The sequence below is a fragment of the Xanthomonas sp. D-36-1 genome, from assembly GCF_017746155.1.
Taxonomy (GTDB): Bacteria; Pseudomonadota; Gammaproteobacteria; order Xanthomonadales; family Xanthomonadaceae; genus Xanthomonas; species Xanthomonas cissicola.
Genome location: NZ_JAGHWR010000030.1, coordinates 173,521 through 221,774 on the forward strand (window position 1 = coordinate 173,521; position 48,254 = coordinate 221,774).

At 64.9% G+C, this 48,254-nt stretch carries 46 protein-coding genes, 1 tRNA gene and 2 pseudogenes (1 of these 49 running past the window's edge); 25 read left to right on the forward strand and 24 right to left on the reverse strand.

All coding sequences use genetic code 11. From position 1 onward, the window contains the following. The 5 genes in view from sctL to J7367_RS10125 are tightly spaced (at most 33 nt apart) and all read right to left on the reverse strand, a layout consistent with a single transcriptional unit that may run on beyond the window. A protein-coding gene (sctL, locus tag J7367_RS10105) for a type III secretion system stator protein SctL (protein WP_057658828.1) crosses the window boundary here: on the reverse strand, positions 1 to 368 show its 5' portion. 334 nt of this gene lie to the left of the window's left edge; 368 of the gene's 702 nt are visible here — the first part of the coding sequence; its start codon is at positions 366 to 368; its stop codon lies off the left edge, out of view. Continuing rightward, positions 353 to 982 (reverse strand): type III secretion protein HrpB4, encoded by a 630-nt coding sequence (locus tag J7367_RS10110; RefSeq protein ID WP_057658832.1) that lies wholly within the window; start codon positions 980 to 982, stop codon positions 353 to 355. The genes sctL and J7367_RS10110 overlap by 16 nt, the downstream gene beginning before the upstream one ends. Before the next feature lie 7 nt (positions 983 to 989). Beyond that, entirely contained in the window at positions 990 to 1,751 is a 762-nt protein-coding gene (gene sctJ / locus J7367_RS10115; RefSeq protein WP_057658833.1) for a type III secretion inner membrane ring lipoprotein SctJ, read from the reverse strand. 1 nt (position 1,752) lies between these two features. Then, on the reverse strand, positions 1,753 to 2,145 hold the full coding sequence (locus J7367_RS10120) for a type III secretion protein HrpB2 (protein ID WP_057658835.1): 393 nt from the start codon (positions 2,143 to 2,145) through the stop codon (positions 1,753 to 1,755). 33 nt (positions 2,146 to 2,178) lie between these two features. Beyond that, positions 2,179 to 2,634, reverse strand: a complete 456-nt coding sequence (locus J7367_RS10125) for an HrpB1 family type III secretion system apparatus protein (protein WP_057658837.1) — start codon at positions 2,632 to 2,634, stop codon at positions 2,179 to 2,181. 213 nt (positions 2,635 to 2,847) lie between these two features. Between J7367_RS10125 and sctU the strand changes: the two genes are divergently transcribed. The 11 genes from sctU to J7367_RS10175 all read left to right on the forward strand — a co-directional run bounded on the left by sctU (position 2,848) and on the right by J7367_RS10175 (position 11,332). Continuing rightward, positions 2,848 to 3,921 (forward strand): type III secretion system export apparatus subunit SctU, encoded by a 1,074-nt coding sequence (sctU, locus tag J7367_RS10130; protein ID WP_057658839.1) that lies wholly within the window; start codon positions 2,848 to 2,850, stop codon positions 3,919 to 3,921. Next, complete coding sequence (locus tag J7367_RS10135) at positions 3,915 to 5,852, forward strand: FHIPEP family type III secretion protein (protein ID WP_057658841.1); 1,938 nt, start codon at positions 3,915 to 3,917, stop codon at positions 5,850 to 5,852. Before sctU ends, J7367_RS10135 begins: the two co-directional genes overlap by 7 nt. Beyond that, entirely contained in the window at positions 5,852 to 6,490 is a 639-nt protein-coding gene (gene sctP, locus J7367_RS10140; protein WP_057658843.1) for a type III secretion system protein SctP, read from the forward strand. The genes J7367_RS10135 and sctP overlap by 1 nt, the downstream gene beginning before the upstream one ends. Positions 6,491 to 6,582: 92 nt before the next feature. Continuing rightward, complete coding sequence (gene sctQ, locus J7367_RS10145) at positions 6,583 to 7,536, forward strand: type III secretion system cytoplasmic ring protein SctQ (protein WP_057658846.1); 954 nt, start codon at positions 6,583 to 6,585, stop codon at positions 7,534 to 7,536. After that, positions 7,523 to 8,167 (forward strand): type III secretion system export apparatus subunit SctR, encoded by a 645-nt coding sequence (sctR, locus tag J7367_RS10150; RefSeq protein ID WP_003485742.1) that lies wholly within the window; start codon positions 7,523 to 7,525, stop codon positions 8,165 to 8,167. The genes sctQ and sctR overlap by 14 nt, the downstream gene beginning before the upstream one ends. Positions 8,168 to 8,171: 4 nt before the next feature. Next, positions 8,172 to 8,432 carry a type III secretion system export apparatus subunit SctS gene (sctS, locus tag J7367_RS10155; protein WP_008575435.1) on the forward strand — a complete coding sequence of 87 codons (261 nt, stop codon included), beginning with the start codon at positions 8,172 to 8,174 and terminating at the stop codon, positions 8,430 to 8,432. Then, positions 8,429 to 9,256: a hypothetical protein gene (locus tag J7367_RS10160; protein WP_057658849.1), complete on the forward strand. Its 828-nt coding sequence runs from the start codon at positions 8,429 to 8,431 to the stop codon at positions 9,254 to 9,256. The genes sctS and J7367_RS10160 overlap by 4 nt, the downstream gene beginning before the upstream one ends. Then, the gene (gene hrpD5 / locus J7367_RS10165) at positions 9,253 to 10,191 is read left to right on the forward strand and encodes an HrpD5 family protein (protein ID WP_057658851.1); all 939 of its coding nucleotides are present in this window, start codon (positions 9,253 to 9,255) and stop codon (positions 10,189 to 10,191) included. The genes J7367_RS10160 and hrpD5 overlap by 4 nt, the downstream gene beginning before the upstream one ends. Positions 10,192 to 10,200: 9 nt before the next feature. Next, positions 10,201 to 10,443: an HrpD6 family protein gene (gene hrpD6, locus J7367_RS10170; RefSeq protein WP_057658854.1), complete on the forward strand. Its 243-nt coding sequence runs from the start codon at positions 10,201 to 10,203 to the stop codon at positions 10,441 to 10,443. Between the two features lie 82 nt (positions 10,444 to 10,525). After that, positions 10,526 to 10,807, forward strand: coding sequence for an HrpE family protein (gene hrpE / locus J7367_RS22485; protein ID WP_139792750.1), 282 nt, complete (start codon positions 10,526 to 10,528; stop codon positions 10,805 to 10,807). Between the two features lie 54 nt (positions 10,808 to 10,861). Beyond that, positions 10,862 to 11,332, forward strand: coding sequence for a CesT family type III secretion system chaperone (locus J7367_RS10175; protein WP_017156500.1), 471 nt, complete (start codon positions 10,862 to 10,864; stop codon positions 11,330 to 11,332). A 622-nt stretch (positions 11,333 to 11,954) separates the two neighbouring features. Here J7367_RS10175 and xopF1 read toward each other — a convergent pair. Together xopF1 and hap3 are read right to left on the reverse strand one after the other, a co-directional pair. Next, positions 11,955 to 13,964: pseudogene (gene xopF1 / locus J7367_RS10180) on the reverse strand (type III secretion system effector XopF1). Further along, a complete protein-coding gene (gene hap3 / locus J7367_RS10185) occupies positions 13,961 to 14,407 on the reverse strand; it encodes an Hpa3 family type III secretion system protein (RefSeq protein ID WP_017167862.1) in 447 nt (148 codons plus the stop codon). Before hap3 ends, xopF1 begins: the two are co-directional and overlap by 4 nt. Positions 14,408 to 15,380: 973 nt before the next feature. Between hap3 and J7367_RS10190 the strand changes: the two genes are divergently transcribed. After that, positions 15,381 to 17,753 carry an HrpF/NolX family T3SS translocon protein gene (locus J7367_RS10190; protein ID WP_057658856.1) on the forward strand — a complete coding sequence of 791 codons (2,373 nt, stop codon included), beginning with the start codon at positions 15,381 to 15,383 and terminating at the stop codon, positions 17,751 to 17,753. A 1,057-nt stretch (positions 17,754 to 18,810) separates the two neighbouring features. Continuing rightward, positions 18,811 to 20,250, forward strand: a complete 1,440-nt coding sequence (gene xopAE / locus J7367_RS10195; protein ID WP_057658919.1) for a type III secretion system effector XopAE — start codon at positions 18,811 to 18,813, stop codon at positions 20,248 to 20,250. Between the two features lie 140 nt (positions 20,251 to 20,390). On the opposite strand, the pseudogene J7367_RS22255 reads toward xopAE, so the two are convergent. Both J7367_RS22255 and J7367_RS10200 read right to left on the reverse strand, forming a co-directional pair. Next, a pseudogene (locus tag J7367_RS22255) lies at positions 20,391 to 20,507 on the reverse strand (IS3 family transposase); the annotation flags it as partial. A gap of 152 nt (positions 20,508 to 20,659) precedes the next feature. Then, positions 20,660 to 20,736 (reverse strand) — tRNA-Arg (locus tag J7367_RS10200). A 478-nt stretch (positions 20,737 to 21,214) separates the two neighbouring features. On the opposite strand from J7367_RS10200, the gene ubiA reads away from it, so the two are divergent. Beyond that, complete coding sequence (ubiA, locus tag J7367_RS10205; RefSeq protein ID WP_057658858.1) at positions 21,215 to 22,120, forward strand: 4-hydroxybenzoate octaprenyltransferase; 906 nt, start codon at positions 21,215 to 21,217, stop codon at positions 22,118 to 22,120. Between the two features lie 248 nt (positions 22,121 to 22,368). Here the strand turns inward: ubiA and J7367_RS10210 are convergent, their stop codons facing one another. Next, on the reverse strand, positions 22,369 to 23,094 hold the full coding sequence (locus J7367_RS10210; protein ID WP_174232304.1) for a ComF family protein: 726 nt from the start codon (positions 23,092 to 23,094) through the stop codon (positions 22,369 to 22,371). 49 nt (positions 23,095 to 23,143) lie between these two features. On the opposite strand from J7367_RS10210, the gene bioB reads away from it, so the two are divergent. From bioB to lpxO, 7 genes are all read left to right on the forward strand, one after another. Continuing rightward, entirely contained in the window at positions 23,144 to 24,178 is a 1,035-nt protein-coding gene (gene bioB, locus J7367_RS10215) for a biotin synthase BioB (protein ID WP_057658861.1), read from the forward strand. Continuing rightward, positions 24,102 to 25,475 carry an 8-amino-7-oxononanoate synthase gene (bioF, locus tag J7367_RS10220; RefSeq protein ID WP_176215019.1) on the forward strand — a complete coding sequence of 458 codons (1,374 nt, stop codon included), beginning with the start codon at positions 24,102 to 24,104 and terminating at the stop codon, positions 25,473 to 25,475. Before bioB ends, bioF begins: the two co-directional genes overlap by 77 nt. A 191-nt stretch (positions 25,476 to 25,666) precedes the next feature. Beyond that, complete coding sequence (locus tag J7367_RS10225; protein WP_057658867.1) at positions 25,667 to 26,041, forward strand: hypothetical protein; 375 nt, start codon at positions 25,667 to 25,669, stop codon at positions 26,039 to 26,041. A 101-nt stretch (positions 26,042 to 26,142) separates the two neighbouring features. Next, positions 26,143 to 26,904: a pimeloyl-ACP methyl ester esterase BioH gene (gene bioH / locus J7367_RS10230; protein WP_057658869.1), complete on the forward strand. Its 762-nt coding sequence runs from the start codon at positions 26,143 to 26,145 to the stop codon at positions 26,902 to 26,904. A gap of 44 nt (positions 26,905 to 26,948) precedes the next feature. Continuing rightward, positions 26,949 to 27,731 (forward strand): SDR family oxidoreductase, encoded by a 783-nt coding sequence (locus J7367_RS10235; protein ID WP_007968480.1) that lies wholly within the window; start codon positions 26,949 to 26,951, stop codon positions 27,729 to 27,731. Positions 27,732 to 27,798: 67 nt separating this feature from the next. Next, a complete protein-coding gene (bioC, locus tag J7367_RS10240) occupies positions 27,799 to 28,683 on the forward strand; it encodes a malonyl-ACP O-methyltransferase BioC (protein ID WP_007968479.1) in 885 nt (294 codons plus the stop codon). 248 nt (positions 28,684 to 28,931) lie between these two features. Next, positions 28,932 to 29,837: a lipid A hydroxylase LpxO gene (lpxO, locus tag J7367_RS10245; protein ID WP_007968478.1), complete on the forward strand. Its 906-nt coding sequence runs from the start codon at positions 28,932 to 28,934 to the stop codon at positions 29,835 to 29,837. Positions 29,838 to 29,947: 110 nt separating this feature from the next. Here the strand turns inward: lpxO and J7367_RS10250 are convergent, their stop codons facing one another. From J7367_RS10250 to J7367_RS10260, 3 genes are read right to left on the reverse strand one after another with little or no spacing between them, the layout of a single operon-like run. Next, positions 29,948 to 30,367 (reverse strand): ketosteroid isomerase-related protein, encoded by a 420-nt coding sequence (locus J7367_RS10250; protein WP_007974235.1) that lies wholly within the window; start codon positions 30,365 to 30,367, stop codon positions 29,948 to 29,950. Between the two features lie 42 nt (positions 30,368 to 30,409). Then, positions 30,410 to 31,027: a YdcF family protein gene (locus J7367_RS10255; RefSeq protein WP_033481400.1), complete on the reverse strand. Its 618-nt coding sequence runs from the start codon at positions 31,025 to 31,027 to the stop codon at positions 30,410 to 30,412. Then, positions 31,012 to 31,971: a pyridoxal-phosphate dependent enzyme gene (locus J7367_RS10260; protein ID WP_007968475.1), complete on the reverse strand. Its 960-nt coding sequence runs from the start codon at positions 31,969 to 31,971 to the stop codon at positions 31,012 to 31,014. Before J7367_RS10260 ends, J7367_RS10255 begins: the two co-directional genes overlap by 16 nt. A 157-nt stretch (positions 31,972 to 32,128) precedes the next feature. Between J7367_RS10260 and J7367_RS10265 the strand changes: the two genes are divergently transcribed. From J7367_RS10265 to J7367_RS10275, 3 genes are all read left to right on the forward strand, one after another. Next, positions 32,129 to 32,602, forward strand: coding sequence for a hypothetical protein (locus J7367_RS10265; protein ID WP_057658870.1), 474 nt, complete (start codon positions 32,129 to 32,131; stop codon positions 32,600 to 32,602). Between the two features lie 572 nt (positions 32,603 to 33,174). Next, positions 33,175 to 35,079, forward strand: a complete 1,905-nt coding sequence (gene mnmG / locus J7367_RS10270) for a tRNA uridine-5-carboxymethylaminomethyl(34) synthesis enzyme MnmG (RefSeq protein WP_057658872.1) — start codon at positions 33,175 to 33,177, stop codon at positions 35,077 to 35,079. 236 nt (positions 35,080 to 35,315) lie between these two features. Further along, on the forward strand, positions 35,316 to 35,996 hold the full coding sequence (locus J7367_RS10275) for a DUF2490 domain-containing protein (RefSeq protein ID WP_057658921.1): 681 nt from the start codon (positions 35,316 to 35,318) through the stop codon (positions 35,994 to 35,996). A 294-nt stretch (positions 35,997 to 36,290) separates the two neighbouring features. On the opposite strand, the gene J7367_RS10280 is transcribed toward J7367_RS10275, so the two are convergent. After that, positions 36,291 to 37,259, reverse strand: a complete 969-nt coding sequence (locus J7367_RS10280) for an alpha/beta hydrolase (protein ID WP_007968470.1) — start codon at positions 37,257 to 37,259, stop codon at positions 36,291 to 36,293. 272 nt (positions 37,260 to 37,531) lie between these two features. Further along, positions 37,532 to 38,392, reverse strand: a complete 861-nt coding sequence (locus J7367_RS10285; protein WP_057658876.1) for a PA4780 family RIO1-like protein kinase — start codon at positions 38,390 to 38,392, stop codon at positions 37,532 to 37,534. A gap of 148 nt (positions 38,393 to 38,540) precedes the next feature. On the opposite strand from J7367_RS10285, the gene J7367_RS10290 reads away from it, so the two are divergent. Next, positions 38,541 to 39,401, forward strand: coding sequence for an IclR family transcriptional regulator C-terminal domain-containing protein (locus J7367_RS10290; RefSeq protein ID WP_008578106.1), 861 nt, complete (start codon positions 38,541 to 38,543; stop codon positions 39,399 to 39,401). A gap of 457 nt (positions 39,402 to 39,858) precedes the next feature. Here J7367_RS10290 and J7367_RS10295 read toward each other — a convergent pair whose 3' ends face one another. The 9 genes from J7367_RS10295 to J7367_RS10335 all read right to left on the reverse strand — a co-directional run bounded on the left by J7367_RS10295 (position 39,859) and on the right by J7367_RS10335 (position 48,052). Next, positions 39,859 to 40,785 (reverse strand): alpha/beta fold hydrolase, encoded by a 927-nt coding sequence (locus J7367_RS10295; protein WP_057658877.1) that lies wholly within the window; start codon positions 40,783 to 40,785, stop codon positions 39,859 to 39,861. 114 nt (positions 40,786 to 40,899) lie between these two features. Next, positions 40,900 to 41,313: a 4-carboxymuconolactone decarboxylase gene (gene pcaC, locus J7367_RS10300; RefSeq protein WP_007968463.1), complete on the reverse strand. Its 414-nt coding sequence runs from the start codon at positions 41,311 to 41,313 to the stop codon at positions 40,900 to 40,902. 26 nt (positions 41,314 to 41,339) lie between these two features. Continuing rightward, a complete protein-coding gene (gene pcaD, locus J7367_RS10305) occupies positions 41,340 to 42,122 on the reverse strand; it encodes a 3-oxoadipate enol-lactonase (RefSeq protein ID WP_057658879.1) in 783 nt (260 codons plus the stop codon). A 10-nt stretch (positions 42,123 to 42,132) separates the two neighbouring features. Then, positions 42,133 to 43,455, reverse strand: a complete 1,323-nt coding sequence (locus J7367_RS10310; protein ID WP_057658882.1) for a 3-carboxy-cis,cis-muconate cycloisomerase — start codon at positions 43,453 to 43,455, stop codon at positions 42,133 to 42,135. Between the two features lie 359 nt (positions 43,456 to 43,814). Continuing rightward, entirely contained in the window at positions 43,815 to 44,378 is a 564-nt protein-coding gene (gene pcaG / locus J7367_RS10315) for a protocatechuate 3,4-dioxygenase subunit alpha (RefSeq protein ID WP_057658890.1), read from the reverse strand. 4 nt (positions 44,379 to 44,382) lie between these two features. Next, entirely contained in the window at positions 44,383 to 45,120 is a 738-nt protein-coding gene (pcaH, locus tag J7367_RS10320; RefSeq protein WP_022558020.1) for a protocatechuate 3,4-dioxygenase subunit beta, read from the reverse strand. Between the two features lie 78 nt (positions 45,121 to 45,198). Beyond that, a complete protein-coding gene (gene pcaF, locus J7367_RS10325; protein ID WP_057658892.1) occupies positions 45,199 to 46,407 on the reverse strand; it encodes a 3-oxoadipyl-CoA thiolase in 1,209 nt (402 codons plus the stop codon). Further along, positions 46,404 to 47,192 carry a CoA-transferase subunit beta gene (locus J7367_RS10330; protein WP_057658893.1) on the reverse strand — a complete coding sequence of 263 codons (789 nt, stop codon included), beginning with the start codon at positions 47,190 to 47,192 and terminating at the stop codon, positions 46,404 to 46,406. The genes pcaF and J7367_RS10330 overlap by 4 nt, the downstream gene beginning before the upstream one ends. Beyond that, positions 47,189 to 48,052 (reverse strand): CoA-transferase, encoded by an 864-nt coding sequence (locus J7367_RS10335; protein ID WP_057658895.1) that lies wholly within the window; start codon positions 48,050 to 48,052, stop codon positions 47,189 to 47,191. Before J7367_RS10335 ends, J7367_RS10330 begins: the two co-directional genes overlap by 4 nt. Between the last annotated feature and the right edge of the window lie 202 nt (positions 48,053 to 48,254).

Here is a 48,254-nt window from a genome sequence, read left to right on the forward strand (position 1 = left end):
CAGGTGCGCGCCACAATCTCTGCCAGGCGCTCACGTGCCCGCTGCGCGGCCGTTTCGGCGGCAAAGGCATGGCGCAGGCCAGATTCGTTCCACTCATCAAGCTGGCGTCGCAGACCGGCTGCATACCCCAGGCGTGCGCTGCGCTCGGCCTTCTGGCGCGCATCTTCAAGGATCGTTTCGGCCTGCTGCTTGGCCTCGTCGATCAGCGTCTGTGCCCGTGTCTGCGCCTGGCTCAGGGCCTGCTCGCAGCGTGCGTGCACCTCGGCAGTGGCAGCATCCAGCGTCAACACCGAGGCCAGCGCCTCGCGCAGAATGACATCGCACTCCAAGCCGATCGCATCGGGCGTTGACCTCAACCACAGACGCATGACGCCTCCGGCATCAGGGTGGGAAGCGCGCTCAGGAAGGCATCGCTCGCCCCGTCTGCTGCGACGGTGGTCACCTGCGCGGCGTCCAGCGGCAAGGACAACGCCAGCAGCTTGGCAACAACCGGATTGGACCAGACGCCATCGGCCTGCATCCGACGCCAACCGTCGCCGACCCACGCTGCCTGGTCGGCATCGCGTGGCAACAAGGGCACGGGTAGGCCGGCGGACGCGTTCTGGCGCACATGCTCAAGCACGGCCGGCCCCACACACTGTTCGAGCCAGTCCAGACGTTCGCGCTCGATACAACGACGCACGGCCAATCCGCGCGAAAACAGCGCCCGCGCGATCAGGACCTGCGCCAATTGCGCGGGTGTCAGTAGGGCCAGTTGATTCGCCTGCAGGCCGAGTGCAGACGGCGATACTCCCGACCACCCCGACCACGCCTGGATTACCCGCTTACGGCAGTACACGGGCGCCACCGCCCAGCCCGACGCTGCCACCGGGCCAAGCCAATGCGCCACCCGTGCGGGGTCCAGCGATTCGGCCAGATGCGCCAACGCGTCCGTCCAACGCTGAACACATCGTGCTGCAGTGTCGATCCGCGTGTTGTCCATCCCGTGCTCACCCGGCTTTGCCTTTCGTCAACTCGCGTAGGCGTTGCCAGCCGCCCCAGCGGCCCGCCTGCGGGTTTGGCCACCAATACAGCGCCGCCGCAACCGCCAGACCCAACGCCAACGCACATCCGGCCAACCACGGCCACGGTGAAGATTTCGGCGGTGCCGAGACGGTGAACTGCGCATCGCTGTCCGCTCCACCCGGCACCAGCGTCACACTGACGTTTTCGTAGGTGAGTCCTTCCACGCTGTGCATGACCATTGTCTTGATGTTGGGCACCAGGCTGGTCAAGTCGCTACCGACGCGGAACTTGATGAACACCGCAGCGCTGGACGGTTTGACCGAAGTGGAGAGCGGGTCGTTGTTGGGCAGCACGATCTCCACATCGGCCGAGATCACCCCATCGATATTCGACAAGGTCTGCGATAGCTGCTGCGACACGCCATAGATGAAGCGCACGCGTTCTTCGGTGGGTGTGGAGATCAGCCCGTCCTTCTTGAACATCTCCCCGAGATTGGCATGCCGCTCATGCGGCAAGCCGTGCGCGCGCAGCACCTCCAGCGAATAGGACACCTGATCGTGCGGTGCGTTCACCGCCCAGGTCTTGCCATCGTCCGGAGTGACCTTGGACGCGTCTACGCCGGCATGCAGCAGCACCTCCAGCATGTCGTTCGCATCATTTTCGGTGAGCCCGGAATACAGCTGCTGACTGCACGCAGACAGCAGCAGCGCCACCAGCAGCACCACCAGGTATCTCAGCGCGCGCATGCTATTGGTTCTTGACCAGTGTCTGCACGGCGTTCTTTCCCGACTGCGCCACGCCGACGCTGACATTGAGGTTGAAGCCGACCATGGTCAGCTCGTGCATCAACTTGATCTGCTGCGCTGCCATTTCCTGCAGCCCCATGGTCGGTGCCTGCATGCTGAAGGCATCGATATGCTCGGCGATGGTGCGCACGCCATCGTTCTGCACATCGACCACCCGGCTCATCATGCTCGGGTTGCCCACCCTCTGCATGGCGGGCGGCAACGGGCTGGAGGACTGCATCAGCGCTTGAAAGCGATTCACCAGCGCCTGGTTGGGCGCTGCCACCGGCGACAGCGCCTGGGTCGCGGCAGCACCGGTGCCGGCAATTGCTTGGACAGGAGGAATGAGCGTCATCGCATACTCCTATGGGGTCGGGACTGGCGTCACTCAGGCACGCAGGTATTGCGAATTTGGAACTTCCATCGGTGCTGAAGATTCAACCGGCGCTTCCGCCGGCGCGGCCGTTGGGGTTTTTCGTCCGGACAGCGCCTTGACCAGGGCAACGGCGTCGGCATCGGCGTCTTCTTCGATCAGCCCGTCTGCAATGCCATGCCACGACTGGTCGCCCATCGCGAACAGGCAGCAGGCGTACAAGGCCCTGCACATCGGCTTGGAGCCGGCGTCGCCCTCCAGCTCGCGCAGCAGGCGCGCGCCTTCCACGTAATTGCCGCGCTTGATCGAAATCCATGCATCGAACGTGTCGAGCGCTTTCAGGTCTGGCCGCAGTACCCGGACTGCGGCCAGGACCGCGGCAGCGTCCTGAATCTTGTCATGGGTGAGTCCGACCGTGATCAGTTCGATGAGCCCACTCACGACCGACCCGGGACATTGAATCTTCTCCACACTGCACCTCGTTTTAATGGAATGCGGACCGTACACGTGGGGAAAGCTACGCGCGCCACGGCGGCCAGATGCCTTCGGAAGCGAATATCGGAATTCGCTGGCGAACAAATCATTCCGGCTTCGCCAGGCTATCCACACATTCGCCTGGCACGCGGATCGCTCGACCACAGCTGCCCACAATCGGGGTCGCAGCGATCGCGGAAGGAGCGGGCAATGTCGGAAGAAAAAACCGAGAAGCCGACCGAGAAGAAACTGCGGGATGCGCGCAAGGACGGGGAAGTGCCGGTCAGCCCGGACGTCACTGCAGCCGCAGTGCTCTTCGGCGCGTTATTGGTGATGAAATCGGCCGGCGATTACTTCGCTGATCACGTGCGCGCATTGATGACGATCGGCTTCGATTTCCCGGAGAATACACGCGATGCAGCCGCAATAAACCGCGCACTCGGCCATCTCGGCATCCAGGGATTGCTGTTGATGCTGCCATTCTTGGCTGCATGCCTGATAGCTGGCGTGGCAGGCGGTGCGTTCCAGACCGGCCTGAATGCCTCGCTCAAGCCGGTGGCGCCCAAGTTCGATTCCCTCAATCCCGCTGCCGGGGTCAAGAAACTCTTTTCGTTGCGAAGTCTCATCAACTTACTGAAGTTGATTATCAAGGCCATCTTGATTGGCGTGGTGCTGTGGGTCGGTATCCGCGCCCTCATGCCGATGATCATCGGGCTTGCCTACGAAACACCGCTCGACATTGCCCAGATTGCCTGGCACACCCTGGGCATGCTCTTCGCACTGGGCGTGCTGCTGTTCGTACTGGTGGGCGCAGCAGACTGGAGCGTGCAGCACTGGCTGTTCATCCGCGACAAGCGAATGAGCAAGGACGAGCAGAAGCGCGAATTCAAGGAAAGCGAAGGCGACCCCGAAATCAAGGGCAAGCGTAAGGAATTTGCCAAGGAACTGGTCTTCGGCGACCCACGCGAACGCGTGGCCAAGGCCAAGGTGATGGTGGTCAACCCGACCCATTACGCAGTGGCATTGGCCTACGAGCCCGATGACTTCGGCCTACCGCAGGTCGTTGCCAAGGGCGTGGACGATGGTGCGCTGGAACTGCGTGCCCTTGCGCATAACCAGGGCATCCCGATCGTCGCCAATCCGCCACTTGCCCGTGCGCTGTACCAGGTCGAATTGGGCGATGCAATCCCCGAGCCCTTGTTCGAAACGGTTGCGGTGGTGTTGCGCTGGGTCGATGAGCTCGGTCGCGACCACGACGACGGCGATGGAGCCCTGCCATGCTAGGAGACCGCGTTCGCGCGACGAGATATTTCGCTTATAGCGGCGAAGTGGCCATCGCCGCCCTGGTGGTGGCGGTCATCGGGCTGATGATCCTGCCGCTGCCAACGCCCATGATCGATACGCTGCTGGGCATCAACATCACCCTGAGCGTGGTGCTGCTGATGGTCACGATGTATGTGCCCGACTCGATCTCGCTCTCGTCGTTTCCTTCCCTGCTGCTGTTCACCACGCTCCTGCGGTTGTCGCTGAATATCGCCTCGACGAAGTCGATCCTGCTGCATGCCGAGGCGGGCCATATCATCGAGAGCTTCGGCGAGTTGGTGGTCGGCGGCAATCTGGTGGTGGGCCTGGTGGTTTTCTTGATCATCACCACGGTGCAGTTCATCGTGATCGCAAAGGGCTCCGAACGCGTTGCCGAAGTCGGTGCGCGCTTCACCTTGGACGCAATGCCCGGCAAGCAGATGAGTATCGATGCCGACCTGCGTGGCGGCAACTTGACCGCAGATGAGGCACGCCGCAAACGCGCGCGGCTGGCCATGGAAAGCCAACTGCACGGCGGCATGGACGGCGCCATGAAATTCGTCAAGGGTGATGCGATCGCCGGCCTGGTCATTACCATGGTCAACATCCTGGCCGGCATCGTGGTCGGCGTGACGTACCACGGCATGACGGCCGGCGACGCCGCTAACCGCTTTGCGATTCTGTCGGTGGGCGATGCCATGGTGTCGCAGATCGCCTCACTGCTGATATCGGTGGCTGCCGGCGTCATGATCACCCGCGTGGCCAACGAGAACGAGACCAGGCTCAGCTCGCTCGGGCTCGATATCGGCCGCCAGCTCACCAGCAACGCGCGTGCCCTGATGGCAGCGAGCGTGCTGCTGGCCTGCTTCGCGTTCGTCCCTGGCTTTCCGGCCGCGCTGTTCCTGTTGCTGGCAGCGGCCGTCGGCGCCGGCGGTTATACGATCTGGCGCAAGCAACGCGACATCAGCGGTACCGATCAGCGCAAGTTGCCGTCGACGAGCCGGAAAGGTGCCAAAGGCGAGGCGCCGCATATTCGCAAGAACGCCCCCGATTTCGCCTCGCCTTTGTCGATGCGGCTGTCGCCGCAGCTGGCCGCTCAGCTCGACCCTGCGCGGCTGGACCAGGCGATCGAAAGCGAGCGCCGCCAATTGGTCGAGTTGCTGGGTTTGCCGTTTCCCGGGATCGCGATCTGGCAGAGCGAGTCCCTGCACGACATGCAATACGAGGTGTTGATTCACGATGTCCCCGAGACACGCGCCGAATTGGAGAACACCGATGACATGCAGGCAGCATTGGCGCGGCAGGCCATCGCACCCCTGCATGCACGCGCGCACTTGTTCGTCGGTATCCAGGAAACCCAGTGGATGCTGGAACAGGTGGCCGTGGACTACCCCGGGCTGGTTGCGGAGGTGAACAAAGCAATGCCCGCCCAGCGCATAGCCGATGTGTTGCGACGCCTACTGGAAGAACGGATTCCGGTGCGGAATATCAAGAGCATCCTGGAAAGTCTGGTGGTATGGGGTCCGAAGGAAAAGGATCTTCTGATGTTGACCGAGTATGTGCGCTGCGATCTGGGCCGTTATCTTGCGCACACCGCAACCGCAGGCACTGGGCAGCTACCTGCAGTGATGCTCGACCATGCGGTGGAACAACTGATCAGGCAATCGATTCGCGCGACCGCGGCCGGAAATTTCCTGGCACTTCCGCCCGAGCAGGCGAACCAGCTTGTCGAACAGGTCGAACGCATCGTCGGCGATCAGGCGCAGCATCCGCTGGCGGTGGTAGCGTCGATGGACGTACGCCGCTATGTGCGCCGCATGATCGAAGCACGGTTGACGTGGCTGCAGGTCTACTCGTTCCAGGAGTTGGGCTCGGAGGTGCAACTGCAACCGATCGGCAGAGTGGTGGTGTGATGCGCAAGCCGCCGCTCCGCCCTGTGCGCATCCTGCCGGTCAGCGGCGCACTGCAGCGGCCGGCGGCTGCAGCCACGCCGGCTCGGTCGGCGCAGCGCTCCAGCTTCCTGCAACTGCGTCAGCGCCTGCGCAGCGCCCAGCTCGCTCTTCCCTGCATGGTGTTGCCACCGCAGTGCGACGAAGATCGACCGGAACCTGACGCCGAGGAGAGCTTCACCGAGGCGCATGACGGCGCGCCCATGCAAACGGACACGCCATCAAGTATCGAAGGGCCGAAACACCTGGCGCCGTCCCAAGGCAACGACGATGGCACGGTAGGGCGACAGATCGCGACCGAGTGGATACGCACCCAACGCGCCCAGATGGCAATCGACCACATCGCGCTGCGCGTGGCCGAGTTCTGCAACGCCACGCCAGTGCGCAGCGCAGGCAGCTGGGAAGCCTGGCTGGATATCGATCAAGAGGTCGTCGCACAGACCACGTTGTTTTTGCGGCTTTCGCCGGACCAGCTATCGCTTCGCTTCAATACCCGTTCGCCTGACGCGCGCGAGGTACTTTGGTGCGGAAGGCAGCGTCTGGAGGCTGCGCTGACGTCCACGCTGAGCAGCACGCTCCAGATCAGCATCGAGGTTGTCTAACGCGGCACTGGCGACAGAAAGCCATTTGGAGGAACTCCATCTTGCTAACCGAGCAGAGCCAGGCTCCACCGGCACGTGCACTCTCCCAGGCGTTGACGCGCGTTGCGGCCGAGCGCACACAGCTGGGCAGGGTGTTCGGCGACCCACGCGCGGCACGCCACTGCGGCTTCGTCACGCATTGCCGTCGCATCTCACCCAATGATGCGGCCCGCCTGCGACTGCAGTTGGACACCGGCCAGATGGATATGCGGATTGCCGCGCGCGACGGCCTGGCGCCGCTATTGAACGAGGACGACGACGCCCTCCGCGTTTCGCTCGCAGGAATGTTGCTGGCCGATCGCCTGGGCGCGCTTGCGCCGCTCGGCCTGGGCGCTGCCGAGGTGATCGGCTTCGAGCGCGATGCAGCGCCGGACCACTGCCACGGCATCGGCATCACACTGGGCGATCTGGACGCGATTGCGCTGACGGCAAGCGCGTCGCTGCTGGCCACGCTGCAGGCTGCAGTCGACGGACTTGCCGGGCCTACGCAGCTGCCAGCCTGGCTGGCTGCACTGCGCGTCAACACGCGCCTGCGCATCGGCGGGCGCACCGCATCGGCGGCATTGCTGCAGTCGCTGCGGCCTGGCGATGTCTTGCTGCATTGCACCGCCTCGGCGGCGGTCACCAGCGGCGAGCTGCTCTGGGGTATCGCCGGAGGCGCGGTATTGCGCGCTCCGGTGCGCTTGAACCTGCAAAAGATGATTCTGGAGGCCCCCCCCACCATGCAGCACGATACGTTTGAGCCCGACGTCGCACCGTCCACCAGCAATGTGGCGGAACTGGAACTGCCGGTGCAACTGGAAGTGGATCAACTTGCGCTATCTCTATCGACCTTGTCGGGTTTGCAGCCAGGGCAGATCCTGGAGTTGTCGGTGCCCGTCGATCAAGCCGACATCCGCCTGGTGGTTTACGGCCAGACCATCGGCACCGGCAGGCTACTGGCAGTGGGCGAACATCTGGGTGTGCAGATCCTCAGCATGTCGGAGAGCACGCATGCAGATGCCTGACGTTGGCTCGCTGCTGCTGGTGGTCATCATGCTGGGCTTACTGCCTTTCGCAGCGATGGTGGTCACCTCCTACACCAAGATCGTGGTCGTGCTCGGCCTGCTGCGCAATGCGATCGGTGTACAGCAGGTGCCGCCGAACATGGTCCTCAATGGCGTTGCATTGCTGGTGTCGTGCTTTGTGATGGCGCCGGTGGGCATGGAAGCGTTCAAGGCCGCACAGAACTACGGCGCCGGATCGGACAACAGCCGCGTGGTGGTGCTGCTCGACGCCTGCCGGGAGCCGTTCCGGCAATTCCTGCTCAAGCACACACGCGAGCGCGAAAAGGCCTTTTTCATGCGCTCCGCACAGCAGATCTGGCCCAAGGACAAGGCTGCCACGCTCAAGTCGGACGACCTGCTCGTCCTGGCACCGGCTTTCACGCTCAGCGAATTGACCGAAGCCTTCCGCATCGGGTTTCTGTTGTATCTGGTGTTCATCGTCATCGACCTGGTGGTGGCCAACGCGCTGATGGCGATGGGCCTTTCGCAGGTCACCCCGACCAACGTGGCGATCCCGTTCAAGCTGCTGCTGTTCGTCGCCATGGACGGCTGGTCGATGCTGATTCATGGCCTGGTTCTGAGCTATCGGTGACGCCATGGACCACGACGATCTAGTGCGATTTACCTCCGAAGCCTTGCTGCTCTGCCTCAAGGTGTCCTTGCCGGTGGTCGGTGTCGCTGCGCTGGCCGGGCTGCTGATCGCCTTCGTCCAGGCGGTGATGTCGCTGCAGGACGCATCGATCTCGTTCGCGCTCAAGCTGGTGGTGGTGGTGGCTGCCATTGCCGTCACAGCACCGTGGGGTGCCTCGGCCATCATGCAGTTCGGCCAGGCCTTGATGCAGGCGGCATTCCCATGATCCGTCGCATTTCGCCCGGCACCTTGGGGCCCTCGGTTTCCATCGAGCATGGCGGCTCGCATCACCATGGCGATCATCATGCCGATGCGGCAGGCACCAGCGCGGGGTCGCCTACCGACATTGCGGCACGAGCACCGCGCCTGCGCCCAGCTCCACCGCGCAGGCGACGACGCGGGATCCGGTCGCTGGACGGCCAGGAGGATGAATTCGAAGCCACCGAGCAGGAAGAGATCGAAGCCAAACGCGAGTGCGTACTGCGCGGACGGGTGAGCGTGGCCGTCGTTGCGGCCCAGGGGCGTGAGCAGGGCCAGGGCGATCAGCATGGCGGTGGCCGCAACGCGCATGCCGACGATCCGCAGACAGGACCGTGGCAGGCTGCCGCACCGGCAGATTTGAGCGACGGCGTGCGTGCACGCATCGACGGAATTCTCGATCGCTATGTGATGACGCGCGACGCCGATCCGATGGTCAGGCGACACGCGCTTGCCGCTGCGCTTGTCGAGTTACGCGCCATCGGCGTTTCATACCCTGCCCTCGCCTCGTTGACCACGACGGTCTGGAGGTTGATGCGGGAGCATTTTCGCTCGACCGGCAGGGCCACCACGGCCGAAAATCTACAGGCGTTGCGGAAGCGCTTGATGGAGCTGATGCCGTCGGAGCTGGAACCGGTGCCAGCACTCCGCAATTTTCACCTTTTGCTCCCGTTGATACTGCTGAATGCGGAAAAGCCGCGCAGGCAGGCCGATCGTACACATGCCATCACACGTCTGAACACACTGCTGATTGAGCAACCACACCAGGTGGCTCAGGAGGTTCGCCCATGACCATGCAGCTTCGCGTACTGACAGGAACCCACGCAGGCGCACGATTAGATTTGGCACAAGGTCGTTACAGCCTGGGGAGCGATCCCCAAACCGATATCCGAATAGACGATTGGCCTGGTTGCTCACTTATTCTCGAGGTAGACCATGACGGTCAAATCCGTTACAGCAGCGACACGCTGCCAGAAACGTCTTTTGTTGCGTTTCAGCCGGTTCGCTTCGGCCCCCTGGTGCTGTGTGTTGGCGAGGCTGCTGCCGATTGGCCCGACGATGTGGCGCTGCTGGAGCGGCTGCTTTCCCCAGCCCCCACGCCGGCGCCGCCCGCGTCCAGGCGCAAAGTCCTGCGCGCAGCGATGGGTGCCATGCTAGCGCTTTCCGCAGCAGCGTTGATCCCCTCGTTGCAACCGGCATTTCTTTCCGATGCCGCCACCCCGCAGCGCCCAGAAAATGCCGTCAACCAGGCCAACGCCTTGTTGAAACAACTCGGTTTTCGCGAGGCGCACGCCCAACGCGTCGGCACGCGCGTGCTGATCGAAGGCCTGGTCCCCAGCAGCGCCGATGCTGCGCGCTTGCGTGCGCAGGTGCATCGCTATCATTCAGGCGTTGCCGTCAACGTGGCCGTGGTGGACGAGGTCGTGGCGACGCTGCGCGATGCCCTGGCTGACCCCGCTCTCAGCGTACGTTACCAGGGCAATGGCGTTTTCTCGGTTTCCGGCAGCAGCGACTACGCAGAACGCGCAAGCCGCAGGATTGCCGATGTCCGCAGCGACCTGGGCCCTGAGGTCCGCGCACTGCACGTGGAGATCAGCCAGCAAGACCCGTCCATCAAACCGCCGGACAATTACGACGCGGCATTGCTCGCCGATGGTCTGCATTATGTCGAAACGCCGGACGGTACCAAGCACATGACATCCCTGCCGCAGCAGGCGGCGCAATGAGAGCCCACTATGTTCGATGCCATGACCGAGACGGTCACCCAGGATATGAGCAAGATTTTGCAGACCAAGGCAGCGGATCCGTCTGGCGAGCGGCTGCGTAACCTCGAGGCAGCGCTCGATGCCACCGCGCAACAGATTCGCGTGCACTGGTCCGCGGCGAGCGATCAGACCTCACGCAACGACTTCAATGTCTTGCATGACGGTATGACCGCGGCGCGCAACATCGTCGCGCACATCGCCGGCCTGTCGTAAGTAAATCGATTTCTTGGTCACTTCGACCAAGCACAACGCGCCAGCAGGCGCATCACTACATGCAATATGAAGGAGGCTTGGTATGGAACTATTTCCGCAAACGAGTTCAATCACATCGCGTTTTGACCAGGGCATGGATGGCTACACCGGGGGTGTGTCCGGTGGAATCTCTGGTGCTAGTGCACTGTTCGGCTCGAACGGTCAGATGAGATCGTTGATCAGCGACTTGACCGCTTCTGACGAGGCCCAGAAATCCATGAACAACAAGATCACCATGCTCAAGAACGATCTGGACTTCAACGTGGCGTTGAACAAGTTCATCGGCAAGGCCGGCGACAACGCCAAGCAGCTCGTTGGCCAGTAATCGACATTGGCATGCGCAGGACTTGTAGGGGGTCCTGCGCATGTACCACCGCCGATGAGCAGCGCACGATTCGAAACCATCGTTCGACAGATGTGCGAGGCACTGGATCTACCGGATGTGCAGTCTGTGCTCAGCAGACGTGTACTCTGGGTGGAAGGGTTTGAAGTCTACCTCCACGAGCCGACGCCACAGCCCGACGATGAGGTGCAAGAGCAGGCACTGTATCTGCGCATCTCCTACGGGCTGCCACCCGCCGGACGGACATTGACGGTTTACCGGCTGTTATTGGAAGCCAATCTGTCCGTGTACGCGCAAGACCAGGCACAGCTTGGACTGAATGATGCCGGCGTCATCGTCCTGATCGTGCGCGTGCCGCTGGACGATGATGTGGATGGATCATGGATATGCGACCTGCTTGCCCACTACGCCGAGCATGGTCGTTACTGGAACAATAATATCTTCGTTGCGCACGACGAAATGTTCGAAGGAATCGCGACGGGGAACTATCTGTGGTTACGTGCCTGACCAAGGCTGGCAAGCATCTCGCCGCCTTGGCCAATCATGGCGACAGCGACGCTTGTCAGCCATGGCACCACGACCCCGCTTTCCAGCCAATTCCACCAGCCCTGGCGCGTTGTCTGGACGATGTCACCAATGGCTCGCACTGAATGCAGGTCGATTGAGCATGTCGGGTGTGACGCGCCTGGATCTTTCCCTGCAGATACCCTGCAGGCAGCCGTCGCACACCTGCCACGCAAGATGGTCGCGAGGACTGGCACTGCACAGAACCAGGGCAGCTGCGTGACAGATCTGCCCTGCCGCGCATTTCTGCTACGGCGGCGGGTGCACCCACGCGTTGGCGCAGCAGAGACATACGGCGACTTTCTGACGAGTTCCCTTTCCAGTGCGAGTTGCACGATGGCATCGATACGCACCGCGTCGCCCAGTCCGCCAACCAGCGTCACAGCAAGATCATTGCACGGCGGCAGGCACTGCCACTACGACCAGGTTGCGCAGTGGCATCGCTCTATCTCTGCTGGTGGGTGCTCATCTTCCGGCCGCCACCACCACGCCACAGACGCGACGGCAACTACGTCTGTGGCGGCGGTGTGCAAGACGCACCAGGATCAACGCGATGGCTGAGCGCTCATGCTCGCCCGGTGTCCCACCGACGCAGTTGCTCGCGTTCATGCAACGCACGCTTGAGCGTTTTCAGTTGATCATCCAGCGCCTGCGTCACGTTGTAGCGTGGCGTTGCGCTAAACGTGTCCCTCCAAACATCACGCAGCGCGGTGCGTACGGCATCGATGGTCGCAATCGAGGGAGACTGCGCGCCGATCTCCGTGCGCAATGTCTCCAGGGCCGTCCGCAATGCCTGGCCAAGCGTCCCAGGCCCAGGTGCAGCGCCCACCCCCTCCTCCATGGCACGCGTTTGGGCAGATGTGGGCCCGGAAAGCGCGGCGATCGTCTGGTCGATGGGCTCTGCCAGGGCCTCAAGCGTCTGTGCGATGGTGCGTTCACGCTCGGCTGCCCGGGTGGCACGCGCGTTATCCAGTCGCGCTGCCGGGGAGCTGTTGGTACCGTTCCTGGCCTTGAGCGCATTCCAGAACGTATCGTTGAACAGGGTTTGGACGGTCTGCTGCAAGACAACAGGCACGGAATTGACTGGTTCGCCAGCAACACGGATATGGCTCCCTCCACGCAACGGTGCGACGATCATGCGCGAGGCCCCAAGCGAGCCGAAGCTGGCCATGATATTGCTGAGCATGTGGCGGGCAAAGACGTCACGTACCGTATCGACGACCGCATTGGCGCTGTTGAAACCTTGCTTTGCCAACGCAAAGGCTTCCATTCCGCTTTCCAGCAGATAACGCAGCGGGAAATGGACAGCGTCGGACCATTGTGCGGGCCGACGTGTTTTGTCGGGCAGAGCCAGCGAAAACAGGTTCAAGCGTTGCTCTCCGCCAAGCAGATCCGGCACGTTCATCTGGCCGGTGTGCGCCAAGGCCTTGCTCGTCTCCAGCATTGCTTTTTGCACGATGCCAGCTCCGCCGATGGCGAGCGCGCTCAAGCCCAACTGGCCGACCGGCGTCAGCAAGCCCGGGTCACTGCCGGTCCGACGCGCGGCATTGAACCCTGCATTGATTACTGGCTTGAGCCACAAGGTATCAACCGACTTGTCATCCAGGGTCGATTGGCGATTGGCGATCGCCTGGCGGCGGTCGTGGGCCTGGGCCTTGAGCTCGGCCACCGTGTGCGCCGTGTTCTCGCCCGGACGCGCGAATCGCTTGGCTTCCGCGGTCACTTCCAGAACGACCGGCGGCGGATCGGGCACCAGGACCTTCGGGTCGATGGCCTTGAAGCGCGGCAAGTTGCCGGCGCGCGCGCGCCGGTCCATTGCGGGAAGCAGCAGCGTATCGCTGGTATAGGACGCCATTCCCGCCGCCGCACCAGCAAGAACCGCCGTACTCAGTTGCTCGGCGTCAGGCGGGCGTGCGCCGGCGTAGGCCGCGCACGTGGCCAGACCGACCGGGTTGCGCATCGCGCCAGTGATGAAGGCCCTGAGACATTCGTAGGCGATCGGCAGCGTTGCCGTTGCGCCTGCCGACTTCATATCGCCGATGATCTGGTACCCGGCATCCGGCCCGAAGGCCGTAACGCGTTCCTACACGCGTGCGTCCGCCCATTCCAGGTAACTTGCCTGCAATGCACGTTGCTCCTGCGAGGGCGCGGCAAATGGCAGATCGTCCAGCGCGGCGCGCAGCTGCGCTTTCGCCTCGGCGACGGCTGCAGCGCTACGCGCCTCATAGGTGCCCGCAACGACCGCCCCATGCTGTAGTTCCAACTCCGCGTGCGGGGCTGCGGTCTGCGCGCTGTAAAACGTTGTATCCGAAGACTGCGATGACTGCGATGACTCGGACCGATGCGACCGACCGAGTGCGTCCGCCTCTTCGTCTGTATGAGTGGTCGTCTGACGTGAGGAAGCCCGGCGACCGCGCAGAGCCGCGCCGGAAGAGGACAAGCCGGCAAGCGGCCCAGAGAGTGCGCGCTCTTCTGGACCGGCAGGGCGCTTTTCGGCCTGCGTTGGTAGTGCCGGAACAAGACCCGACGTTGCACGGCTACTGGAGGCGGTCCCGATATGGCTGGGGAGCTTCATGATGCCACCTCGGCCTTCGTATCGACCTGGGTCGCCAGCGCGTCGAGCACGACACGTGCGACCACCTGCCCAAGTTCCAGTGCAGCGGCCACCTCTTCAGGGCTGCGCACGCGCAACAGCGGACACACGCATAGCAGGCCGAGGTCCGAGAGCGTGAGCCGCCATCCGTACTCGGTCAGCAGCTGCTCCTGCAGCGAGAGCAGGGTCACCACCTCGTCGCCACCGAATTCACGTGCCGCCAGGGGCAAGATCACTTCCGGAAAGGCCATCAGTTCGTCTTGCTCTCCCTGCGTATGGACACGGCACAGCATGCCGGCTGGCCCCAGAATGGTTTCGCCTTCACCGAGCCGCCGTGCAAGCTCTCCCGGCAAGCCGAGACATGCGCTCAGGCCGATAAAGAAAGCGGTATTCGCTGATTTTCGATTGTGCGACTCCAAGGTCATCAGAGGTACTCCGTGAGGACGTATTCGATGTAGGACTCATGCACCAACATGTCGTGCCACTGCACCAATTGTGTGCGGCAAGATTGTCTTGCGCTGTGCTTCGCACCCGAGCGAAGCACAGCGAACCACCTGCGCTGCACACGAAGCTGGGGCACTGCCAATCGGCTAACCAAAACCTGCGCCACACTTTCGTAGCGGACAAAAGCGAAACAGAGGTGACCTCGATCCGGTGAGTCATCCGGCGCGCTAGCGGTACCTACAGGCAATGCAGAAAGGCCTCGTAACCTGGCGACTTACATGCGCACGGCACATCACATCGGTATTAACTCGCTGCGCACATCATCGACTTCGATTCCAGCGATCTCCATTACGATAATGCGTGTATTTCCACTGGAGCAGCCGGATATTCCGAACAAAGCGTATGACACCGATTCTTGCCACGCATCGGTGTGCGACGTCACGACATGCCGTGCGAGCAGTGCCCGGCAGCGCCTGGTGTTCGCCGCTGGATCCAGGTCTCGGCGCCAAAGGTTGTCCCGCACACAGCCGATAGCAATAGCGCTCACGGTCCATGCGGCGTACGGCATCGGCAACGTGACGCCGAACGCGGATGATTTGAGCAGATCGCCACCGGCGGGACGCGCGGGCGCACACGCGCGCGGGTGTCGATCGAATCACGCGACGCTATCGGCATCGCACACGCAACGCCGTATTAACTCGATCGTCAGGTTTTTGCAGGTCACAACAGGGGGCGCGCGTCTACCGGTCAGCTGCGCGCAACCGAGCAGTTCCTGAATAGGACATCGACGCATCGGTCTTTGCGCTTTTTTCGCCAAAATAGTTCGTCGATCAAGATGCACAGTGCGCACATTGGCACCATACGGCTACACCGCACGGGCGCGCCCGTGCGGCCGTATAAGACAATGCTTATACGCAGGTACTCTGCCAATTCTGCTATTGCGAGGCCGCCTATATGTCGCTCAATACACTTTCTACCGGGAGTAACCCCAGCCAATTGCTGGGTACTCCTCTCAACGAGTCGGATTCGTCGGAGCTATTCGGGTCGGATTCGTCCACGGACGACTCCGACTTGCCATCGACGATGGATAACATCTTTCAGCAAATCTACCTGCTGCTGGCGGCCCTCCAGGCCAACACGGCCAGCGGCGACACCGACACCCAGCTGTCCGCATCGGACTGGCAAGCCACCCAGCCGATCGAAAAGCGCACCTCCTGGCCATCGCTGGGCTACGACTTCGACCCCAAGCACATCAAGGGGAAGGATGCGCCGCCGGCGCTGGAAGGCTCGACGGTCACCTGGAACGGTGGCACGCTCACTCCATCGGAGCTGCAGATCGTTTCGACCTTGAATGCCCACAAGGATCAGATGCCGCTCGAGTACAAGAATCTCGACGACAAGATCAACGACCCTTCCACGCCCGCCGACCTGAAGGCCGCATTGCAGGGACTGAAGCAGGACCCGCGCCTGTTCTTTGCGATCGGTTCGCAGGGAGACGGCAAGTGCGGCGGCAAGATCAAGGCGCAGGATCTTTGGGATTTCTCCGATTCGCATCCGCAGGTCAAGGAGCTCGGCGGCAAGAACGATGAGTTCAACCCCAAGAACATCAAGGGTTCCAACCCGCCACCAGCTGCGGAGGGCTCGACGGTCACCTGGAACGACGGCCAGCTCAATCAATCCGAATTGGAAATTGTTTCGGTCCTGGATCGGCACAAGGACCAGGTCGACTCGTTGTCCTTCGATCAGCTGGACGCAAAGATCAACGACCCGTCGACGCAATCTGACTTGAAGGAAGCGCTTAAAGGATTGCAGAAGGATCCGCGGCTGTTCTTTGCCATCGGCTCGCAGAAGGACGGCAAGTGCGGCGGCAAGATCAAGGCGAAGGACCTGACGGACTTTTCCTCCCATCACCCGCAAATTGCCGAATACAACGACAAGAAGGCCAAGGATTACACGCAGAACTACATCGCATCCGATAGCCCCGACAAAACCAAGGCGTCGGTCATGACCAAAAGCGATGCCTTGCGCGAGCTGTATCGCTATTCCGACTATCTGCCCGACAACCTGAGCGAGGACGAATTCGCCAAGATCGTCGATGGCGACAGCAAGACCGGCAAGTGCCCGCCCCAGGTGATCGCGGCTGCCCAATATTTTCGCGATCACCCCGACGAGTGGAAGGAGTTTGCAGGAGATTCCGGCTCGATGAGTACGCCGGACTTCCTGCAGAAATCCAGCTCCGAGATTCACCTGACGGCGGACGAGCAGAAGACGCTGGATACCATCAACAGTCATCAAGACGCGTTCTACGGCGACGGTAAGGAGGTCACGCGCGACAAGCTCGACGCGATCTCCAAGGACGACAAAGCCGACCCCGCAGTGAAGCAGGCCGCCACGCAGTTGTTGAACGATCCGTTGCTGTTCGGCTTGTTGAACAACTCGATCACCGGCTACAAGAAGCCCCATCACTTCTTCGGCGGCGGCCATGTCGTCGATTCGGGCAAGATCAGCCAGAACGATTTCCGGCAGTTCTATGACCACATGAGTGCAGACAACAAGACCGTGGATACGCCGGCCACGCACGAGGCCAGCTCGCCCGATCAGCAAAAGGCCGTCGCAGACATGCTGGTGGGCAAGGACGATCCGCCGGCGATCAAGAAGCCCAAAAAGGACGTTGGCACGTTCCAACACGGCCTGCATGAGTTCCTCAAGTGGGACAGCAAGATCCTGGACTGGATGTCCGTGGGGCTCAGCGCATTGAACGGGATCCCCATCATCGGCGAAATTACCGATGCGGCGTCGATTGCATTGGAGAGCGAGGCGCAGGCGGCGCAGGTGGTCGACACCGCGATTCAAGGTGGCGACATGTCGCTGGCGTTGAAGCTGGCCGGCATCAATATGGCCGGGGCAGTCGTCGGAGCAGTCGGCGGACCCACGGCCAGAATCGGGGCCAAGGGGGTCGCCGAGGCCGCGACCAAGGAAGCAGGCAAGAGCGCGGCCAAGGCAACTGCAAAGGGAACGGCCAGCGGCGTCGCCAAGGGCACCGGTAAAACGGCGACACAGCGTCCGACTGCCGGGGAGTTCTTAAAAGGCTATGCCGCCGGCACCAGCATCAGTAAATTTGTGGAAATTCTCAAGACGCCCGTATTGGCGGGCCTGCATTACGAAGAATACAAGTTGGACCAGCAGCAAAACGGACAAATCCACCAAAATCTGGAGAAGTCGGGCGGCGTTCCGGTGGGCAAGCAAATTATTCCCACGAACATTGCCAACAACTTCGAGGGAGACATGCGCCAGAATCTGAGGAACTTCAGAATACGTCGTCGATAACCTGTATAGGGCGATAATCCATTCAACGTCTTGCAGCCGGCGTTGGCGCTCGAGAGGGCAGGTCTTGAGGCAAGGCTGATCGATCCGCCACGACGTGCTGCAGGGCGCGCTGCGATGATGCGTTTGCCTATCGCCTAGCGGCTTCGCAGCGCGTGCCTCTAAGCGCCTGCATGCACGTTAAGCCGCCGCTGTGGCGGTGACGTGCCTTCCGGCGAACAGGCGAGGGGATGCCGGGCGCTCTCCCCGGATCATCTACGTCCTTGCAAGGAAGACGATCGACGCGCGTGAATACTGCATCGCAAGAGATGCGCCGCACCACCTCCTCGATCGCCTGTCGCCACCGCGTGTATCACGTCGAAGACCGATGCGATCGAACGCCGGACCATGCCCCGCTGTCGGTGAGCAGGTATGCAGCACAGGGACGCGCTTGCAAGAAAGCGCCCGATTCGTCAGGCGATGCAATCGCTTCGCTTTGGTGCAGCGATTGCAATTGCATCGCCGTAGCCTGGCTTCGGGAACGCTGCACTCAGCCGACTACGCAGGAGACACCTCCATGTTCAATGTCAATCGCCTACTACGCTCTCGCCCGCGAACGGATACCGCCGATCAAGCGCCTGCTGAAGACAGGCCTTCACGGCAATCTTCGCAACCGGAGGGCTTGCTAAGCCCTCTGCTCGCGCGGCCGCGACGGCGCGAAAGCACGTCAGCGGCAGACACGTCGACGCCAAGAAATGCCGCGCAAGGGCGCCTTTTCCGATCGCCGTTGCATCCGTCGAGTCAGCCGGCGGCACTCGCGGGCGCCTCTTCTGCACCACCGGGCAGTATCGAGCGCGACATCGACGAATGGCTGGCGCAAAGCCTACCGATGGCAGAGCGGGTACGGACGGGCTACAACCTGCACGACGGGCAGAGGGATACGTCGCGGGAGGTGCTGCAAAGCGTGGCAGACGAAATCCGCCGTGCAGCGACCCGCCGCAGCACCGAACTTGTTCTCGACTACGGCCTCCCTGCCACGACGCTCCCCGATGCGATCGGCCGGCTCGACGCCCTACAGAAATTGACGCTGGTGCATACCGGGCTTCAGTCGCTGCCAGACAACCTGGGACAGCTGCGCCAGCTCCGCCATCTGCAGGTCGTTGGCGCGCACGGTCTGAAAAAGTTGCCACCCTCGTTGACGCGCCTGTCCAATCTAGAAACCCTTCAATTGGCGTTGGCTCCGTTGGACGAGTTGCCCGCAGACCTGGGGCGCATGCAAGGTCTGCGCAGCCTCACGCTGGCAGGCGGGCACTATGCGCGCCTGCCAGCCAGCATCGTTGAACTGAGCCACTTGACCGAGTTGCGTATGCCGCACTCTTCGCATTTTCACGAGTTGCCTGAGAACATCGGACTCATGCGGGGCCTCAGGTCACTGGAGGTGGCATCGAATTCCAAGCTTGAGCGGCTTCCTGGCAGCCTCACCCAGCTGCATAGGCTGGAAAAACTCAATCTGTCGTCCAACCGCCGCCTGGCGCACTTGCCTGAGGACATCGGTCAACTGCGCGGCTTGACGGAACTGTCGCTGAAAGGTTGCGCCGCGCTCCGGCAGCTGCCCGACAGCGTGGCGGATCTGGCCCAATTGCAACTGCTGGACCTGCGCGACACGGGCCTGCAGACCCTTCCACAGTCGCTGGCCCGACTGCCCGCTCAATGCGATATCAAGGTGCCGGATCATCTGGCAGACCAATTGCTGCAGATCCGCGACCCGGAGCGCGCGCAGCGCCAGGCACAGCGGCTGGCCGAGCGGAGACAACGCGCGCCCGTGCCGGCGGCGCAGCAGGCCGGGTCGTCATGGAACCGCGTCCCCGAGTTCACGCGCGTGTTGCGCAGTGTCGATGCCGACCTGGGCGAGCGTTTTGACAAGTGGGCGCAGGGCCTGGCGCAAAATGCCAGGATCTTCGGCGCAGCCATTACATCGGCCGACATGCCCCTGCTGGACCAGGTGGTGGCCGAGGCCATTCGATCACCCGAATTCCGCAGCAGCTTCGGCCAATTCTTGAGCGACCACACCCCCAAGAGACTGAACCTGGACGGCATGACGCAGGTGGGTGGTTCCGGGCCGGCCGTGCGAGGAGACGTCAAGACCGCGTTTGCGGAGATGCTCAAGCATAAGCTCATGCACATGCAGGACCCCGAGACGGCGCTGGGCCTGCTGCAGGAAGCGCTGCAAAATCCCGACCTGGGGCTGTCCAGGGAGAGGCTGCTGCGCAGCAGGAATGAACTCAACGGGCGTGTGGAAATGTGGCCGCCACTGAAGGCCTACATCTCCATGCACGATGTGGAGGGAAAAGCGGCGCAGGATGCGGCGATCACGTGGGCGATGGCTCAGCTTGACGAAGCGCATGAGGGTGTCATCGGGGAAGCGGAGGCCAAGCAGGAGTCCGAGCAGGCGCAGGCCAACGCGAACCGCTTCATCGAGCGGCGGGCGCGTGTACTGCTCGGGGAATGGGGCATCCGTTAGGCCCTGGCGTCCGGCGAGGCCACTCCCGCAGTTGAGAATGGATAGGCATGCTGATGATGTTGATCGCAGAACGCGGCGGGTGTTTGCCCGCCGCGTCCATGCAGTGGTTATTGGCTGCCGGCAACCAGCCACACGGCGGCGGTCTGTTTGTTCGCTTCGCTCAAACTGCGGAACCCGTGCATCTCTAGGACGCCGCGTTGGTCGCTGTCGTTGAAGCGTTCCATGAAGCCGCTTGACTGCATGGGACATCCCTCTTCTGCGTGGCTGCGTTGAGGGCGGATGCGCCCATCTATGCCCGATCAGCCTGGATGCCAATGGATCCGAGTGGACCGTTCGCTGTACAGGCAACAAAAAACCCCCGATCTCTCGAGGGTTTTTTTAAATCCCAGCACAAGCTCTGGAACTGAACTGGTGCGCCCGGAGGGATTCGAACCCCCGACCAATGGCTTCGGAAGCCACTACTCTATCCGGCTGAGCTACGAGCGCCTGGCCGCGCATTATGCCAGAACAGCCGGCGTGCGCGTGATGGGGCCGGGCGCCGCGGGTCTTGGCGAGCCGCGGCGTCGCTCCAGACGTGATGACGCCGGCGTCTCGGCCCGGGCGGTCGCTGTGCGACACCGGGTGCCCAGGTTCAAGCGCGCAGGGCCACGCGTACAGCCGTGTGGCCATCTCAAGCGGCCGTTGCCAGACGCAAGCCTGCTCAGCGTCCCCACCTGACAGTCAGCTTGAGCACGCGCCTGAGCGCGCTCACTGCCAAGCTTGCGTGGCAACCACACCGCCTGCCGCAGCCCGCCCGCATCAACGCCCGGCCCCCGGCCGCTCGCAGCATTGCTTGCTGCGGCCAGCCGCACCCCATGAACAGCCGGCCATCGCGCAGGCAGGGCATTGCCAGGATTGCCGCCCGCACAGCGCCCACCCCGCGTCCACATGACCACGGCCGAGCCGCGCTGCTACCCTTTGCCGCATGAGCAAGCATGGTGTCGAACAATTGCCCACAGCGCGCGCGCTGACGTGGCCGCAGCGATTGGGCCAGTACTGGAAGCTGGTCCGTGGCGACCGTCCGATCGGGAGCCTGTTGTTGCTCTGGCCCACCTGGTGGGCGTTGTGGCTGGCGGCCGATGGCCTGCCGCCGTTGTGGACGCTGTTCGTGTTCACCGCCGGGGTGTGGCTGACCCGTTCGGCCGGCTGCGTGATCAACGATTACGCCGACCGCTGGCTGGATCCGCACGTGGAGCGCACCAAATCGCGCCCGCTGGCCACCGGCGCGGTCTCCGGGCGCGAGGCATTATGGGTATTCGTGGCGCTGATGCTGGCGGCCTTCGCGCTGGTGCTCACGCTCAACTGGCTGACCGTGATGCTGAGCGTGCCCGGCGTCTTCCTGGCCGCCAGCTACCCCTACCTCAAGCGCCATACCCACCTGCCGCAGGTCTATCTGGGCATGGCGTTCGGCTGGGGCATCCCGATGGCCTTCGCCGCCGTGCAAGGCAGCGTGCCGTTGCTGGGCTGGCTGCTGTATGCCGCCAACATCCTGTGGGCCACCGCCTACGACACCTGGTACGCCATGGTCGACCGCGACGACGATCTCCGCATGGGCAGCAAGTCCACCGCCATCCTGTTCGGCAGGTTCGATCTGATAGCACAAGGCCTCTTGTATGCGCTGATGGTCGCGACGCTGGTATTGGTCGGCCTGCGCGCTGATCTCGGCGCTGCGTACTGGGCCGGCCTGGGCGTTGCAGCGCTGCTGGTCGCCTACGAATTCCGCATCGCCCGCCACCGCGAGCGCGGCCCCTGCTTCCGCGCCTTCCTGCACAACAACTGGGTTGGCCTGGCGATCTTCGTCGGCATCGCAGTGGCGGTGGCAGGGCGTTAGGTGCGGGATTCGGGATTCGGGGATGGGAAGTTTGTCGATTGAAGATCAGACCTTGAAATTGCGAGCAAGGATTCAAAGCTCGCCAGCATCACTGCTCGATTCCTCCATCTCTTCTGGCCATCCACCTACCGAAGCCGCGTCGCCATCCATCGCGCTGTGCTGTCAGACAGAGAGCCCGTCTCCTGCGGGAGAGAGGCCGGGGTGAGGGTGCGGGCGAAGCCTCGCGCATTCGGCGGCGGCCGGCTAGATCACGGCACCCGCGCGCAAACCCAGGCATCCACCCGTTGAACACCCGCCTTGCGCAAGGCCTTGGCCGCGGCGTGGAGCGTCGCGCCGGTCGTCATCACGTCGTCCACCAAGGCCACATGCGCCGGCAAGGCGCCGCGGACCTCGAACGCATCGCGCAGATTGCGCTGCCGCTCGGCCGCATCCAGTTCGGATTGCGGAGCGGTCGCGCGAACCCTGCGCAGCAACGGCCGGCACGGCAGCTGCAGCGCGCGGCCCAGCGGTCGGGCCAGCTCCAGCGCCTGGTCGTAACCGCGCTGGCGCAGGCGCTGCCGGTGCAGGCTTACCGGCACCAATGCCTGTGGGCGCGGCAGCCCCACGCAGCGCCGGGCCATCAGTTCGCTGAGCAGGCGGCCTGCCGCCAGGTCCTGATGGAACTTGAACCGCCGCAGCAGCCCGTCCACCGGCCAGCGATAGGTAAAACAGGCATGTACCCGCTGCAGCGCTGGTGGGTGCTGCAGGCACTGCCCGCACAGCGCCACCGCGTCGGAGGCGAACAGCTGCGTGGCGCAACACAGGCAGGCGTGGCCATGATCGGGCAAGGCGGCGCGACATGCAGGGCATAGATCGCCGTCGGGCGTACCGGCCTCCGCGCAGACCAGACACAGGCTCGGCAGCAACAGCCGCAGCACCCGCTGCGGCCATCTGTAAACCGATCGGACCTGATTGAAGTTGACAGCCTCTTCCATGCTCACCAGACTGCCTGGCTTCCAAGCCGCTGACTGTCAGGAAACTCCGATGTCTGTTGTCATCCGCCATGACTGGGATCGCAAAGAGCTGCAGGCGCTGTTCGATCTGCCGTTTCCGGAGCTGCTGCACCGCGCCGCCAGCGTGCATCGCGCCCATTTCGATCCGGCGCAAGTGCAGGTCTCCACGCTGCTGTCGGTCAAGACTGGCGGTTGCCCGGAAGACTGCGCGTATTGCCCGCAGGCGCAGCGCTACGACACCGGCGTGAGCGCGCAGAAGCTCATGGAGACCGAAGAGGTCGTCGCCAAGGCGCGCCAGGCCAAGGCCGCCGGCGCCTCGCGCTTCTGCATGGGCGCCGCCTGGCGCTCGCCCAAGGAGCGCGACATCCCCAAGGTGGCCGCCATGATCCGCGAGGTGAAGGCCATGGGCCTGGAAACCTGCGCCACGCTCGGCATGCTCGACGCCGGCCAGGCGCGTGCGCTCAAGGATGCCGGGCTGGACTACTACAACCACAATCTGGATACCGCGCCGGATTACTACGACTCGATCATCCACACCCGCCAGTACCAGGACCGCCTGAACACGCTTGAGCATGTGCGCGATGTCGGCCTGAAGACCTGCTGCGGCGGCATCGTCGGGATGGGCGAAACCCGCGAGCACCGCATCGGCCTGCTGCTGGCGCTGGCCACGCTGCCGGCGCATCCGGATTCGGTGCCGATCAACCAGCTGGTGCAGGTACCCGGTACTCCGCTGCACGGCACCCAGCAGCTGGATCCGTTCGAGTTCGTGCGCATGATCGCAGTGGCCCGTATCGCCATGCCGAAATCGATGGTGCGCCTGTCTGCCGGCCGCGAGGCGATGAGCGACGAACTGCAGGCGCTGTGCTTCCTGGCCGGTGCCAATTCGATTTTCTACGGCGAAAAACTGCTCACCACCGGCAACCCGGACACCGAGCGCGACCAGGCCCTGTTCCAGAGACTGGGCCTGCGTCCGATGCAGATCACCGTCGATGCGGCCGAGCACGATCACCCCGGCACCGTGCATGCGGAGATCACCCGCGGCGCGGCCTGCGAGCACGCCGCCTGACCCGGTGCCGGGCACCGGTCGTCGGTGGCGGCTGGGCGCCCCGAGCCCGGCACGCTACGCTAGCGGACCTTCCCTGCCGTTGAACGCCCCCATGGCTCGCCCCGATCTGCACGAACGGATTTCGTCGCTGCGTAAATTGCGCGTGGCCCAGGAACGGGTGCGGGTGCGGCGACAGGTGGGCCGGCGCGATGGCGTGCGGCTGGAGATCGACGGCCGTTGGCTGACCGGTTTCTGTTCCAACGACTACCTGGGCTTGTCGCAACAGTTCGAAGTGGTCGCCGCGCTGCAGGATGCCGCTGCCCGCGACGGTGCCGGCGCCACCGCCTCGCATCTGATCTGCGGGCACCACACCGCGCACGAAACATTGGAACGCGAAATCGCCGAATGGCTGGGCTATCCGTCGGCGTTGCTGTTCGGCAGCGGCTTCATCGCCAACCTGGCCGTGCAACAGGCGTTGCTCAGCGAAGAAGACGATGTCTGCGTGCAGGACCGGCTCAATCACGCCAGCCTGCTCGATGCCACGCGGCTGGCCGGTTGCCGGTTGCGGCGCTATCCGCACCTGGATGTGGAAGGCGCGATGCGCCAGCTCAAGGGCGCGCCCGAAGGCGCGGCGATGCTGGCCACAGACGGCGTTTTCAGCATGGACGGCGATGTCGCGCCGCTGCGCGCCTTGAGCCTGGTGGCACGCATGCAGCAAGCGCTGTTCTATGTGGACGACGCGCACGGTGTTGGCGTGCTCGGTCCGCAAGGGCGCGGTTGCGTCGCCGATGCGGGGTTGGGCGTGGCCGAAGTGCCGTTGCAGTTGGTCACCCTGGGCAAGGCGCTCGGTGGCTACGGCGCGGTGGTGGTGGGCGAAGAGGCGTTGGTGCGCCATCTGGCCGAAACTGCGCGCCCCTACATCTACACCACTGCATTGCCGCCGGCGCAAGTCGCGGCCACCCTGGCGGCCGTGCGCCTGGCGCGTCGCGACGATTGGCGGCGTGCGCGCCTGGTCGAATTGATCGGTGCGTTCCGCGATGGCGCGCGCAAGCACGGCTTCGAACTGATGGCCTCCGACACGCCGATCCAGCCGCTGCTATGCGGCGAGGAAGCAACCGTGATGGCGATGTCGGCTGCGCTCGAACACGCAGGTTTCATGGTTGGTGCCATTCGTCCGCCCACCGTGCCCGAAGGCAAGGCGCGCTTGCGCGTCACCTTGTCTGCGCTGCATACGCCGCAGCAGGTGCAGGCACTGATCGAGGCCATCGTGCAGGCGCGCGATGTGGTCAGTCGGCAGCCGCTGCGTGCCTCTGCCTGAGGCAAGTGGCAGCGCGTGGCTGGCCTGCACGCAGACACGCGTGGGCCACTCAGCCAATGCAGCGATTGCACGACGCACCTGCGTGGCAGGCGACCACGGCGCGCTGACCGTGCATTGCGCGATGGTTTGCCTGCATTGGACCAGCCGTGCCACCGGTGCGTGCCGGCCTCCGATCGCACCCTGGCACTGACATGTCACTCGCGACACCAGGCACAGCCACGGCGGCGCAACGTCGCGTGTGGGAAGCGTTGTCGCGGCTGTACCTGGACAGCGACAGTTGCGACGACGACGGCATCGCCCGCGTCCTGGCTGCCTCGCCCTTCACCCTGGAACAGTTGCGCACGATGTTGTTGTACGAAGTGCATCCGGTGCTGATCGGCAATCTGCGCAGCGTGGTAGGCGTCTGGGATGGCTTCGATCCCGACTGGCTGACTGCGTCGATCCAGGCACGGCACGCACGGCGCTGGCACTGGCCGACGCGCTGGCGCTGGTGCGGTCATGCGCGTGCGCGATGGGCGTTGCTGGCCCCGAGGATCGTCGCACTGCGTGCAGCCGCCATGCATTGACGCCAAGACGCTGCACCCAACATCGGATCTACGTGCCTCCAATCACCATCGTGCATTTCAATGAGGCGTGCCGGCACGCCACAATCGGCGACAATACGCGTATGCATATCGATGTCATCGGCCACGGGCCTGCGCTGGTTCTCCTGCACGGTTGGGCACTGCACGGCGGCGTGTTCGCACCGCTGGTGGAGCGCCTGGCGCCGCACTATCAATTGCATCTGGTCGACCTGCCCGGACACGGCTTCAGTCGCGACGACAGCACGCCGCTGGCATTGCCGTATGTGGTTGCAGAAATTGCGGCCGCCACACCGCCGGCGGTATGGCTCGGCTGGTCGCTGGGCGGGCTGTTTGCGCTGCATGCGGCGGCCACCCTGCCGCAGGTGCGTGGGTTGGCGATGATTGCCGCCACGCCGCGTTTCGTGCGTGGCAGCGATTGGCCGAGTGCCGTCCAGCGCGAGGTGTTCGTGCAATTCGGCGTCGAGTTGTCGCGCGACTATCGCGGCACGCTGGAGCGTTTTCTTGCGCTGGACACACTGGGCTCGGCGCATGCACGCAGCGAACTGCGCAGCCTGCGCGAGACGCTCACTGCGCGCGGCGAACCGGCACCGGAAGCGTTGCAGCAAGGGCTCACCCTGCTTGAACGCACCGATCTGCGCCGCGCGGTGCCGCAGCTCGCACGCCCCAGCCTGTGGATCGCCGGGCAACGCGATCGCCTGGTGCCTGCCGCCGGCATGCATGCCGCCGCCGCGCTCAGCCCGCATGCGCAGGCGCTCACCATTGCCGGTGGTGGTCACGCGCCGTTTCTTGGTCATGCAGATCAGGTGAGCGAGGCACTGCAACGCTTCGTTGCGTCCGTGCCATGAGCCGATCGTCGATCATGCGACATCGCTGATCGAGGGACACTCGCATGGATCTGGGAATCGCTGGCCGCTGGGCGTTGGTCTGCGCCGCAAGCAAAGGGCTGGGTTTGGGCTGCGCACGTGCATTGGCCGGCGAAGGCGTCAATGTGGTGATCGCCGCGCGCGGCCGTGAGGCACTGGAGCACGCCGCCGATGCCTTGCGCGCATTGCCCGGCGCTGGTCAGGTGCGCAGCGTGGTTGCCGATATCGCCACGCCGGAAGGGCGCAGCGCCGCACTCGCAGCCTGCCCGCAGGTCGACATCCTGATCAACAACGCGGGCGGCCCGCCGCCGGGCGATTTCCGCCAGTGGGACCGCGCCGACTGGTTGCGCGCGCTGGATGCCAACATGCTGGCGCCGATCGAACTGATCCGCGCCACCGTCGATGGCATGCGCGCACGCGGCTTCGGCCGCATCGTCAACATCACCTCCAGCGCGGTGAAGGCGCCGATCGACATCCTTGGCCTGTCCAATGGCGCGCGCGCCGGCCTCACCGGCTTCGTCGCCGGGCTCGCGCGCAGCACCGTGGCCGACAACGTCACCATCAACAACCTGTTGCCTGGGCAGTTCGCCACCGACCGCCTGCGCGGCAACTTCGCCGCCATCGCGCAGCAACAGGGCAGCAGTGCCGCCGAGGTCGCCGAACGCAAGCGTGCGGGCATCCCGGCGGCGCGTTTTGGCGAGCCGGACGAGTTCGGCGCGGCTTGCGCCTTTCTGTGCAGCGCACAGGCCGGCTATATCACCGGACAGAATCTGTTGATCGATGGCGGCAGCTATCCCGGCACGTTCTAGCGTGGCGTCGTCGCGCACCACGCATCGATTCCCTCCGCCCTAGCCCTGGGGCGACAATAGCGGCGCCATGACCAGTACTTTCGATCCCCGCCACGTCCGGCGCGCCTTTGCGCGTGCCGCCAGTACCTATACCGCCGCCGCCGCACTTCAACGCGAAGCGGAAACCCGCCTGCTCGAGTCGCTCGACTACCTGGGCGAGCAGGTGCCCAAAGTGGTGCTGGATGTCGGCGCCGGCCCCGGCCATGCCAGCGCCGCAATCAAGAAGCGCTGGCCCAAGGCGCAAGTCATCGCGCTGGATCAGGCCATGCCGATGCTGCGCCAGGCGCGCAAGGCCGCGGGCTGGTGGAAGCCGTTTACGCAGGTGTGCGCCGATGCGCGCGCGCTGCCGGTCGCCGACGGCAGCGTGGATGTGATCTTCAGCAATCTGTGCCTGCAGTGGGTGGAAGACCTGCCGGCGGTGTTCGCCGGTTTCCGCCGCGCGCTGCGCCCGGGTGGGCTGCTGCTGTGCTCCACCTTCGGCCCGGAAACACTGATCGAATTGCGCGATGCCTTTGCGCAGAGCGACCCGGCCCCGCACGTCAGCCGCTTTCCGCCGATCGCCCAATTCGGCGATGCCCTGCTGATGTCCGGGTTCCGCGACCCGGTGCTGGACCGCGACCTGTTCACCCTGACCTACAACGATCTGCCCGCGCTGATGCGCGAACTGCGTGCGATGGGGGCAACCAATGCACTCAGCAACCGCCGTGCCACCTTGACCGGACGCGGTCGCTTCGCGGCCGCCAGCGCTGCCTACGAACCGCTGCGGCGGCCGGACGGCACCCTGCCCAGCTCCTGGGAAGTGATCTACGCCCATGCCTGGGCACCGGCGCCGGGCGCGCCCATCCGCGAACACGGGCGTGACGTCGCCAGCGTGCCGGTCAGCGCCATCCCGATCCGCCGCCGCATCGACTGAGCGGCGGTGCAGAACGTTGGTCGTCGCGCATCCACTGCCGGTGAGACACAGAGTATTGCGCCCCCGCTCATACTCACCTGTCAGCCTCGGCGGAGACACTTGCTAGAATTCTGAAGTTAACGGCCACACCTCCCTGGTGCGGCTCACCTTGTTCGATGGTGACTACCGACACCAAGCAGCAGCGCTGCGTGTGCTGCTTGGCAGTCACTCTCACGTTTGCGGCCCCCCGCCCCCAATCGGCCTCCCCCATGTTGAAGTGGCTCCTCATCGCGTTGTTCATCGCATCGGCGCTCTACATCCATTACCGCGGTCGCGTGCGGCACCGGCTCAGCCGGCAGTTGCTGGACCATTCCACCTTCATGGCCCCCATCAACACGCTGATGTACCTGTGTTCGCGGGTGCCGACCACGCCATTCATCGACCCGGGCAAGGAATTTCCCGAGCTGGCGCCGCTGCGCGCCAGCTGGCCACTGATCCGCGACGAAGCGGTGGCGTTGCAGCAGATGCAGAAGATCCGCGCTGCTGAAGGCTATACCGACATTGGCTTCAATTCGTTCTTCCGGCGTGGCTGGAAGCGCTTCTATCTGAAGTGGTACGGCACCGCGCATCCGTCGGCAGCCGAATTGTGTCCGCAGACCACCGCCTTGCTGAAGTCCATTCCCACGGTCAAGGCAGCGATGTTCGCCGAGCTGCCGCCGGGCAGCGAACTACGCCCACACCGCGACCCGTTCGCCGGCTCCATGCGCCTGCACCTGGGCCTGGCCACACCCAACGACGACCGTTGCTTCATCGACGTCGACGGGCAACGCCACAGCTGGCGCGATGGCGAGTGGACCATGTTCGATGAGACCTACATCCACTACGCGCGCAACGACACCGACCAGGACCGCATCATCCTGTTCTGCGATATCGAACGCCCGATGCGTTGGCGCTGGGCAGCGGCGGTGAACCGCTTCGTCGGCCGCAGCCTGCTCTCGGCCGGCGCCTCGCCCAATCAGGAAGGCGACAAGACCGGCGGCATCAACCGCGTGTTCCGCTACTTCTACGCCGCGCGCCTGAAGGCCAAGGCGCTGAAGGAACGCAACAACCCGCTGTACCAGACGCTCAAGTGGGGCATCTTCGTGCTGGTGGTAGTGGGGATCGTGCTGCTGTAATACCGGACCAACCGCGTAGGAGCGCACCCGGGCGCGACCGGGCTTCCCGGTAACGCCTCATCGCGCCCAGTGCGCTCCTACGCAGCGCTGGCCCATGCCGGGCGATGCAATCAGCGCGATACCTGCGCAATCCATTCCTGCAGGTTGTAGTAGTTGGTGACGCGGGTGATCTTGTCGCCCTGCACGTCGAAGAACGCACCGCCCACCAGCACATAGGTCTGCCCGGTGGCCTCGGGCAGGCCTTCGTCGGTGGTGTGATAGACGCCATGCACCACGTACTCGGCGCCGACCCGGGTGCCATCGTCGCTGGCGATGACGACCACATCGCGCAATTGCTCGCGGTAACTGTCGTTCATGCGTTGCAGGAACGCGGCAAATTCGTTGCGGCCGATTTCGCGCGAGCCTTGGTTGAGGTCGTGGGCGACGTCCTCGGCCAGGAACGCCAACATGCCGTCCCAGTCGCCACGGTTGAATGCTGCGTAGTAGGCCTGGACCAGGCCGATGGCGTGTTGCCGATGGGTCTCGCTCATGCTCGAACCTACCGCTGGGAAAGCCGCATCATAGGCCTGCGGTCACGGCCCTTGCACCACCAGGTCGCGGTGGAAGTAATACACCTCCTGCAACAGGAAGCGCCAGCTGGTATGGAAGCTGCGAAAGCGCGTGCTCGGCGTGGACGAGGCCAGCGCGTCGATACCCAGTTCCTGGCTCAGTCGCAGCGCACGCGCCATGTGCAGTGGGTCGCTGACGATGATCGCCCGATGCAGGCCGTGCCGCTCCATCAGCGTGCGCGCCTGTTCCAGGTTCTGCCGGGTGGTACGCGAGGTGGTTTCGATCACGATGGCGTCCGGCGGGATGCCGTGGCGCAGCGCGTAGCGCCGGGCCACCTGCGATTCGGCAAAGCGCGCACCGTTGCCGAAGCCGCCGGTGAACAACAGCCGCGGCGCATAGCCCTGCGCGTACAGATCCAGTGCATGCCGGATGCGTTCTTCAAACACCGGCGAAGGGCGCGCATCGTAGGCCGCCGCGCCCAGCACGATGATGACATCGGCCGGCGCGGCCTGATCGCGGTCGCCGACCCACACGATCCAGCCTGCCACGGCCACCAGCCAGATCAGCGCCAGCATGCACAACCGCCAGCCCCAGCCCCACAGGCCGAGCCCGCGCGAGCGCCTGCTCACGCCGCGGCCCAAGGCAAGGCGTCCAGATCGACATTGCCGCCGGACAGGATCAGCCCCACCCGGCGTCCGGCAAACCGTGCAGGATGGGCCAGGACCGCCGCCAGGGCGATCGCCGAAGACGGCTCGACCACTTGCTTGAGCAACTGCCAGACCAGCCGCATGGCCTGCACCACCGCGGCATCGTCCACCGTGACCACCTGCGCCCCGGCGCGCTGCAGCACTGCGAAGTTGGGCGCGCCCAAGGTGCCGCGCAGGCCGTCGCAAATGGTATCGGGCACGAAATCGACCAGCCTCTGCCCGGCCGCCAGCGAACGCGCGGTGTCGGCTGCGCCGGCAGGCTCGGCCAGCACCAGCTCGCAGTCCGGCGACGCCTGCAGCGCCAGTGCGGCGCCGGCCGCCAGCCCACCACCGCCGACCGGCGCCACCAGCACATCCAGCCCGCCGCTTTGGTGCAGCAGCTCCAGCGTGGCGGTGCCCTGCCCGGCGATCACCGCACGATCGGTATACGGGTGCACCAGCGTGGCGCCGCTGCCGGCCTGCACCTCGGCGCACATCTGTTCCCGCGCCGCGATGGTCGGCGCGCAACGCCATAACGTGGCGCCGTGCCGGGAGATATTGGCGAGCTTGGCCGCCACCGCGCCTTCGGGCACCACCACATGGCAGCCGATGCCACGCGTGCGTGCGGCAAGCGCCAGCGCCGCGCCGTGATTCCCGGAGGAATGCGTGACCACACCGCGCGCAGCCAGCGCATCCGGCAGCGACCATACGGCATTGCAGGCGCCCCGGAACTTGAATGCGCCACTGCGCTGCAGATGCTCGGCCTTGAAGAACAACTGCGCACTGCTGAGCGCATCCAGGCTGTGCGATGTCAGCAACGGTGTCGGCGCGCAGTGCGGCGCAATCCGCGCAGCGGCTTGCAGGACGTCGGAATGGGCAAGGGGGACCGTCTCGATCATGCCTGCAAGATTAACGTATCGCCTCCTCTTCACGGGTCGCACGCACTGCCGCCGCGCATGCTGGATCGATGACAAAGCGTCGCAATGCCGCACAATTAAGGACCGATTCAATACATCGGTTCGACAGTGGCACCATGGTTGCAGGAGGGCACCATCCATGAAATTCCGTCTGATCGTCGCCGCCGGGCTGCTGGCCCTGGGCGGCTGCGCAACTTACGACTACACCGGCGGTGGGTCGGGCGGCTATTACCGTGGTGCGCCTGCCGTGCAGTATCGCTATCCGCCCGGCTACTCCCCGTACTTCTACGGCAACCCGTACGGTCTGCCGTATGGCTATGGCGCCGGGTCGATCGGCCTGTACGACTACCCGGTATACCCGGTCTATCGTGGTGGTGGCGGCTACTACTACCGGCAGTACGATCGCCGTCCGCAGTACCGTCCGCCGCGCCCGAACGGCTCGTTCAACAACGGGCCGCGCCCCGGCAGCTCGCGGCCGCAACAACCCAACCGCCCACCGGCAACCGGCGCACCGCCGTCGCGGCCGCCACCGCGTATCGGCGCACCGCCGCGTGTCATTCGCGAGATCCAGCGGCAAACCGCGCCGCGCACGACACGCGAACACATTCCGTAGGGCGCTGACTGCGACCTGGCCCACACTTGGCGATATTGGGGGCTTGCGTTCAGCTGACGATTGGCTGCAAGCTAGGTGCTCTGTGTGACCAGCCACGTCATTTTTTGACCGGGCCAGCCCCACTGAACGACTTATGTCGATGTCCGACAGGGAAATCTGGATCCCCCCTGTTCCGGCCCTGTCGGATATCGGCGCCTACAGCACAGAAAGCCCCGGCATGCCGGGGCTTTCTGTTTTTATTCCGATGTTGCCGAGCAGGCGCTGCAGCGCAGGGGGCGCATGCGCAAACTCGCAGGAATCATAAAAAATAAGGGCCGGCAGTCCCCCGACTACCGACCCTTACGCTACCCCATCGCACGCGCGGCTGGCCCCTGTTCCAATTCCAGCCTTTGCGCCCATGTCGCAATGCCACGACGGGTGCAGTAGGGATATCCGCACGAAACATGCCAACTTGAGGGTCACTTGCTGAAAATGTGATTTGCACCACACTTTCCACCGAGCAAGTGACCTGTCCCGCCCTTCAGCCGATACTTCTGCGGCCGTTTTCCCTTTTCCGTTCCTGGTCCATGCCCATGTCCGACTCCTTCTATCGCTACGACGTCATCGTGATCGGAGGTGGCCATGCCGGCACCGAGGCCGCCCTGGCGTCTGCACGCACGGGGGCGCGTACCTTGCTGCTCACCCACAACATCGAGACGGTGGGAGCGATGAGCTGTAACCCGGCCATCGGCGGGATCGGCAAGGGCCACCTGGTCAAGGAGATCGACGCACTCGGCGGGGCGATGGCACGTGCAGCGGATCTGGCCGGCATCCAGTGGCGCACGCTCAACGCCTCCAAGGGGCCGGCAGTGCGTGCCACGCGCTGCCAGGCCGACCGCAACCTGTACCGCACTGCGATCCGCTGCATCGTCGAGGCCCAGCCCAACCTGACCGTCTTCCAGGCGGCCGTGGACGATCTGATCATTCATCACGGCGCCAGCGAAGCCGACAGCGTACGTGGGGTCATCACCCAGACCGGGCTACGTTTCCAAGCGCCTTCGGTGGTGCTGACGGCCGGCACGTTCCTGGCCGGCAAGATCCATGTCGGCCAAACGCAGTACGCGGCCGGGCGCATGGGCGATCCGCCTGCCACCACGCTGGCCGCGCGCCTGCGCGAGCGCCCGTTCGCGATCGACCGGCTCAAGACCGGCACCCCGCCGCGGATCGACGGGCGCACCCTCGATTACGGCGTGATGGCCGAGCAGCCCGGCGACGACCCATTGCCGGTGATGTCGTTCATGGGCCAGGTCAGCGACCATCCGCGCCAGGTCAGCTGCTGGATCACCCAGACCACCGAGCAAACCCACGAGATCATTCGCAACGCGCTGCATCGCTCGCCGCTGTATTCGGGGCAGATCGAAGGCATCGGCCCGCGCTACTGCCCGTCGATCGAAGACAAGGTGGTGCGTTTTGCCGAGAAGACCAGCCACCAGATCTTCGTCGAACCCGAAGGCCTGGAAGTGGCCGAGATCTATCCCAACGGTATTTCCACCTCGCTGCCGTTCGATGTGCAGCTGGCGCTGGTGCGCTCGATCCACGGCTTTGCGAACGCGCACATCACCCGCCCCGGCTACGCCATCGAGTACGACTTCTTCGACCCGCGCGGGCTCAAGGCCTCGCTGGAGACCAAGGCGGTGGGCGGGCTGTTCTTCGCCGGGCAGATCAACGGGACCACCGGTTACGAAGAGGCGGCCGCACAGGGTCTGCTCGCAGGGCTCAACGCAGCGCGCCATGTGCAGGGGCTGCCGGCGTGGTCGCCGCGCCGCGATGAGGCCTACCTGGGCGTGCTGGTGGACGATCTCATTACCCACGGCACCACCGAGCCGTACCGCATGTTCACCAGCCGCGCCGAATACCGATTGCAGCTGCGCGAGGACAATGCCGATGCGCGCCTGACCGGTGTCGGGCGTGAAATGGGCCTGATCGACGATGCGCGCTGGGCGCGCTTTGCGGCCAAGCAGGAGGCCGTGCAACGCGAAACGGCGCGGCTGGCTGCACTGTGGGCCACACCGGGCAATGCGCTGGGCCGGGAGGTGGCCAACGTGCTGGGCGTGACGGTCAGCCGCGAAACCAACGTGCTGGATCTGATCAAGCGCCCGGAACTCAATTACGCCACTTTGATGCGGGTGCCGACCCTGGGCCCGGGCGTGGACGATGCGCAGGTGGCCGAGCAGGTCGAGATCAGCGTCAAGTACGCCGGTTATCTGGATCGCCAGCGCGACGATATCGCGCGTCAGCAACGTCACGAAACCACGCCGATCCCGGACGGTTTCGATTACGCCAGCGTGCGCGGCCTGTCGATCGAAGTGCAGCAGAAACTCGAACGCGTGCGCCCCCAGCACATCGGTCAGGCACAACGGATTCCCGGCATGACCCCGGCGGCGATCTCGCTGCTGCTGGTGCATCTGGAGCGCGCACGACGCAGCCAAGTGGCGTGATCGACGCGGCGGGCCCTGCCCGGCGCCACTGATCGTTGGCATCCATCCCTCTGACGACAGCGGCGACCGCGCCGGTCATCGCGAAACGATGGCGTGTCCCGATTTGCGAACACGCGGGCGAGCAAAGGCGACCTGAGCCGACCGAACGGTCGAAGCGGGCTCGAGCGTTATTGCTATGATTTGCCAACGACGACACATTTCGACACATGAACGTATCCAGCACGTTATTGCCGGCGATGTTCCGCAGCGTCTGCGCTCTGCTGCTGTTGACACTGGCATGCAGTTGGCCGGCGCATGCCAAGACCGAAGAAGACGGGCGTTACTGGCTGAGCGTTTACGCGCAAGGCAGGCTACCGGTCGAAAACCTGTACTGGAGCATGGATGTCCATCCGCGCTGGCGCGAGGAAGGCGAACAGTTCGATCAACTGATCTTGCGACCTGCCGTGTTCTATCGGCTCAATCCCAAGGCCAGTGTCTGGATGGGTTACGACACCATCATCAGCCATCCGGCCGAGCAGCCATCCAACCGCGAAAATCGCTGGTGGGGGCAATTTCAATATCAATTCGATCCGATCGCCGAGATCACCATTACCAGCCGCACGCGCCTGGAACAGCGTCACCGCGAAGGCTTCCGCGATGAAGGGTATCGCGTGCGGCAGATGATCCGCGCGGTGCGCCCCAGCGGGTTCAGTCCGCAATTGTCGTGGGTCGCGTTCAACGAAGTGTTCGTCAATCTGGATCAGACCCGATGGGGCGCGCAACGCGGTCTCGATCAGAACCGGGTGTTTGTCGGCATCAACTGGAAATTCAATGCCATTGCCAACGCCGATGTCGGTTACCTGAATCAGTTCGTCAACACGCGTGCGGTGGATCGGGAAAACCACGTCTTGATGACCACGTTCCGCTTCAATTTCTGAGCACCGCGTGCGCGTGGCCTAGTTGCAGGGCGAGGTTGAAGGCAGTGCGTTTCAATCGACGCCGGACGCCATGCTGGGCGATTCGAGAAAACCTGCGCGTTGCCAACGAGCAGCCGATGGCAACCATGACAGTCCGCGTGGTACGCCGCGGCGCCAGCAGACGGGCAGGCGCATGCCTGCATCCAGGTCTTCTTGTCGCAGGGCGCACAGGCATGCGATGCCACACGCACCGAAGCTGCAGTGATACCGCCGCTGTTGCGCCAGCGCGAGCATCGGCACGGCTGCCGCCGGTTGTCAGGCGGCCCTGCGTTCGATCGCCGGCAGCAGGCGCTGGCGCAGCGTCAGTGCCGCCAGGTCCAGCGTTTCACCGGCCGCACGCAAGACGCTGCCCATGTTGATGAAGCCATGGATCATGCCCGGGAAGCTATGCAGGGTGACTTCCACTCCCGCCGCACGCAGGCGCTCGGCATAGGCGCGGCCTTCGTCGTAGAGCATGTCGCGGTCGCAGACCACGACCAGCGCAGGCGCAACGCCGGCGACATCCGGCGCCAGCATCGGCGAGACACGCCAGTCATCGGCCACCGCCATATCCGGCAGCAGGTGGCGGTTGAAGAATTCCACCGCTGCCGCCGTCAACGGCGGCAGGCCGGCGTTGAGCGAGCGCGATGGATACAAGCCGCTGTCCTGGCGCGCGTCGGTCAGCGGATAGACCAGCAGCTGGCAACGCAAGGCGATTCCGGCATCGCGCGCGGCCAGTGCGGCAACCGCGGCCATGGCGCCGCCGATACTGTCGCCGCAGACGGCAAGGCGCTGCACATCGGCGCCGACCGTGTCCGGGTGCGCAACCAGCCAATGCAATATCGCAATGACATCTTCCACACCGGCCGGCGCCGGGTGCTCGGGGGCCAGACGGTAATGGATCGCCAGCACCTGACAGCCAGCACGCGCTGCCAATTGCCGACACACATCGTCATGCGACTCCAGATCGCCGACCAGACCTCCGCCGCCGTGCACGTACAGGCAGGTCGGGGCTGGGCCGGTTGCGAGCCCGGTGGGGCGATACAAGCGCAAAGGCACTGCACCGGTAGCGGCATCGGCATTCAGATCGCGTACCTCGGCCATCTCGATGCGCGGGAAACCGAACTGCGCGCCCACCGCGCGCATCATCGCGCGCGCGCCTTCGATCGGCAGGGTTTCCATGGGCGGCTGCGCCGCCTCTTGAAGCTGGGCGAACAGGCGCACGACATCAGGATCAAACGACATGACGAACTCTCCGAGAAACAGTTGTCGAGCTTGCCAGATTGTTATGAACCATCACTATTCAACTCGTTAACTAGTATTAACGGATTGACCTGCTGGCCGGGCACGCATGCGAAAAGCCCAGGATTGCCAGGAAAAATAGGCGCCCCTACGTGGACCCGCCCCTTGGCAACGGTGCAGGTACGGCAGCCCCGCGCCTTGAATTTGCTGCGCTGCATCGCGACCACTGCGCTGCTGCGGACCTGACAGCTGGCGCAGCGACCTGCTGGCAATTCCTAATCGTTGTCTTCGGCAGCGGCTTCGCGGCCTTGCTGGCGAATGAGGTTTTCCTGGCGCGCATCTTCGATCGAGGCACGGACGGCGCGTACATCGGCGCGGCGGGTGTCGAATTTGAAGCGCCCGGTGAGCACGCTGTCCGGGCGCAGTTCGCCCTTTTCGAACAGCGCCCACATCTCTTCGCCGTAATGGGTGTTCAGCAGTTCGGGCGCGAAACGGCCAAGGCAATCGCGCAGGTTGTGCACGTCGCGCAGCAGCATGTCGCGCGCGGCATTGTTGCCGGCGGCGCTGACCACCTGCGGAAAGTCGATCACCACCGGGCCATCGGGCGAAACCAGCACGTTGTATTCGGACAGATCGCCGTGCACCAGGCCCAGCGACAGCATCTTGACCACATCGCCGATCAGGCTTGCATGGAAGGCACGCGCCTGATCGGGCTCCAGTTCCACTTCGCCCAGCCGCGGTGCGCTGTGACCGGCGTCATCGGTAACCAGATCCATCAGCAGCACGCCGTGGAAGTAACCGCGCGGTTTGGGCACATGCACGCCGGCATCCACCAGTTGATAGAGCGCATCGGCTTCGGTGTTCTTCCAGGCGGTTTCAGCTTCCTTGCGGCCGAACTTGGTGGCCTTGCCCATCGCACGCGCCTGACGGCTGCCACGCACCTTACGGCCTTCCTGGTACTGCACGCGGGCCTGGAAACTGCGTTGCGCCATGTCCTTGTAGACCTTGGCGCACAGGATCTCCGCGCCTGCGCTCACCACGTAGACGGATGCTTCCTTGCCGCTCTTCAGTGGTCGCAACACTTCGTCGATGACGCCGTCGTCGATCAGCGGCTGCAGGCCGTTGGGGGTTTTCATGGACTAAGAGCACCGATCCGTCACAAACCAGCGGCGATTATGCGGCAAGCAGGGTGAAGCGCTTACATGCCCATGCACAGAGTGTGAGCCGGGGCATGCCATGGCGCGAGCGCTTACCATGCATGGACCTGTCCGCTGCCGCACTCCTATGCCCGAGCCCGCCTCCAGCCGCCGCAAACGTCCCGCCGCCGTGGTTGCGGCCGGCAGCGATCGCGGCCTGCCGCATGAGCTGATGCAGCAGATCGCCGCCGCCCAGGGCGATCCGGACTTCATGACCTCGCTGGGGCGCGGGCTGGTGGTACTGAGCGTGTTCGCGCAGCACGCGCGCGAAGTGACGATGTCGCAGATCAGCCTGGAAACCGGCATTTCGCGCGCGGCTGTCCGGCGCGTGCTGCATACGCTGGCCAAGCTCGGCTATGTGGGCGAGCAAGGACGTGGCTACGTGTTGCTGCCGCGCGTGCTGGGAATCGGCGGCGCGTACGCGGCGTCTTCATCGATGACCGCGGCCGCGCAGCCGGTCCTGGACGGGCTGCGCGACCAGTTGCACGAATCGTGTTCGCTGGGCGTGCTGGATGGCGACGACCTGTTGTACGTGGCGCGATCGGAAACGGTGCGCATCATGTCGATCGGGCTGCGCCCGGGTACGCGGCTGCCGGCCTACTGCACCTCGATGGGCCGCGTGCTGCTGGCCGCCCTGCCCGGCGACACCTTGCAGGCGTATCTGGAACGTACCACCTTGCGTCCGCGGACCGACCGCACGGTGACCCAGGCCTCGGCATTGCTGGAGGTGCTGGCGCGCACGCGCCGCGAGGGCATGTGCCTGACCGATCAGGAACTGGAAATCGGCCTGCGCTCGATCGCCGTGCCGGTGCGCAACCTGCGCGGCGAGGTGATCGCCGCGCTCAACATCGGCGCCCAGGCAGGGCGGGTGAGCCTGCAGACGATGCAAACGCAGTTGCTGGAACCGCTGAAGCAGGCGGCGCAACGGCTGGGAACCTTGCTGAGCTAGTGCGCGACAAGGCGGCGCTGACGGAGCATGCAGACTGCGCATGCGCTTGCGCTGCGTGAGCTGGCAGTACAGCGATGGAGCACAGGTCAAGCAATTGCAACTCCGCATTCCGCGTGGGCCGATGCGCATACGGACGACTGGTCGCAAAGCGCTGCGCACCCCAGGTACGGATTAATTGCCACCCGTTGTTGCGCCCTTACCGGCTCAGAACGGCGACGAAAGTCGCGCGATCCGTCATCAGTGCGTGGGATGCGTGCAGGAGCTGGAGTTGCGACTTGGCACGGACCGAGTCCGAGCATGTGCCGCGCCCGGCTGGCGGCCGCGCAGTCGTCCTGTGCGCTGCGCTTGGAGCGTGTTATGTACGTTGAGTTGAGTGCGAAGCGGAAGGTGGCCGTCAGCGGCACGAGTGCGCGCCGGTGGCGGCCAACGGATCTCATCTCAACGTGCATGACACGCTCTAGCGCGGCCGGTGCAGAAAGCTCACCACCGTGTCCACCCAGGCCGCGTGGCTGTCTTCGACCTGGGCCACGTGGTCGGCGTGCGGCAGGGTCACCCAGCTGCGATCTTCGCTGCGCAGACGTGCGTAGAGATGGGCGTTGTCTGCCTGGGTGGCGATCGGGTCGTCGACGCCGCGCAACAGCAGCACCGGCAGCGTTGCGACCTGCTCGGGGTGGAAGGCGAACTGCTCCATCGCGCGCCAGTCGGTGCGCACCGGGTCCGCTGCCAGCGCCTGGGCGACGTAAGCCGCACGTACGCTCGGTGGTGCCGCGTTGGCGGTGATGAAATCCTCGCCGGCCGCAGCGGCCGTGGTGGGTGTGCGCAAGGGCCGATCCGCCGGAACCGCTGACGCGGGTGGTGTATCCACATCGTCCGGGAAGCCGAACAACACCAGTGCGGAAATCTCTTGCGGTTGCTGCTGCGCGAGCAGCAACGCCACTCGCGCGCCGTTGGAATAGCCCAGCAGTGCGGGCGGCGGCACATCGGGATGTGTCTGCGCGACCCAGGCCAGCACGCTGCGGACATCGGCCACTGCACGGGCGGGCGTATTCCAGCCCGTGCGGTCGCGTGGGCTGCCGCCGTAGCCGCGCAGATCCACCGCGTACGCGGCAAACCCGGCTTGCGCGAGCGCCGCAAGGACAGAGCGCGCATCACGCGGCTCGTCAGGCACCTGCAAATCGAAGTTGGGCAATGCGCTCCAGGTGCGGCCGTGCACCAGCACGATCGTGCCACGCGGCTGCGCGGGCACGCGCGACCACACCGCCAGCGTCTGCCCATCGTCGGTGCGCACCTGCGACAACACGGTGCCGGGGCCGGGCTGCGGTTGTGCGTGCAGCGCCGCAGCAGCCAATGACAACAACAGCAGGCAGGCAAATCGATGCGGCATGCGATGTCTCCGGACGCGGTGGGTTGAGCGCGGCCAACGCGCGCGCGCAGGCCGAAGTGGGCGGCGCGCCAGGCAGCACAGTGTACGAGTGGCCCAGCCGCACCGAGAACGACCTTACCCGGGTTGCGCTGTCGATGCTGTGCCGGCGTCGGCGGCTTGTTCTTCCAGGATCGGCCTGGCCAGCGCGAACGCGTGGTTGGCGGCCGGCACGCCGCAGTAGATCGCCGCCTGCAGCAGCACTTCCTTGATCTGCGCAGGCGTCACGCCGTTGTTGCGCGCCGCACGCACGTGCAGCTTGAATTCGTCGTCGTGGCCCAGCGCGATCATCATCGACAAGGTGATCAGCGAACGGGTGTGGGCCGGCAGGCCATCGCGGGTCCAGATGCCGCCCCAGGCGTAGCGGGTGATCAGGTCCTGGAATTCCTCGGTGAAATCGCTGCGCGCGGCCAGCGCGCGATCGACATGCGCATCGCCAAGGACGCGGCGGCGTACACGCATGCCGGCTTGATAACGTTCGTCTTCGTGCATGGGGTGTCCTTGCAAGGTGGGAAAGCTCACTCGCCCTGAAGAAAGCCGAGCACCGCGTGGTTGAACGCGGCCGGCGACTCCAGGTTGCAGATGTGGCGGCCGGGCACCTGGGCGTAATGACCGTGCGGCGCGGCATAGGCGATCTCGCGCAGGTCAGGCGGCGGACACACCGGGTCGTCGTCGCCGGCCAGCGCCAGCAGCGGCAGGCTCAGCCCGTCCAGTGCACCGCGGAAATCCGCATCGGCCACCGCCTGGCAGCAGGCGATGTACCCGGCCGGCGAAGTGGAGACGAAGGCAGCGGCGATCATGTCCAGGCGCTGCGCGTGGCTGACGGCAAATTCCGGGGTAAACCAGCGTTGCAGCGTGGCATCGATCAGCGTCGGAAGGCCCTCGCTGCGCACCTGTTCGATGCGGGTTTCCCAGGTGGCGGCATTGCCGATCTTCTGGGCGGTGGCGCATACCACCAGCCGGCGCAAGCGCTGCGGTGCATGCAGGCCCAGCCACTGGCCGGTGAGCCCGCCGATCGACAGGCCGCAGAAATCGCTTTGTGCGATCTCCAGCGCGTCCCACAGTGCCAGCACGTCCCGACCCAGGTCGGCCACGCCATACGGGCCGGGCGGCGTCTCCGAATACCCGTGGCCACGGCGGTCGTAGCGCAGGATGCGGTAGTGCGGGGCGAAGGCTTCGATCTGCACGTCCCACATGTGCAGATCGGTGCCCAGCGAATTGCAGAAGGTCAGCCAGGGGCGTCCTTCGGTGCCGTCCAGGCGGTAATGCAGGCGATGCGTGGGCAACTGGAGATAAGCCATCGAGGCACCGTCAACAGGAAGAAGATCCAGCCAGCACGCGGTCGATCCACACCGAGGACATGCCGCGCCAACTTGCGCTATCGAACACTGCCTGCAGTTGCGCGTGCGTGAGCACCGCGCGCAGATGCCGTTGCTGTGCCTGCGCGCGCAGCGCTGCCTGTTCCACCAGGGCGTGCGCCTGCGGCTTGCCTAGGTGTGGCGCGAGCGCGAACACCGCCGCCTCGGCGTAGAGCAGCCCGCCGTGGCTGTCCAAATGCGCCTGCATGCGCGTGCGATCCAGTTCCAGGCCGGACAGGCACAGCTGCATCTGCGCCAGGCTGCCGGCGGTGAGGCAGACGATCTGCGGCAAGGTGTCCCATTCGGCATGCCATTGGCCGGCCGCGCGCTCGTGCGGCTGTGCCATGGCGCTGAACAAGGTGGCGACCAGGCCCGGTACGCGGGTGGCCGCAGCCACCGCTGCCACGCTGGAGGCCGGATTGCGCTTGTGCGGCATCGCCGACGAGCCGCCCTTGCCGGTGGCGGCCGGCTCGAACGCTTCGCCCACCTCCGATTGCATCAGCAACACCACGTCGCCGCCGATCTTGCCCAACGTGCCAGCCAGCAGGCCGAAGGCGCAGCCGACCTCGACGATGCGGTCGCGCGCGGTATGCCAGGGCAGCGCAGGCAGCGGCAACGCCAGCGTGCTCGCCAAGGCCTGCGCCACTTCCAGGCCACGGCCCTGCAACGAGGCCAGGGTGCCGGCCGCGCCGCCGAACTGCAGCACCAGGGCATCGCGCCGCAAGCCGTGCAGGCGCTGCTGCGCACGCTGCAGGGCGTCCAGCCAACCGGCGACCTTGAGCCCGAAGGTGACCGGCACGGCCTGTTGCAGCAGGGTGCGTCCGGGCAGGCCGGTGTTGCGCTCGCTTTCGGCCAGCACCGCCAGATCGGCGTACAGGGCGTGCAGACGCGGCAGCAACAGATCGAGCGCAGCGCGCAGCTGCAGCACCGTGCCTGTATCGATGACGTCCTGGCTGGTCGCGCCCCAGTGCACCCAGCGCGCAGCGGAGTTGTCGTGCGCGGCCACCTGCGCGGTCAGCGCCTTGACCAGCGGAATGGCGGGGTTGCCGGCCAGCGCCGTGGCCTGCGCCAACGCGGCCAGGTCGTAGTGCTGCACATCGCAGGCAGCGGCAATGGCCTGCGCGGCCTCGGCGGGAATCACCCCGCACTGCGCCTGGGCGCACGCCAGTGCGGACTCGAACTGCAGCATCGCCTGCACGCGCGCGGCATCGTCGAACAAGGCCTCGCACGCAGGCGCGCCGAACAAGGATCCCAACAACGAAGATGTCGCGCTCATGCATTGCATCTCTAGGCGTGCCGGCAGCATCGCACCGATGTCCCAGGGTGCCAACTAGACCAAAGGGCAATGCATGCGGCGCGCCTGCCACTGCCGGGGTGATGTGGATGAGGCCATGCGTACTTGCGGTGCGTGCACGCGCGTTTGCCACGCGGACCGCCGCCCCTGAGGCGTGTGCGTGCGCCGTCATGGCGCATTGCGTGCCGCCGGAGAGACCTGGGCGGTTTTGTGGCGGCGGGCGCTTGTGCACTCGCGCGCGTAGCGCTGTTGGCGCTGTTGGCGCTGTTGGCGCGGCAGCGTGCCGGCAGGATGCAGCGCGGTCCCCGCACACAGACGGCGTTTCAAGATCGGCATGCGGATCAATAGCGGAAGAACACCGTTTCCGCTTCACCCTGCATGTGGATGTCCCAGGTGTAGGCACCACCTGGAAGCGGCTGGGCCAGCAAGGTGGCGCGCCGCTCAGCCGGCACCAGCGCCAGGATCGGGTCGCTGCCCAGCTGCGGGTCGTCGGCGAAATACAGCCGCGTCGACGCCGCGCGCAGCAGGCCGCGCATGAACACCAGCACCGTCAGATGCGCTGCTTGCTGCTTGCCGTCCGGGCCCGCCACCCTGCCCGGCTTGATGGTGCTGAAGGAAAAACGCCCGTGCGCGTCGGTCGGCACGCGGCCCCAGCCGTCGAAGCTGGGGTCGTGCGCCTGGCAGCGAGGGTCGGCCGCATGCGCATAGATGCCGGCAGCATCGGCTTGCCACACTTCCAGCACCGCATCGGCCACGGGCGCGCCGGCACCATCGAAGATGCAACCGCTGATCTGCACATGCGCGCCCGCTGCCTGCGCAGGTGCGATCTGTTGGCGATACAGCGGCTCCAAGCCAAGCCGGTAATATGGGCCGACGGTCTGCGACGGCGTTGCATGCAGGCTCATCGTGTCACTCCCAGACCGTTTGCTTGCGACCGCGCAAGACGATGTCGAAGCGGTAGGCCAATGCGTATTCGCTGACCGCATTTTCCCAGTCGAAACTGGACACCATGCGTTCACGCGCCAACGCATCGTCGACGCAGTTGTAGATGGGGTCGTGCGCCAGTAGCGGGTCGCCGGGGAAATACATCTGAGTGACCAGCCGCTGCCCGATGCCATCGCCGTGCAACGAAAAATGGATGTGCGCCGGCCGCCAGGCGTTGTAGTGATTGCGCCACGGATACGCGCCCGGCTTGATGGTCTTGAAACTGTAGCGGCCGTGCGCATCGGTCAGCACCTGGCCGGTGCCGCGGAAGTTGGGGTCCAGCGGTGCGTCGTGCTGGTCGCCAGCGTGCTGGTAGCGGCCTGCCGCATTGCATTGCCACACTTCAACGATGCTGTTGCGGACCGGCCTGCCGTTTTCGTCGAGCACGCGGCCGGAGACGATGATGCGCTCGCCCAGCGGCGCGCCACTGAAACCGGCAGTGAGATCGGCCGCGTGCGCGCCCAGCGTAAGCCGGTCCAGGCGCGGGCCAGTGACTTCCGACAGCGTGACCGGCAGGTCGATCGGCGCACGCGTGGGCCCGCGCAGGGTGGTGGAAGCGTATGCCGGATGCAGGTAGGCCGGCTGCGTACCGGGCCGGCTGCGGCGATAACCGAGCAGCGGTTCGGCGGCGATGGCAGGTTGCTCAGCGGTGGGATCGCGCATCTTGAATCTCCGTCGGCAGCAAGACGACTCGAACGACATGGGTGCGAGGGAAGGACGAGGGAGGTTGCAACGGCAGGTTCACAGGCGCTCGATCGCCAACGCCACGCCCTGCCCCACGCCGATGCACATGCTGGCCAGCCCGAACCGCCCGTTGCCCGCCTCCAGCTGCCGCAGCAAGGTCAGCGCCAGCCGCGCGCCGCTCATGCCGAGCGGATGCCCAAGCGCAATGGCGCCACCGTTGGCATTGACGTGTGCGGCATCGTCGGCCAGGCCCAATGCACGCGTGCAGGCCAGCGCCTGCGCGGCGAAGGCTTCATTGAGTTCGATCGCATCGAACTGCGCGATGCGCAGGTTCAAGCGCGCCAGCAGACGCTCGGTGGCCGGCACCGGGCCGATGCCCATGTACGCCGGCTCCACGCCCGCCGAGGCGAACCCCAGCACACGCGCACGCGGCGTCAGCCGATGCGTCTGCACGGCCTGCGCCGAGGCCAGCAGCAAGGCAGCGGCGCCATCGTTGAGACCGGAGGCATTGCCGGCCGTCACGGTACCGGGCTGGCGGAACACCGGTTTGAGCTTGGCCAACATCTCGGCGGTGGTGTTGGGACGCGGCGCTTCATCGTGTTCGACGGTGGAGGCATCGCCGCCCTTGCGCGCGGCCACGGCCACCGGGGTGATTTCTCCATCGAAAAAACCGGCCGCCTGCGCCGCCGCTGCGCGCTGCTGGCTGCGCAGGGCAAACGCATCCTGGTCTTGGCGCGCGATGGCATACCGCTGTGCCACGTTCTCTGCCGTTTCACCCATCAATTCGATGCCATAGACGGCTTGCAGGCGCGGATTGATGAAGCGCCAGCCCATGGTGGTGTCTTCCAGCTGCTGGGTGCGGGCGAAGGCGCTGTCGGCCTTGCCCATCACCCAGGGCGCGCACGACATCGATTCGACACCGCCGGCAATGGCAAGATCCAGTTCGCCGGCACGCATGCCGCGCGCCACCGTGCCGATCGCGTCCAAGCCCGAGCCGCACAGGCGATTGAGCGTGCTGCCCGGCACCGAAGACGGCACGCCGGCCAGCAACAGACTCATCCGCGCGACATTGCGATTGTCTTCGCCGGCCTGGTTGGCGCAGCCCAGGTACACATCGTCGATTGCGGCCGGCTCCAGCTGCGGCTGCCGCGCCAGCAATGCGGCGATCGGCACTGCGCCCAGGTCGTCGGCACGCATGCTGGACAAGGCGCCACCGTAACGGCCGATCGGCGTGCGGATGCCATCGATCAGATACACCTCGCTCATGCCTGGGCTCCCGCTGCCTGCGCGCCATGTGCCGCATCGGTGCGTGCCTGCAGCGCGCGCAGGGCGTCCAGCTCGGCACCGCTGGGCGGCGTGGTGTGTGCAAGGTCGGCGGCGAACCGGATCGGCCACCCGGTCGCCGCGCTGACCTGCTGGCGCGTGGTGCCGGGATGCAACGAGGTCACGGTGAGTTCGCGGGTCACAGGGTCGGGCTCCATCACGCACAGGTCGGTGACGACTACGGTCGGGCCGGCGCCGGGCAGGCCGGCACGCGCGCGCGCATCGCCCCCGTCCAGATGCCCGACCGTGGTGATGAAGTCCAAGCGTGAAACGAAGCTGCGTGTGGATTGGCGCATGATGATGAACACCTGCTTGGCGCTGGCCGCGATTTCCGGCGCGCCACGGGCGCCGGGAAGCCGCGTCTTCGGTGCGTCATAGGAGCCAATCACGGTGGTGTTGAGGTTGGCGTAGCGATCGATCTGCGCCGCGCCCAGAAAGCCCACGTCCACGCGCCCGCCCTGCAACCAGTAGCGGAAGATCTCTGGCGTGGAGACCACGGTGTCGGCGGTTTCGGCCAGCTCGCCATCGCCGATCGAGAGCGGCAAAACCTGCGGGCGCGCACCGATCGGGCCGGATTCGTAGATCAAGGTGACGTCGGGCGCATGCGTAAGCCGCGCCAGATTGGCGGCAGTGGACGGCAAGCCGATGCCGACAAAACACACCGCGCCATCGGGCAGGCGACGCGCAGCGGCCACCGTCATCATTTCGTTGGTGCTGTAGGCGCTCATGCGGCCACCTGCTGCTGCGACCGTGCATACACGCGCTGAAAACCGGCGAAGTCGTCGGTGTCGAGAATATGCGCCTGGATCCAGGCCTGGAACGTCGCACGGTCGCGCGCGATCGCATCCCAGGCCAGATAGAACCGGTTGTCGCGCGCGTAATAGCCATGCGCATACGAGGGCGCGGCGCCACCGGGCACCACGCAGACCGCATCGACCACCCAACGCGGCAGGATGCAGGCATTGGGTGGCGCATCGAGGCTGTCGACGATCTCTTCCACCGTCACGATCACCTTGCGCGCTGCCAGCGCGGCCTCTTTCTGCACACCCAGAATGCCCCACAGCAGCACGTTGCCGCGGCGATCGGCCTGCTGGGCGTGGATCACCGTGACATCGGGATTGACGGCCGGCGAGGTGGCCAGTGTCTGGCCGGTATACGGGCACTGCAGGAACCTGATGCTGTCGTTGACGCGCGGCAGATCCGAACCGACATACCCGCGCAACACTGCAAACGGCAGCCCCGACGCACCGGCCACATAGGCATTGGCCATATCGGCGTGACTGTGTTCGCGAATCTGCAGCGGCTGCGGCCAGGCGTGTTCCACTGCATCGCGCAACCGGTGCAACGAGCCGACGCCGGGATTGCCGCCCCAGGAAAACCGCAGCGCTGTCGCGCAGCCGGCGCCGATCAACTGGTCGTAGATCAGGTCCGGCGTCATGCGCACCAGACGCAGCGCGCGCTTGCGCTGGCGAATGACTTCGTGCCCGGCCGCTTGCGGAATCAGATGGGTGAAGCCTTCCATCGCCACGCAGTCGCCATCGGCGATCAGCTGCGACACCGCGTCGGCGAGAGCGACGATTTCGGCCATTGCGTTCCCTTCAGCACAGCGAGCGTGGGGTCACGGTAGGCGCAGCCGACGGGACGGTCAATCCGATAATCGGTGACTCGAATCGATATTCGCACAATTTCGCCAGACCAGTGGCGCGCCCACATTGTCTCCGGTGTACACATAACTTCGCTCGCAAGCGGACGCCAGCGTTGCGATGCGCGCTAAGGAAGGTCTGATCAAC

Coding starts and splice junctions, on each gene's coding strand:
- pcaF (WP_057658892.1), bottom strand. CDS start 46,407: ATGAGCGAGGTGTATCTGATCGATGGCATCCGCACGCCGATCGGCCGT.
- lpxO (WP_007968478.1), top strand. CDS start 28,932: ATGTTGAAGTGGCTCCTCATCGCGTTGTTCATCGCATCGGCGCTCTAC.
- J7367_RS10295 (WP_057658877.1), bottom strand. CDS start 40,785: ATGCCGCATCGATTTGCCTGCCTGCTGTTGTTGTCATTGGCTGCTGCG.
- mnmG (WP_057658872.1), top strand. CDS start 33,175: ATGTCCGACTCCTTCTATCGCTACGACGTCATCGTGATCGGAGGTGGC.
- pcaH (WP_022558020.1), bottom strand. CDS start 45,120: ATGCGCGATCCCACCGCTGAGCAACCTGCCATCGCCGCCGAACCGCTG.
- J7367_RS10190 (WP_057658856.1), top strand. CDS start 15,381: ATGTCGCTCAATACACTTTCTACCGGGAGTAACCCCAGCCAATTGCTG.
- pcaD (WP_057658879.1), bottom strand. CDS start 42,122: ATGGCTTATCTCCAGTTGCCCACGCATCGCCTGCATTACCGCCTGGAC.
- J7367_RS10275 (WP_057658921.1), top strand. CDS start 35,316: ATGTTCCGCAGCGTCTGCGCTCTGCTGCTGTTGACACTGGCATGCAGT.
- sctS (WP_008575435.1), top strand. CDS start 8,172: ATGGACCACGACGATCTAGTGCGATTTACCTCCGAAGCCTTGCTGCTC.
- J7367_RS10265 (WP_057658870.1), top strand. CDS start 32,129: ATGAAATTCCGTCTGATCGTCGCCGCCGGGCTGCTGGCCCTGGGCGGC.
- bioB (WP_057658861.1), top strand. CDS start 23,144: ATGTCTGTTGTCATCCGCCATGACTGGGATCGCAAAGAGCTGCAGGCG.
- ubiA (WP_057658858.1), top strand. CDS start 21,215: ATGAGCAAGCATGGTGTCGAACAATTGCCCACAGCGCGCGCGCTGACG.
- J7367_RS10225 (WP_057658867.1), top strand. CDS start 25,667: ATGTCACTCGCGACACCAGGCACAGCCACGGCGGCGCAACGTCGCGTG.
- J7367_RS10235 (WP_007968480.1), top strand. CDS start 26,949: ATGGATCTGGGAATCGCTGGCCGCTGGGCGTTGGTCTGCGCCGCAAGC.
- J7367_RS10135 (WP_057658841.1), top strand. CDS start 3,915: ATGCTAGGAGACCGCGTTCGCGCGACGAGATATTTCGCTTATAGCGGC.
- J7367_RS10160 (WP_057658849.1), top strand. CDS start 8,429: ATGATCCGTCGCATTTCGCCCGGCACCTTGGGGCCCTCGGTTTCCATC.
- J7367_RS10335 (WP_057658895.1), bottom strand. CDS start 48,052: ATGGCCGAAATCGTCGCTCTCGCCGACGCGGTGTCGCAGCTGATCGCC.
- J7367_RS10280 (WP_007968470.1), bottom strand. CDS start 37,259: ATGTCGTTTGATCCTGATGTCGTGCGCCTGTTCGCCCAGCTTCAAGAG.
- bioF (WP_176215019.1), top strand. CDS start 24,102: ATGCGGCCGAGCACGATCACCCCGGCACCGTGCATGCGGAGATCACCC.
- pcaC (WP_007968463.1), bottom strand. CDS start 41,313: ATGCACGAAGACGAACGTTATCAAGCCGGCATGCGTGTACGCCGCCGC.
- sctP (WP_057658843.1), top strand. CDS start 5,852: ATGCGCAAGCCGCCGCTCCGCCCTGTGCGCATCCTGCCGGTCAGCGGC.
- J7367_RS10290 (WP_008578106.1), top strand. CDS start 38,541: ATGCCCGAGCCCGCCTCCAGCCGCCGCAAACGTCCCGCCGCCGTGGTT.
- hap3 (WP_017167862.1), bottom strand. CDS start 14,407: ATGACCTTGGAGTCGCACAATCGAAAATCAGCGAATACCGCTTTCTTT.
- bioH (WP_057658869.1), top strand. CDS start 26,143: ATGCATATCGATGTCATCGGCCACGGGCCTGCGCTGGTTCTCCTGCAC.
- sctU (WP_057658839.1), top strand. CDS start 2,848: ATGTCGGAAGAAAAAACCGAGAAGCCGACCGAGAAGAAACTGCGGGAT.
- bioC (WP_007968479.1), top strand. CDS start 27,799: ATGACCAGTACTTTCGATCCCCGCCACGTCCGGCGCGCCTTTGCGCGT.
- J7367_RS10330 (WP_057658893.1), bottom strand. CDS start 47,192: ATGAGCGCCTACAGCACCAACGAAATGATGACGGTGGCCGCTGCGCGT.
- J7367_RS10250 (WP_007974235.1), bottom strand. CDS start 30,367: ATGAGCGAGACCCATCGGCAACACGCCATCGGCCTGGTCCAGGCCTAC.
- J7367_RS10210 (WP_174232304.1), bottom strand. CDS start 23,094: ATGGAAGAGGCTGTCAACTTCAATCAGGTCCGATCGGTTTACAGATGG.
- J7367_RS10110 (WP_057658832.1), bottom strand. CDS start 982: ATGGACAACACGCGGATCGACACTGCAGCACGATGTGTTCAGCGTTGG.
- J7367_RS10175 (WP_017156500.1), top strand. CDS start 10,862: ATGAGCAGCGCACGATTCGAAACCATCGTTCGACAGATGTGCGAGGCA.
- J7367_RS10260 (WP_007968475.1), bottom strand. CDS start 31,971: ATGATCGAGACGGTCCCCCTTGCCCATTCCGACGTCCTGCAAGCCGCT.
- J7367_RS10310 (WP_057658882.1), bottom strand. CDS start 43,455: ATGAGCGCGACATCTTCGTTGTTGGGATCCTTGTTCGGCGCGCCTGCG.
- pcaG (WP_057658890.1), bottom strand. CDS start 44,378: ATGAGCCTGCATGCAACGCCGTCGCAGACCGTCGGCCCATATTACCGG.
- J7367_RS10120 (WP_057658835.1), bottom strand. CDS start 2,145: ATGACGCTCATTCCTCCTGTCCAAGCAATTGCCGGCACCGGTGCTGCC.
- sctR (WP_003485742.1), top strand. CDS start 7,523: ATGCAGATGCCTGACGTTGGCTCGCTGCTGCTGGTGGTCATCATGCTG.
- hrpE (WP_139792750.1), top strand. CDS start 10,526: ATGGAACTATTTCCGCAAACGAGTTCAATCACATCGCGTTTTGACCAG.
- J7367_RS10285 (WP_057658876.1), bottom strand. CDS start 38,392: ATGAAAACCCCCAACGGCCTGCAGCCGCTGATCGACGACGGCGTCATC.
- sctJ (WP_057658833.1), bottom strand. CDS start 1,751: ATGCGCGCGCTGAGATACCTGGTGGTGCTGCTGGTGGCGCTGCTGCTG.
- hrpD6 (WP_057658854.1), top strand. CDS start 10,201: ATGTTCGATGCCATGACCGAGACGGTCACCCAGGATATGAGCAAGATT.
- hrpD5 (WP_057658851.1), top strand. CDS start 9,253: ATGACCATGCAGCTTCGCGTACTGACAGGAACCCACGCAGGCGCACGA.